Source organism: Achromobacter sp. FW305-C-30-7, from assembly GCF_058783105.1.
Window position 1 is genome coordinate 113,585 of sequence record NZ_JBYSYI010000006.1, and the last position, 56,008, is coordinate 169,592.

At 67.5% G+C, this 56,008-nt stretch carries 51 protein-coding genes (2 of these 51 cut by a window edge); 19 read left to right on the forward strand and 32 right to left on the reverse strand.

All coding sequences use genetic code 11. The features are described 5' to 3' along the window. The 4 genes in view from AC3WOB_RS20375 to glyQ are tightly spaced (at most 4 nt apart) and all read right to left on the reverse strand, a layout consistent with a single transcriptional unit that may run on beyond the window. Nucleotides 1–115: the 5' end (the start) of a lysophospholipid acyltransferase family protein gene (locus AC3WOB_RS20375; RefSeq protein WP_492276011.1), read on the reverse strand. The gene continues 614 nt to the left of window position 1, outside the view; the window shows 115 of its 729 coding nt (coding positions 1–115); it begins with the start codon at nt 113–115; its stop codon lies beyond the left edge, outside the window. Between the two features lie 4 nt (nt 116–119). Then, nucleotides 120–659: a D-glycero-beta-D-manno-heptose 1,7-bisphosphate 7-phosphatase gene (gene gmhB, locus AC3WOB_RS20380; RefSeq protein ID WP_207473766.1), complete on the reverse strand. Its 540-nt coding sequence runs from the start codon at nt 657–659 to the stop codon at nt 120–122. Then, a complete protein-coding gene (glyS, locus tag AC3WOB_RS20385; protein WP_492276012.1) occupies nt 656–2,794 on the reverse strand; it encodes a glycine--tRNA ligase subunit beta in 2,139 nt (712 codons plus the stop codon). The genes gmhB and glyS overlap by 4 nt, the downstream gene beginning before the upstream one ends. Next, entirely contained in the window at nt 2,795–3,706 is a 912-nt protein-coding gene (gene glyQ / locus AC3WOB_RS20390) for a glycine--tRNA ligase subunit alpha (protein ID WP_332010731.1), read from the reverse strand. A 276-nt stretch (nt 3,707–3,982) separates the two neighbouring features. On the opposite strand from glyQ, the gene AC3WOB_RS20395 reads away from it, so the two are divergent. Further along, nucleotides 3,983–4,750, forward strand: a complete 768-nt coding sequence (locus AC3WOB_RS20395; RefSeq protein ID WP_492276013.1) for a crotonase/enoyl-CoA hydratase family protein — start codon at nt 3,983–3,985, stop codon at nt 4,748–4,750. A 78-nt stretch (nt 4,751–4,828) separates the two neighbouring features. Next, nucleotides 4,829–6,352, forward strand: a complete 1,524-nt coding sequence (locus AC3WOB_RS20400; protein WP_013391620.1) for a fumarate hydratase — start codon at nt 4,829–4,831, stop codon at nt 6,350–6,352. 384 nt (nt 6,353–6,736) lie between these two features. Here AC3WOB_RS20400 and AC3WOB_RS20405 read toward each other — a convergent pair whose 3' ends face one another. The 3 genes from AC3WOB_RS20405 to AC3WOB_RS20415 are packed head-to-tail and all read right to left on the reverse strand — an operon-like array spanning nt 6,737 to nt 9,760. Further along, on the reverse strand, nt 6,737–7,981 hold the full coding sequence (locus AC3WOB_RS20405) for a CaiB/BaiF CoA transferase family protein (RefSeq protein ID WP_492276014.1): 1,245 nt from the start codon (nt 7,979–7,981) through the stop codon (nt 6,737–6,739). Continuing rightward, nucleotides 7,978–8,838 carry a MaoC family dehydratase gene (locus AC3WOB_RS20410; RefSeq protein WP_492276015.1) on the reverse strand — a complete coding sequence of 287 codons (861 nt, stop codon included), beginning with the start codon at nt 8,836–8,838 and terminating at the stop codon, nt 7,978–7,980. The genes AC3WOB_RS20405 and AC3WOB_RS20410 overlap by 4 nt, the downstream gene beginning before the upstream one ends. Nucleotides 8,839–8,845: 7 nt before the next feature. Next, on the reverse strand, nt 8,846–9,760 hold the full coding sequence (locus AC3WOB_RS20415) for an SDR family NAD(P)-dependent oxidoreductase (RefSeq protein WP_492276016.1): 915 nt from the start codon (nt 9,758–9,760) through the stop codon (nt 8,846–8,848). A 149-nt stretch (nt 9,761–9,909) separates the two neighbouring features. On the opposite strand from AC3WOB_RS20415, the gene AC3WOB_RS20420 reads away from it, so the two are divergent. Both AC3WOB_RS20420 and AC3WOB_RS20425 read left to right on the forward strand, forming a co-directional pair. Continuing rightward, nucleotides 9,910–10,809, forward strand: a complete 900-nt coding sequence (locus tag AC3WOB_RS20420) for a LysR family transcriptional regulator (RefSeq protein ID WP_013391624.1) — start codon at nt 9,910–9,912, stop codon at nt 10,807–10,809. A 128-nt stretch (nt 10,810–10,937) separates the two neighbouring features. Beyond that, a complete protein-coding gene (locus AC3WOB_RS20425) occupies nt 10,938–11,933 on the forward strand; it encodes a tripartite tricarboxylate transporter substrate binding protein (RefSeq protein ID WP_041652271.1) in 996 nt (331 codons plus the stop codon). On the opposite strand, the gene AC3WOB_RS20430 is transcribed toward AC3WOB_RS20425, so the two are convergent. The 5 genes from AC3WOB_RS20430 to AC3WOB_RS20450 are packed head-to-tail and all read right to left on the reverse strand — an operon-like array spanning nt 11,930 to nt 17,047. Continuing rightward, nucleotides 11,930–12,892, reverse strand: a complete 963-nt coding sequence (locus tag AC3WOB_RS20430) for an NAD(P)H-dependent flavin oxidoreductase (protein ID WP_492276017.1) — start codon at nt 12,890–12,892, stop codon at nt 11,930–11,932. The genes AC3WOB_RS20425 and AC3WOB_RS20430 overlap by 4 nt on opposite strands. Before the next feature lie 17 nt (nt 12,893–12,909). Further along, nucleotides 12,910–13,884, reverse strand: coding sequence for a Bug family tripartite tricarboxylate transporter substrate binding protein (locus AC3WOB_RS20435; RefSeq protein WP_492276018.1), 975 nt, complete (start codon nt 13,882–13,884; stop codon nt 12,910–12,912). Between the two features lie 57 nt (nt 13,885–13,941). Beyond that, nucleotides 13,942–15,462, reverse strand: a complete 1,521-nt coding sequence (locus tag AC3WOB_RS20440) for a class I adenylate-forming enzyme family protein (RefSeq protein ID WP_492276019.1) — start codon at nt 15,460–15,462, stop codon at nt 13,942–13,944. Between the two features lie 11 nt (nt 15,463–15,473). Next, on the reverse strand, nt 15,474–16,646 hold the full coding sequence (locus AC3WOB_RS20445; RefSeq protein WP_492276020.1) for a thiolase family protein: 1,173 nt from the start codon (nt 16,644–16,646) through the stop codon (nt 15,474–15,476). Then, nucleotides 16,643–17,047 (reverse strand): Zn-ribbon domain-containing OB-fold protein, encoded by a 405-nt coding sequence (locus AC3WOB_RS20450; RefSeq protein WP_041654914.1) that lies wholly within the window; start codon nt 17,045–17,047, stop codon nt 16,643–16,645. Before AC3WOB_RS20450 ends, AC3WOB_RS20445 begins: the two co-directional genes overlap by 4 nt. Before the next feature lie 196 nt (nt 17,048–17,243). On the opposite strand from AC3WOB_RS20450, the gene AC3WOB_RS20455 reads away from it, so the two are divergent. The 3 genes from AC3WOB_RS20455 to paaG are packed head-to-tail and all read left to right on the forward strand — an operon-like array spanning nt 17,244 to nt 20,397. Continuing rightward, a complete protein-coding gene (locus AC3WOB_RS20455) occupies nt 17,244–18,434 on the forward strand; it encodes an acyl-CoA dehydrogenase family protein (protein ID WP_492276021.1) in 1,191 nt (396 codons plus the stop codon). Nucleotides 18,435–18,469: 35 nt separating this feature from the next. Further along, a complete protein-coding gene (locus tag AC3WOB_RS20460; protein ID WP_492276022.1) occupies nt 18,470–19,582 on the forward strand; it encodes an acyl-CoA dehydrogenase family protein in 1,113 nt (370 codons plus the stop codon). Then, a complete protein-coding gene (gene paaG / locus AC3WOB_RS20465) occupies nt 19,579–20,397 on the forward strand; it encodes a 2-(1,2-epoxy-1,2-dihydrophenyl)acetyl-CoA isomerase PaaG (protein ID WP_492276023.1) in 819 nt (272 codons plus the stop codon). The genes AC3WOB_RS20460 and paaG overlap by 4 nt, the downstream gene beginning before the upstream one ends. 16 nt (nt 20,398–20,413) lie before the next feature. On the opposite strand, the gene AC3WOB_RS20470 is transcribed toward paaG, so the two are convergent. After that, nucleotides 20,414–21,307: a LysR family transcriptional regulator gene (locus tag AC3WOB_RS20470; protein WP_013391634.1), complete on the reverse strand. Its 894-nt coding sequence runs from the start codon at nt 21,305–21,307 to the stop codon at nt 20,414–20,416. Between the two features lie 150 nt (nt 21,308–21,457). Between AC3WOB_RS20470 and AC3WOB_RS20475 the strand changes: the two genes are divergently transcribed. From AC3WOB_RS20475 to AC3WOB_RS20490, 4 genes are read left to right on the forward strand one after another with little or no spacing between them, the layout of a single operon-like run. Then, the gene (locus tag AC3WOB_RS20475) at nt 21,458–22,288 is read left to right on the forward strand and encodes an HTD2 family dehydratase (RefSeq protein ID WP_013391635.1); all 831 of its coding nucleotides are present in this window, start codon (nt 21,458–21,460) and stop codon (nt 22,286–22,288) included. Further along, on the forward strand, nt 22,285–23,478 hold the full coding sequence (locus AC3WOB_RS20480) for a CaiB/BaiF CoA transferase family protein (RefSeq protein ID WP_013391636.1): 1,194 nt from the start codon (nt 22,285–22,287) through the stop codon (nt 23,476–23,478). Before AC3WOB_RS20475 ends, AC3WOB_RS20480 begins: the two co-directional genes overlap by 4 nt. Then, complete coding sequence (locus tag AC3WOB_RS20485) at nt 23,475–24,308, forward strand: HpcH/HpaI aldolase/citrate lyase family protein (RefSeq protein WP_013391637.1); 834 nt, start codon at nt 23,475–23,477, stop codon at nt 24,306–24,308. The genes AC3WOB_RS20480 and AC3WOB_RS20485 overlap by 4 nt, the downstream gene beginning before the upstream one ends. Before the next feature lie 32 nt (nt 24,309–24,340). After that, nucleotides 24,341–25,237 carry a sugar kinase gene (locus AC3WOB_RS20490; protein WP_492276024.1) on the forward strand — a complete coding sequence of 299 codons (897 nt, stop codon included), beginning with the start codon at nt 24,341–24,343 and terminating at the stop codon, nt 25,235–25,237. A 7-nt stretch (nt 25,238–25,244) separates the two neighbouring features. On the opposite strand, the gene AC3WOB_RS20495 is transcribed toward AC3WOB_RS20490, so the two are convergent. From AC3WOB_RS20495 to hda, 4 genes are read right to left on the reverse strand one after another with little or no spacing between them, the layout of a single operon-like run. Beyond that, nucleotides 25,245–25,733, reverse strand: a complete 489-nt coding sequence (locus AC3WOB_RS20495; protein WP_207473708.1) for a 2-amino-4-hydroxy-6-hydroxymethyldihydropteridine diphosphokinase — start codon at nt 25,731–25,733, stop codon at nt 25,245–25,247. Nucleotides 25,734–25,736: 3 nt separating this feature from the next. After that, nucleotides 25,737–27,101: a polynucleotide adenylyltransferase PcnB gene (gene pcnB, locus AC3WOB_RS20500; protein ID WP_492276025.1), complete on the reverse strand. Its 1,365-nt coding sequence runs from the start codon at nt 27,099–27,101 to the stop codon at nt 25,737–25,739. Then, nucleotides 27,102–27,800: an HAD family hydrolase gene (locus AC3WOB_RS20505; protein ID WP_013391641.1), complete on the reverse strand. Its 699-nt coding sequence runs from the start codon at nt 27,798–27,800 to the stop codon at nt 27,102–27,104. Beyond that, nucleotides 27,797–28,498, reverse strand: a complete 702-nt coding sequence (gene hda / locus AC3WOB_RS20510; protein ID WP_013391642.1) for a DnaA regulatory inactivator Hda — start codon at nt 28,496–28,498, stop codon at nt 27,797–27,799. Before hda ends, AC3WOB_RS20505 begins: the two co-directional genes overlap by 4 nt. Nucleotides 28,499–28,938: 440 nt before the next feature. On the opposite strand from hda, the gene purM reads away from it, so the two are divergent. After that, nucleotides 28,939–29,988: a phosphoribosylformylglycinamidine cyclo-ligase gene (purM, locus tag AC3WOB_RS20515; RefSeq protein ID WP_013391643.1), complete on the forward strand. Its 1,050-nt coding sequence runs from the start codon at nt 28,939–28,941 to the stop codon at nt 29,986–29,988. A gap of 61 nt (nt 29,989–30,049) precedes the next feature. On the opposite strand, the gene miaA is transcribed toward purM, so the two are convergent. Further along, on the reverse strand, nt 30,050–31,018 hold the full coding sequence (gene miaA, locus AC3WOB_RS20520) for a tRNA (adenosine(37)-N6)-dimethylallyltransferase MiaA (RefSeq protein WP_013391644.1): 969 nt from the start codon (nt 31,016–31,018) through the stop codon (nt 30,050–30,052). Between the two features lie 2 nt (nt 31,019–31,020). Further along, on the reverse strand, nt 31,021–32,970 hold the full coding sequence (gene mutL, locus AC3WOB_RS20525) for a DNA mismatch repair endonuclease MutL (protein WP_492276026.1): 1,950 nt from the start codon (nt 32,968–32,970) through the stop codon (nt 31,021–31,023). Nucleotides 32,971–33,072: 102 nt separating this feature from the next. Here mutL and AC3WOB_RS20530 point away from each other — a divergent pair, with 102 nt between their 5' ends. Continuing rightward, nucleotides 33,073–33,711, forward strand: a complete 639-nt coding sequence (locus tag AC3WOB_RS20530) for a VTT domain-containing protein (protein ID WP_013391646.1) — start codon at nt 33,073–33,075, stop codon at nt 33,709–33,711. A gap of 101 nt (nt 33,712–33,812) precedes the next feature. On the opposite strand, the gene AC3WOB_RS20535 is transcribed toward AC3WOB_RS20530, so the two are convergent. Both AC3WOB_RS20535 and tsaE read right to left on the reverse strand, forming a co-directional pair. Continuing rightward, complete coding sequence (locus AC3WOB_RS20535) at nt 33,813–35,198, reverse strand: N-acetylmuramoyl-L-alanine amidase (protein ID WP_013391647.1); 1,386 nt, start codon at nt 35,196–35,198, stop codon at nt 33,813–33,815. Next, nucleotides 35,126–35,665, reverse strand: coding sequence for a tRNA (adenosine(37)-N6)-threonylcarbamoyltransferase complex ATPase subunit type 1 TsaE (gene tsaE, locus AC3WOB_RS20540; RefSeq protein ID WP_492276027.1), 540 nt, complete (start codon nt 35,663–35,665; stop codon nt 35,126–35,128). Before tsaE ends, AC3WOB_RS20535 begins: the two co-directional genes overlap by 73 nt. Before the next feature lie 163 nt (nt 35,666–35,828). Between tsaE and fumC the strand changes: the two genes are divergently transcribed. Beyond that, the gene (fumC, locus tag AC3WOB_RS20545) at nt 35,829–37,226 is read left to right on the forward strand and encodes a class II fumarate hydratase (protein ID WP_013391649.1); all 1,398 of its coding nucleotides are present in this window, start codon (nt 35,829–35,831) and stop codon (nt 37,224–37,226) included. 67 nt (nt 37,227–37,293) lie between these two features. Here the strand turns inward: fumC and AC3WOB_RS20550 are convergent, their stop codons facing one another. Further along, the gene (locus tag AC3WOB_RS20550) at nt 37,294–38,193 is read right to left on the reverse strand and encodes an AEC family transporter (RefSeq protein ID WP_492276028.1); all 900 of its coding nucleotides are present in this window, start codon (nt 38,191–38,193) and stop codon (nt 37,294–37,296) included. Nucleotides 38,194–38,431: 238 nt separating this feature from the next. Here AC3WOB_RS20550 and AC3WOB_RS20555 point away from each other — a divergent pair, with 238 nt between their 5' ends. Next, a complete protein-coding gene (locus AC3WOB_RS20555; RefSeq protein ID WP_492276029.1) occupies nt 38,432–39,424 on the forward strand; it encodes a tripartite tricarboxylate transporter substrate binding protein BugE in 993 nt (330 codons plus the stop codon). Between the two features lie 90 nt (nt 39,425–39,514). Here AC3WOB_RS20555 and AC3WOB_RS20560 read toward each other — a convergent pair whose 3' ends face one another. Continuing rightward, on the reverse strand, nt 39,515–40,420 hold the full coding sequence (locus tag AC3WOB_RS20560; RefSeq protein ID WP_013391652.1) for a LysR family transcriptional regulator: 906 nt from the start codon (nt 40,418–40,420) through the stop codon (nt 39,515–39,517). 138 nt (nt 40,421–40,558) lie between these two features. Here AC3WOB_RS20560 and ggt point away from each other — a divergent pair, with 138 nt between their 5' ends. Continuing rightward, a complete protein-coding gene (gene ggt, locus AC3WOB_RS20565; RefSeq protein ID WP_492276030.1) occupies nt 40,559–42,316 on the forward strand; it encodes a gamma-glutamyltransferase in 1,758 nt (585 codons plus the stop codon). A 12-nt stretch (nt 42,317–42,328) separates the two neighbouring features. On the opposite strand, the gene AC3WOB_RS20570 is transcribed toward ggt, so the two are convergent. Genes AC3WOB_RS20570 through AC3WOB_RS20580 form a run of 3 tightly spaced genes read right to left on the reverse strand, consistent with a single transcriptional unit; the run spans nt 42,329 to nt 46,200 of the window. Continuing rightward, a complete protein-coding gene (locus tag AC3WOB_RS20570; RefSeq protein ID WP_492276031.1) occupies nt 42,329–43,456 on the reverse strand; it encodes a CaiB/BaiF CoA transferase family protein in 1,128 nt (375 codons plus the stop codon). 11 nt (nt 43,457–43,467) lie between these two features. Beyond that, nucleotides 43,468–44,451: a Bug family tripartite tricarboxylate transporter substrate binding protein gene (locus AC3WOB_RS20575; RefSeq protein WP_492276032.1), complete on the reverse strand. Its 984-nt coding sequence runs from the start codon at nt 44,449–44,451 to the stop codon at nt 43,468–43,470. Nucleotides 44,452–44,499: 48 nt separating this feature from the next. Further along, nucleotides 44,500–46,200 carry an acyl-CoA dehydrogenase family protein gene (locus AC3WOB_RS20580; RefSeq protein ID WP_492276033.1) on the reverse strand — a complete coding sequence of 567 codons (1,701 nt, stop codon included), beginning with the start codon at nt 46,198–46,200 and terminating at the stop codon, nt 44,500–44,502. Between the two features lie 125 nt (nt 46,201–46,325). On the opposite strand from AC3WOB_RS20580, the gene AC3WOB_RS20585 reads away from it, so the two are divergent. Continuing rightward, complete coding sequence (locus AC3WOB_RS20585; protein WP_492276034.1) at nt 46,326–47,228, forward strand: LysR family transcriptional regulator; 903 nt, start codon at nt 46,326–46,328, stop codon at nt 47,226–47,228. 257 nt (nt 47,229–47,485) lie between these two features. Beyond that, nucleotides 47,486–49,159 (forward strand): SulP family inorganic anion transporter, encoded by a 1,674-nt coding sequence (locus tag AC3WOB_RS20590; protein ID WP_492276035.1) that lies wholly within the window; start codon nt 47,486–47,488, stop codon nt 49,157–49,159. Nucleotides 49,160–49,215: 56 nt separating this feature from the next. Here the strand turns inward: AC3WOB_RS20590 and purU are convergent, their stop codons facing one another. The 6 genes from purU to AC3WOB_RS20620 form a co-directional block, all read right to left on the reverse strand. Continuing rightward, nucleotides 49,216–50,070, reverse strand: a complete 855-nt coding sequence (purU, locus tag AC3WOB_RS20595) for a formyltetrahydrofolate deformylase (RefSeq protein WP_013391659.1) — start codon at nt 50,068–50,070, stop codon at nt 49,216–49,218. 135 nt (nt 50,071–50,205) lie between these two features. After that, nucleotides 50,206–51,315: an NAD(P)/FAD-dependent oxidoreductase gene (locus AC3WOB_RS20600; protein WP_013391660.1), complete on the reverse strand. Its 1,110-nt coding sequence runs from the start codon at nt 51,313–51,315 to the stop codon at nt 50,206–50,208. Continuing rightward, nucleotides 51,312–51,836, reverse strand: a complete 525-nt coding sequence (locus AC3WOB_RS20605) for a flavin reductase family protein (RefSeq protein ID WP_013391661.1) — start codon at nt 51,834–51,836, stop codon at nt 51,312–51,314. The genes AC3WOB_RS20600 and AC3WOB_RS20605 overlap by 4 nt, the downstream gene beginning before the upstream one ends. A gap of 40 nt (nt 51,837–51,876) precedes the next feature. Then, entirely contained in the window at nt 51,877–52,506 is a 630-nt protein-coding gene (gene pdxH / locus AC3WOB_RS20610; protein ID WP_492276036.1) for a pyridoxamine 5'-phosphate oxidase, read from the reverse strand. A 105-nt stretch (nt 52,507–52,611) separates the two neighbouring features. Further along, nucleotides 52,612–53,274, reverse strand: a complete 663-nt coding sequence (locus AC3WOB_RS20615; protein ID WP_041652293.1) for a gamma-glutamylcyclotransferase — start codon at nt 53,272–53,274, stop codon at nt 52,612–52,614. 2 nt (nt 53,275–53,276) lie between these two features. After that, on the reverse strand, nt 53,277–54,485 hold the full coding sequence (locus AC3WOB_RS20620) for an MFS transporter (RefSeq protein WP_492276037.1): 1,209 nt from the start codon (nt 54,483–54,485) through the stop codon (nt 53,277–53,279). A gap of 409 nt (nt 54,486–54,894) precedes the next feature. Between AC3WOB_RS20620 and AC3WOB_RS20625 the strand changes: the two genes are divergently transcribed. After that, nucleotides 54,895–56,008, forward strand: the 5' portion of a protein-coding gene (locus tag AC3WOB_RS20625) for an efflux RND transporter periplasmic adaptor subunit (RefSeq protein WP_492276038.1). 71 nt of this gene lie beyond the right edge of the window; only the first 1,114 of its 1,185 coding nucleotides appear in the window; its start codon is at nt 54,895–54,897; the stop codon falls past the right edge of the window.

Below are 56,008 nucleotides of genomic sequence, written 5' to 3' on the forward strand. Positions count from 1 at the left end.
TCAGCTTGTAGCGCCAATGCAGCGGCAGCGGCGCCCACAGAATGCAGGCGAAGGCGTAGGGAATGACCGTGACGGCCAGGAACAGGAAGTACAGCAGCGAACGTAGCCGGGCCATTGGATCAATGGTCCTGGAGCAAGGTATCGACCACGGCCGACAGATCGTCGCACACGCGGGTGTTGTCGGGCAGGCCGCCCTTGGCCAATGTTTTCTTGCCGTTGCCGGTCAGCACCAGCCAGGGCGAGCAGCCGACCGACGACGAGGCTTGCAGGTCGCGCAGCGAATCGCCCACCGCCGGCACGCCGGCCAGGTCGACGTCGTAGCGGTGCCCGATCTGTTCGAACATGCCGGGCTTGGGCTTGCGGCAGGAGCAGTTGTCGTCCGGACCGTGCGGGCACATGAAGACGGCGTCGATGCTGCCGCCCGCGGCGGCCAGCTCGCGCCGCATCTTGGTGTGGATGGCGGTCAGCGTGTCCATGTCGAACAGGCCGCGCGCCAGGCCCGACTGGTTGGTGGCGACCACCACCTTCCAGCCCGCCTGCGTCAGCCGGGCGATGGCGTGCAGGCTGCCGGGCAGGGCGATCCATTCGTCGGGATTCTTGACGAACGAATCGCTGTCCTGATTGATGACGCCGTCGCGGTCTAGGATGATGAGTTTCACTGTGCCAGCCTGGAGATGTCAGCGACCTGGTTCATCAAGCCATGCAGCTGGCTCAGCAGGGCCAGCCGGTTGGCGCGCACGGCCGGGTCTTCGGCCATGACCATGACGTCGGCGAAGAAGGCGTCCACGGGCTCGCGGACCTGGGCCAGCGTGCTCAGGCTGCCGGCGAAGTCGCCGGCGGCCAGTTGTGCCTCGGCCTTCGGGCGCAGCGCGGACACGGCGGTGGCCAGGGCCTTTTCGGCCGGTTCCACCAGCGCGGCGTCGTTCACGGCGCCGATCTCGCCTTCGGCCTTCTTGAGCAGGTTGCCGATGCGCTTGTTGGCGGCGGCCAGGCTGGCGGCCTCGGGCAGTTGCGCGAACGCGGCGGCGGCGCGCACGCGCTCGGCCACCTGGTGCAGCGGCGGGGTCAGCGCGATCACGGCTTCGACGGCATTGCGGTCGAACTCGTTGATCAGCTGGTTGCGGTAGCGCTCATAGATGAAGGCGCGGACTTCGGGCAGCGTGTCGGCAGGGATCTTGCCGGCGGGGAAGGTACCCGCCGCCAGTTCCAGCAGGCCGTCCAGCGACAGCGGGCCAGCCTCGCTGATCTTGAGCCAGCCGCCCGCGGCCAGTTGCTCGAAGGCGCTGATCAGGCCCAGCGCGGCGCGGCGCAGACCGAAGGGGTCGCGTTCGCCGGTGGGCGCCAGGCCGATGGCCCAGATGCCGACCATGGTTTCCACGCGCTCGGCGACGAACAGGACGGCGGCGGTCAGCGTGTCGGCGGTGACGGGCGCGTCATAGCGGTTGCGGTACTGCGTGCGCAGGGCCTGCACCACGCTGTCGGGCTCGCCGTCGCCGGCCGCGTAGTAGGCTCCCATGACGCCTTGCAGCTCGGGGAATTCGCCCACCATGTTCGAACCCAGGTCGGCCTTGGCCAGCATGGCCGCGCGGTCGGCGGCGGAGACGTCGCCGCCCAGCTGCTCGGCCACGCCGCGGGCAATGGCGCGCACGCGCTCCACGCGTTCCAGCTGGGTGCCCAGCTTGTTGTGATAGACGATGGAACCCAATTGCTCGACGCGCGCCGCCAGCGGGGTCTTGCGGTCGGTTTCGAAGAAGAACTGCGCATCCGCCAGGCGCGGGCGCACCACGCGCTGGTTGCCTTCGACGATGTTCACCGGATTGTTGGTGTGCATGTTGCTGACGATCAGGAAGCGGTGCGTCAGGCGGCCGCTGGCCGGATCGAACAGCGGGAAGTACTTCTGGTTCAGGCGCATGGTCAGGATCAAGCATTCCTGCGGCACTTGCAGGAACTGCTCTTCGAACTGGCCCACGTAGACGGTGGGGTGTTCGACCAGGGCCGTGACTTCGTCCAGCAGCGCGGCCACTTCGGGATCGTCGCCCAGCGTGGCGTTGAGGCGGCCGGCATGGTCCAGCAACTGGCGCTGGATCTCGTCGCGGCGGCCTTCGAACGAGGCCATCACGCGGCCCTTTTCGGCCAAGGTGGCGGCATAGGCGTCGGCGTCGGCGAAGGACACGGGACCCGCGCTCATGAAGCGGTGGCCCAGCGTGTCGCGGCCGGCGGCCAGCCCCAGCGCGGACACCGGAACCACGTCGGCGCCGAACAGCGCGACCAGGCCGTGCGCCGGGCGCACGAACTTGACGGAGGTGACGCCGTCGGCCAATTGGTAGCGCATGACCTTGGGGATGGGCAGGCCGTTGATGGCGGCATCGATGCCTTCCTGCAGGCCGGCGGCCAACTGGGCGCCGGCGGCGGTGCCGCGCGCGACCAGGTAGTCCTGCTTGCCGTCGGACTCGCGTTCCAGGGTTGCCAGGTCGATGTTTTCCAGGCCCTTGGCGGCCAGCTTCTTTTGCAGCGCGGGCGTGGCCTTGCCGTCATCGGTCAGGCCGATCTTCACCGGCATCAGCTTTTCGGCATAGGGCTGGTCCGGCGCCTGCGCCAGCACGGCGGACAGGTGCACGGCCAGGCGGCGCGGCGTGGAATAGGCGGTCACGGCGCAGCCGGCGGCCAGTAGGCCGTGGCGCTCGAGCGTGGCGCGCACGCCTTCGGCAAAGGCCTGGCCCAGCTTCTGCAGGGCCTTGGGCGGAAGTTCTTCGGTCAGCAGTTCGACCAGCAGCGGGCGGATGTTCGTCGTCATTTATGCTGCCTCCCCGGCGGCCTTGTCGCGGCCCAGCATGGGAAAGCCCAGTCGTTCGCGGGAATCGTAATAGGCCTGCGCGACGGCGCGCGACAGGTTGCGGATGCGGCCGATGTAGGCGGCGCGCTCGGTGACGCTGATCGCGCCGCGCGCGTCCAGCATGTTGAACGTGTGTGCGGCCTTCAGAGCGGCCTCGTAGGCGGGCAGCGCCAGCGGCACTTCCATCAGGCGCTTGGCCTCGGCTTCGTAGTCATTGAAGTGCGAGAACAGCATCTCGGCCGACGAATGCTCGAAGTTGTAGGTGGACTGTTCCACTTCGTTCTGGTGGAACACGTCGCGGTACAGCACGCGGTTGCCGTTGGCGCCTTCGGTCCAGACCAGGTCGTAGACGCTTTCCACGTCCTGCAGATACATGGCCAGGCGTTCCAGGCCGTAGGTGATCTCGCCGGTGGTCGGGGTGCAGTCCAGGCCGCCGACTTGCTGGAAGTAGGTGAACTGGGTGACTTCCATGCCGTTGAGCCAGACTTCCCAGCCCAGGCCCCAGGCGCCGAGCGTGGGGTTTTCCCAGTCGTCCTCGACGAAGCGGATGTCATGCTGGGTCGGATCGATGCCCAGGGCCTTGAGCGAACCGATGTACAGGTCCAGGATTTCCGGGGGCGCGGGCTTGAGCACGACCTGGTATTGGTAGTAGTGCTGCAGGCGGTTGGGGTTTTCGCCGTAGCGGCCGTCCTTGGGGCGGCGCGAGGGCTGCACATAGGCGGCGCGCCAGGGCTCCGGGCCGATCGCGCGCAGGAACGTGGCGGTATGCGAAGTACCGGCGCCGACTTCCATGTCGTAGGGCTGCAGCAGGGCGCAACCCTGCTTGTCCCAGTATTCCTGGAGCGTAAGGATGATTTGCTGAAAGGTGAGCATAGGATTCTTGGAATTCGGCCGCCGGGCCAGGCTTGCCCTGGGCGTGGGAAACCCGGCATTTTAACTGGCCTGAAGCGCTCTGGCTCCGACGGCGCTGACGGACAGTTACATCTATGCTTTCCGGGCGCTTCTCCCGGGGCGAGTGTGTCCCTGGTGGACACTGTCCGGGACCCGCCCTGCGCCTGCAAACCAATGATCGTATGATTCCAGGTTGCGTACCAAGTCTTATATAAAACCCGGAACCCGATTCCGAGAATTCCCGGAAGGAGCAGTCCTATGTCAGACCTGATCAAGGTAGAAGTCACCGACGGCATCCAGATCATCACGATCAACCGTCCCGAGGCCAAGAACGCCATCAACCTGGAAACCGCGCAGGCCCTGGCCGCGGCGCTGGACCAGCTGGACAGCCGCGACGACATCCGCATCGGCATCCTGACGGGCGGCGGCGGCACGTTTTCGTCGGGCATGGACTTGAAGGCCTTCGCCAAGTCGGGGCAGCGTCCCTACGTGGAAGGCCGCGGTTTCGCCGGCCTGAACGAACGGCCTCCCAAGAAGCCGCTGATTGCCGCGGTGGAAGGCTATGCGCTGGCCGGCGGCTGCGAAATGGCGCTGGCGTCCGACCTGATCGTGGCGGCCAGCAATGCCAAGTTCGGCCTGCCGGAAGTCAAGCGCGGCCTGGTGGCCGGCGCTGGCGGCATGCTGCGCCTGCCGCGCCGCCTGCCGTACCACATCGCCATGGAAGTGATCCTGACGGGCGAAATGCTGACGGCCGAGCGCGCTCACTCCTTCGGGCTGGTCAACCGCCTGACCGAGCCGGGCGTCGCCCTGGCCGGCGCGCTGGAACTGGCCCGCGCCATCGTCGAGAACGGCCCGCTGGCGGTGCAGACCGCCAAGAGCGTGGTTGCGCAGTCGGGCGACTGGGACCAGGCCAGCATGTTCGACCAGCAGCGTCCGCTAATTGCGCACATTTTTTCGTCGGCCGACGCCAAGGAAGGCGCCACGGCTTTCGCCGAGAAGCGCAAGCCCGTCTGGCAAGGGAAATAAAATAGGCTTCAAGCACCCGCGCGCGGCCGGTTCTGCCGGCCGCGTTTTCACGTTATCCATCTACACCCGCATATCGCCATGTCCGTCATCATTAAAGAAGAAGACTTCATCCAGTCGATAGCCGATGGCATCCAGTTCATCAGCTACTACCATCCCGTCGACTACATCCGCCACCTGGCCCGCGCCTATGAGCGCGAGGAAAGCCCCGCCGCGCGCGACGCGATGGCGCAGATCCTGACTAATTCGCGCATGTGCGCCGAAGGCAAGCGTCCGCTGTGCCAGGACACGGGCATCGTCAACGTGTTCCTGAAGGTCGGCATGGGCGTGCGTTTCGAGACCAAGCGCACGCTGCAGGAGCTCTGTGATGAAGGTGTGCGCCGCGGTTATCTGAACCCGGACAATCCTTTGCGCGCCTCGGTGCTGGACGATCCGCTGTTCGCGCGCAAGAACACGCGCGACAACACGCCCTGTATCCTGCACGTCGAGCTTGTCCCGGGTGACAAGGTCGACGTGCAAGTGGCTTCGAAGGGCGGCGGTTCGGAAAACAAGTCCAAGTTTGCGATGCTGAACCCGAGCGATTCGCTGGTGGATTGGGTGCTGAAGACGGTCCCGACGATGGGCGCCGGCTGGTGCCCGCCGGGCATGCTGGGCATAGGCGTCGGCGGCACGGCCGAGAAGGCCATGCTGATGGCGAAGCAGTCGTTAATGGAAGACATCGACATGTATGAGCTGCTGGCGCGCGGCCCGCAGAGCAAGCTGGAAGAGCTGCGCATCGAGCTGTATGAGAAGGTCAACGCGCTGGGTATCGGCGCGCAGGGCCTGGGCGGCTTGACGACGGTGCTGGACGTGAAGATCAGCACGTTCCCGACGCATGCGGCCTCGAAACCCGTGGCGATGATTCCGAACTGTGCGGCTACGCGTCATGCGCATTTCGAGCTGGATGGCTCGGGCCCGGCGCGCCTGGATCCGCCGTCGTTGTCGGAGTGGCCGGAAGTGCATTGGGCGCCTGACTACAACAAGTCCAAGCAGGTGGACCTGAATACGCTGACGAAGGAAGAAGTGGCCAGCTGGAAGCCGGGCCAGACTTTGCTGCTGTCGGGCAAGATGTTGACGGGCCGCGATGCGGCTCACAAGCGTATCCAGGATATGCTGGCCAAGGGCGAGCCGCTGCCGGTGGATTTCAAGAACCGGGTCATCTATTACGTGGGGCCGGTGGATCCGGTGCGCGATGAAGTGGTTGGCCCGGCGGGTCCCACGACGGCCACGCGGATGGACAAGTTCACGGACATGATGCTGGAGCAGACCGGGCTGATCGCGATGATCGGCAAGTCGGAGCGCGGGCCGGTGGCGATCGAGTCGATCAAGAAGCACAACTCGGCTTATCTGATGGCGGTGGGCGGCGCGGCTTACCTGGTGTCGAAGGCGATTCGTGGCGCCAAGGTGCTGGGTTTTGCGGACCTGGGCATGGAAGCCATCTATGAGTTCGACGTGAAGGACATGCCGGTGACGGTGGCGGTTGACGCTCAGGGCACTTCTGTCCACACCACGGGGCCTAAGGAATGGCAGGCGAAGATCGGGAAGATTCCGGTCGCTGTGGCTTGATTCCACTGATTGTCATGGCCTGGTTTGACGGGCCTTGAAAAAGACGGCTGCCGGGCGACGGTGGCCGTTTTTTTTTGAGGGGTTCTGGCTTCGGGGAGTTCCTCGTTTCGTAGGCCGCCCGTCGTCGCGGGCGCCTGGGTGGCGAGCGCCCACGATTGCGGTCCGGAGCGTTCGCTCCGGACTGCCCCTTCGTCATCTTCGTCCCCGCCTGCGGCGGCTCCTTCAGATTCCCTCGGGCGCATCGAGGTTGCTCGCCACCCAGGCGCCCGCGACGACGGGCTACTTGTGTCTTGGTCTGGTGCGCTGCTGGAGTTGTGGTCAGGGACGACGTTCTTGTTGCCCGCCATTTCCGGCCGCGCGGGCGGCCGGAAATGACATACGTGATTAATTTGAATGTGATGGTGCTTGCAGCGCGGCGCGGAACGCGGCGATCTCCTGCGGCGTTTTGCCCAGCACCTCGCGCAGCACTTCTTCCGTGTGCTCCCCAAGTAGCGGCGGCGCGCGGCGGTACTCGACCGGCGAGGCCGACAAGCGCAACGGGCTGGCCGTCACCGCCGCCACGCCGCCTGCCGGATGCGGCAAATCGCGGCGCAGCTGCCGCGCCTGGGCTTGCGGATGTGCCTGGGCCTGAGCGATATCGTTGATCGGCCCGCAGGGCACGCCCACGGCCTCCAGCTTGGCGATCCACTCGTCGCGCTGGCCCTGGCGCATGATCTCGGTCAGCAGGCCGACCAGCAGCTCGCGGTTGGCCAGGCGCATGCGGTTGGTGGCAAAACGCGGGTCGTCGCCCAGCTCGGGTGCGCCGATGGCGCGGCAGTACGCGCGGTACTGCGATTCGTTGCCGGTGGCGACGATCAGGTGGCCGTCGCTGGCGGCGAACACTTGGTAGGGCACGACGTTCTGGTGCGCGTTGCCGGCGCGCTGGGGCGCGACGCCGGAGTTGAAGTAGTTGGAGTTCTGGTTGGCCAGCATGGCGACGTGGCTGTCCAGCAGGGCGATGTCCAGGTGCTGGCCCAGGCCGCTGTTGTGGCGTTCCTGCAAGGCGGCCAGGATCGCGACGGTGGCGTACATGCCGGTGATGATGTCGGTCACCGCCACGCCGGCCTTTTGCGGGCCGCCGCCGGGCAGGTCGTCGCGTTCGCCGGTGATGCTCATCAGGCCGCCCAAGCCCTGGATCATGAAGTCGTAGCCGGGGTGCTGCGCGTAGGGGCCGTCCTGGCCGAAGCCGGTGACCGAGCAATAGATCAGGCGCGGGTTGATCTGTTTGAGGCTGTCGTAGTCCAGGCCGTATTTGGCGAGGCCGCCGACCTTGAAGTTTTCGACCAGGATGTCGCTGGCGGCCGCCAGTTCGCGGATCAGCGCGGCGCCCGCGGGTGTGGCCATGTCGGCCTCTACCGAGCGCTTGTTGCGGTTGGCGCTGAGGTAGTAGGCGGATTCCTCGGTGTCGCGGCCGTCGCCGTCTTTCAGGAAGGGCGGGCCCCAGGCGCGGGTGTCGTCGCCTACGCGGGGACGTTCGATCTTGATGACGTCGGCGCCCAGGTCGGCGAGGTTTTGCGTGCACCAGGGGCCGGCCAGGATGCGCGAGAGGTCCAGCACCCGGATGCCGCTCAAGGCGGGCGGGCGCGTCATGGTTTCAGCTCCGCGGTGCCGTGGCTCAATACGACTATCTTGCGTTCCAGCGCGCGGGCCAGGAAGCGGATCTGGCCGTCGGGCAGGCGCCAGATGTCGCATTGCAGGGTTTCGCCGGGGTACACCGGCGCCGAGAAGCGCGTGTTCAGGCTGACGAGGCGCGAGGCATCGTAGCCGCAGCAGCTTTTGACGATGGCGTGGGCCACTACGCCGTAGGTGCACAGCCCGTGCAGGATGGGTTTGGGATAGCCGGCCTGCCGCGCGACCTCGGGGTCTGCGTGCAACGGATTGCGGTCGGCGTTCAGCCGGTACAGCAAGGCCGCGTTGGCGGGAATGCGGATCTCGCAGCGCAGGTCTGGTTCGCCGTCGGGCGCGGCGGGCAGGGCGGCGGGGCTGTCGTCTCCTGGTCCGAAGCCGCCGTCGCCGCGGCAGAAGGTGCTTTGCCGCAGGGTGGCGAGGCAGGCGCCGTCCTCGCCATGCAGGGTGCGTTCGGTGATGATGATGGCGCCCTTGTCGGCGCCTTTGTCGATCACGTGCGTGTTGCGGCTTTTGCCGATGACGACGCCCGCTGCCGGCAGGGGCGCGTGCATCGTCAGCCGCTGTTCGCCATGCACCACGCGCACCCAGTCTATGCCGGCGCGCGGGTCCCGGACCCAGAAGCCCGGGTAGCCCAGCACCACGCTCATGGTGGGGAAGGACTGCAAGCCTTTTTCGTACACGTAGCGCAGCTGGCCGGCGTCTTCGGGATCCTGCCCCAGGCCTATGCCCAGGGCGTACAGCATGGTGTCTTTCTCGTCGTAGCGCTGGCGCACCTCGTCGAAGCGCCAGTTTTTTACGGTTGCGTAGTCCAGGGGCATGGCGGCCTCAGATGGGGTCCCAGTCGATCACGTCGGGCGAACGCTCCAACGCGTAGAAGTGCTTGCGCATGGCGGGCACCGCGATCTCGGCGATGCGCTCTGGCGTCCACCCGTCGCCGTGATGCACGGTGCGCAGCGGTCGCGGCTGGCTCATCAGCATGATCTCGTTGGCGCGCACCGCGAAGATCTGTGCGGTGACCTCGCTGGCGGCGTCGCTGGCCAGGTAGACGGTCATGGGCGCGACCTTGCCGGCTTCCATCTTCTTCAGCTTTTCGACGCGGGCCTTTTCCTCATCCGTCTCGGCCGGAATGGAACTGGTCATGCGGCTCCAGGCGAACGGCGCAATGCAGTTGGAGCGGACGTTGTAGCGCGCCATGTCCAGCGCGATGGACTTCGACAGGGCCACAATGCCCAGCTTGGCCGCGGCGTAGTTGGCTTGGCCAAAATTTCCGATCAGTCCGGACGTGGAGGTCATGTGCACGAATGCGCCGGACTCCTGTTCGCGGAAGTAGGGCGCCGCCGCGCGGCTCATGAAGAAGGAGCCGTTCAGGTGCACGCCCAGCACCTGGCTCCATTCCTCTTCGCTCATCTTGTGGAAAACCCGGTCGCGCAGATTGCCGGCGTTGTTGACGACGGCGTCGATGCGGCCGAAGGCGTCGATCGCCGTCTGCACGCAGCGGCTGGCGCTGTCGTAGGCGGCCACGCTGTCCGTGTTGGCGACGGCCTGGCCGCCCGCCGCGATGATCTCCTTGACGACCGCTTGCGCGGGGCCTTCCGCGCCGCCTTCGCCGGTGAGCGATACGCCGATGTCGTTCACGACCACCTTGGCGCCGGCCTGCGCCATGGCCAGCGCAATGCTGCGGCCGATGCCGCCGCCCGCGCCGGTAACGATCACTACTTTTCCGGAAACCATGCCGCTCATTGAAGTTGACTCCTGTGCTGCGGCGCGCGCGCCGTGTGGAAAACAGTTCCGCATCAAACGCTCTGGTTCGAGGGGATGCACCATGGTAGATTCGACGAGGCATGCGAAGAATTCAAAATTAGATATGCCCCCCTTCTGCGTGGTGGAACATGAGACACGATCTGACGGACCTGCGTTTGTTTCTGAACGTGGGGGAAACACTCAATCTGACCCGGGCTGCCGAGCGCACCTTCCTATCCCTGCCGGCGGCGAGCGCGCGGGTGAAGAACATGGAAGAGGCCTTCAAGGCCAGGCTGCTGGTGCGCATGGCCACGGGCGTGGCGCTGACGCCGGCGGGCGAAGTGCTGCTCAAGCATGCGAATGCCGTATTCCGGCAGCTGGAATGCCTGAACGCGGACCTGCAGCCCTATGCCAGCGGCCTGAAGGGACGCCTGCGCCTATTGGCCAACACCACGGCCACCAATTCCTTCCTGGCCGATGCGCTGTCCACGTTTCTTGCGGAAAACCCTGATGTGGATGTGGAACTGGAAGAAAAGATTTCTGGCGATATCGTCATTGCCATACGCGCAGGTCAGGGAGATCTGGGGCTGGTGGCGGGCAATATCGATGTGTCCGGCCTGGACGTCACGCCGCTGTTCCGCGATGAGCTCACCGTGGTGACGTCGCTGGATCATCCGCTGGCTGCCTCCGAGTCCGCGCATTTCGCTGACCTGCTGGACGCGTACCAGTTCGTCGGCATCCATCCCGACAGCGCCATCCAGACCTTCCTGGAAGACATCGCCAGCGGCCTGGGCAAGCGCATCTGCCAGCGCGTGCACGTGGGCAGCTTCGAAGCCGTGTGCCGCATGGTGGAGGCGGGCGCGGGGATCGCGGTGGTGCCGCGCGCCTGCGCCGCGCGCTACAGCCGCCCGGACGCGCTGCACGTGCTCAAACTGGATGATCCCTGGGCGCTGCGCGACCGCCTGCTGTGCCGTCAGCGCGGACGCGATCTGCCCAGTTTCGCGGAATGCTTCATCGGACACGTGCAGCGCGCGGCGCGCGGCCTGTAGCGCGTCCCGAAGAGGGGCTTTTGCAAATATGTAGCGGCGGCTCCGCCGGTTCGGCAAATAATAAAAAAGGCGTCAGGCAGCAGTCCTAGAGCTTGGCCGCCCATAAAACCGAGAACCAGGAGACTGCCGTGACCGATCTACTACGCCGCCGCGCCATTGCGGGGCTGGGCGCCGCGTGCGCCGCCGCCGCGCTGCCTGCGCTGTTCCCCGCCATCGCCCGCGCCGCCGCCTGGCCGGCGCATGCCGTGAACTTCATCGTGCCATTCCCCGCGGGCGGGCCCGTGGACACGACCGCGCGCTTTACCACGCAGCCGCTGGGCCAGTTGTGGTCGGTGCCTACGGTGGTGGACAACAAGTCGGGCGCGGGCGGCATCGTGGGCGCGCAGTTCGCGGCCAAGGCCGAGCCCGACGGCTACAACTACTTCTTCGCTTCCATCCACCACGCGGTGCTGCCCAGCCTGCGGGGCAATCTGAGCTACGACATCACCCGGGACTTCGTGCCGGTCGGCATGGCGGCGGTTTTCCCCATCGTGCTGGTGGTGAACGCCGCGCTGCCCGTGAATTCGGTGAGCGAACTGATCGCCTACGCCAAGGCGAACCCGGGCAAACTGTCGTTCAGTTCATCGGGCACGGGCGGCGGCACGCATCTGGCCGGCGAGCTCTTCAACGCCATGGCAGGCGTGCGCATCCAGCACGTGCCATATCGCGGCAGCGCGCCCGCCATGCAGGACCTGCTGGGCGGACAGGTGCAGGTGATGTTCGCCGACGGTCCTTCCGCCGTGCCGCATCTGAAGGGCGGCAAGGTACGCGCCTTGGGCGTGGGCAATCCAACGCGTTCCAGCATGCTGCCGGACGTGCCGACCATCGCCGAGGCGGGCCTGCCGGGCTACGAGGCCTACTCGTGGAGCGGCGTGATGGCGCCCAAGGGCACGCCGCCCGATATTGTGAAGCGCGTGAATGCGGACCTGGTGCGGGTGCTGTCGGATCAGGCCACCGCGCAGGGCATGATCGCCGCGGGGGCCGAGCCCAAGCCTGGCACCCCCGAGCAGTTCGGCGATTTTGTGCGCGACGAAATCGCGAAGTGGCGCGACGTCATCAAGACGGCCAACATCAAGCTGGATTAGCGTCGAAGCAGGGCCTCGCGCGCGCCGTGGTATTCGGCTTCCAGCTGATCCACCAGCATCGCGATCGGCAGGACCTCCTGCGCGGCGCCCACGCCCTGGCCCGCGCTCCACACATCTTTCCAGGCCTTGGGCCGGGAACTCTTGTCCATGTTGGCGGGCGGGGCGATGCCGTTCCTGGCGAGCTCCAGTGGGTCCAGGCCCGCGGCCTGGATGCTGGCCGACAGATAGTTCGCGGGCACGCCCGAGAAGTAGGGGGTGTAGGTGACGTCCGCGGCTTGCGCCTGCAGCACCATTTCGCGGTAGGCGTCGCCTGCCAATGATTCCTGGGTGGCGATGAAGCGCGTGCCCATGTAGGCGAAGTCGCAGCCCAGCACTTGCGCGGCCAGGATGTCCTTGCCGTGGCTGATACAGCCGGACAGCGCCAGCGGGCCGTCGTAGAAGGCGCGGATCTCGTTGACCAGCGCGATCGGATTGATCTGGCCGGCATGGCCGCCTGCGCCTGCCGCCACCAGGATCAGGCCGTCGACGCCGGCGTCCAGCGCGCGCTGGGCATGCCGCACGTTGGTGACGTCATGGAACACCAGCCCGCCGTAGCCGTGCGCGGCTGCCACCACGGCTTCGGGCGCATGCAGCGAGGTGATGATGAGCGGCACGCGCCGTTCGGCGCAGATGGCCAGATCACCCTGCCAGCGCGGATTGCTGGGGTGGACGATCAGGTTGACGCCGTAGGGCGCGATGCGAGCGCCGCGCGCGGCCTGGCGCCTGGCGGCGAGGCCGTCTTCGATGCGGGTAAGCCAGTCGTGCAGCTGTTCCTGCGGACGGGCGTTAAGCGAGGGGAAGGTGCCGATGATCCCCGCCGCGCATTGCGCCACCACCAGGTCCGGACCGGAAACCAGGAACATGGGGGCGCCGATGACGGGCAGGCGGGTTTGGGTGTGCAGCGCGAGCGGGGGATTCATCTGGATGCTCCGGGGGGTCAGTTGGCCTGGATGTTGGCGCTTTGGATGACGTCGGACCACAGGGCGTATTCACGGTCGATGCGTGATTGCAGCGCCTTGGAGTCGCCGGTGTTGATGGTGTAGCCGCCGTCGGTCATGGCCTGACGGAAGGCGGGATCGCTGGAGACCTCGTTCAGCGCGCGGGTCAGGCGGGCAGCGACGGCGTCGGGCAGCTTCTTCGGACCCACCAGCGCGTACCAGCCCACCACCTCGTAGTCCTTCATGCCGGCTTCGACCATGGTGGGCACGTCGGGCAGTTCGGGGTTGCGGGTCTTGGAGGTGACCGCCAGGGCGCGGGCCTTGCCGCTTTTGATGAACGGTATGGCCGTGCTGGTGATGTCGAACATGAAGGTGATCTTGCCGCTGATCACGTCGACCATGGCCGGCGAGTTGCCCCTGTAGGGCACGTGCAGCATGGGCGCGCCCGCCTGCTTTTTCAGCAGTTCCGCCGACAGGTGGTTGGAGGCGCCGATGCCGGCCGAGCCGAAGGACACGGCATCGGGATGGGCGCGGGCGTAGGTGACCAGTTCGCTGACGTTCTTGGCGGGAATCTGCGGGCCGATCAGCAGGACGTTGGCGTAGTCCACCACCAGTCCTATCAGCGAGAAGTCCTTGCGCGGATCGAACAGCGTGCTGCGCTGGACCAGCGGCGACATGGTGAGGGTGGGGCTGGCGGCGAAGCCCAGCATGTAGCCGTCCGGCGGGGCCTTGGCGGTGGCGTCCGAGGCGATCATGCCGCTGGCGCCGGCGCGGTTCTCCACCACCACGGACTGGCCCAGCTTGTCGCCCAGGTACTTGGCGAAGACGCGGGCAGTGGTGTCCACGGGGCCGCCTGGGGCATAGCCCACCAGCAGCCGGATGGGGCGTTCGGGATAAGCGTCCGCCTGGGCGCTAGCGGCCGTGGCGAGCGCCGCCGCGGCGGCGGCTGCGGTGAGCAGGGTCTTGATGTTCACGCTGGTGTCTCCTTGTGGGTAAGTGGCGGGTCGTGCAGCGGAACAGCGGGGCCGCGGCTACGCCAGCCTTTCTTTCAGCGGTTGCTTGAGGATCTTGCCGCTGACGGTCGTGGGAATGGTGTCGATGGGGATGATGCGGGCGGGCCGTTTGTACGGCGCCAGTTGTGCGCGCAGATGCAGCATCAGCAGGTTGGTGTCCACCGTGGCGCCGGGCAGGGGCTCGACGAAGGCGATGACTTCCTCGTTCTGGTCGGCGGTGGCGCGGCCCACCACGGCCGACAGGCGCACGCCGGGGAAGGCGTTGATGACGGATTCGACTTCCAGCGGATAGACGTTGAAGCCGGAGCGGATGATCAGGTCCTTGGAGCGGCCCGCGATATACAGCGCGCCGTGCTCGTCGACGTAGCCGATGTCGCCGGTGTTGAGCCAGCCGCCGGGCAGCAGCGCCTGCGCGGTCTGTTCAGGATTGCGGTAGTAGCCCAGCATGACGCCCGGGCCGCGGATCAGGATGTCGCCGCGCTCGCCGGGCGCGGGCGTGCCGCTGTCGGGGTTGCCGATGCGCATTTCCACGCCTTCGACCGCATGGCCGGCCGAGCAGTCGTCGCGCGGCGCATCGATGCGGGTGACGAACATGGAGCCCGCGTATTCGGTGATGCCGTAGCCGTGGTGCATGGCGACGCCGAAATAGCGCTCGGCGGCGCGCTTGAGCGTGGGGTCCAATGCGGCGCCGCCCGTGTACAGATAGCGCAGGGCCGGCGCCCGCAGCTCCGCGCGCGGCGGCGCCACGGCCATCATGCGGCTGAACATGGTGGGCACGCCCTGGAGGATGCTGACGCCGGGATGAGCCAGGGCCTTGAAGGCGTCCGCGGCGTCGAAGCGGCTGCGCAGCACCAGGCTGGCGCCGGCATGCACCGTGGCCATCAGCACGGTGGCGATGCCGAAGATGTGCGACATGGGCAGCGCGGCGTAGCCGATGTCCTGCGGCGTCAGGCGGCGCGAGGCCGCGGAGACGCGGGCGAAATGCAATAGGCCGCGATGCGGCACCAGGACGCCCTTGGGCGCGCCCGTGGTGCCGGACGTGTAGATCACGGTGGCCACTTCCGTGGCCGTATCGCCGCTCTCGGCCTGCGTGGGGCCGTCCGCCTTGGCAGCCTGCACGCCTGGTCCCCAGACGTCCGGATCGGCGTCAGCGGCGCCCGCGTGCTCGGCGTGAGCCGCGGCGGCGGGCGAGATGCCGCTGGTGTAGAGCAGCAGTTCAGGCTGCGCATGGCTGCGGATGGCGTCGATCTCGCGCGTGGACAGGCGCGCATTGACACCCACCGGCCAGGCGCCCGTCAAGCTGCAGGCAAACAACGTGGCGATCATGGCCGCGCAGTTTTCACCCGCGATCAGCACGCGGTGTCCGGGACGCACGCCCTGGCTTTCCAGCCAGGCGGCCGCGGCTTGCACGCGGCGCCAGAACTGCGCGTAGCTCAGCTTGCCGCCGCCTTCCTCGTGCAGGAAGGTGGCGTCAGGCCGCAGGCCGGCTTGTTGCGCCAGCAATTGATGGATGCGGGTAAGAGGGGCTGCCGGGGACATGGTTGCGTCGTTCAAAGCGTGGCCTGGGTGCCCAGGATGGCGGTGGATTGGCTGGACAGGGTGCCGCCGTTGCCGTGCACCAGGGCCAGGTGAGCATCGGCGACCTGGCGCGCGCCGCATTCGCGGCGCAGTTGGCGGACGGCCTCGATCATGATGAAGACGCCGTACATGCCGGGATGCACGCAGCACAGCCCGCCGCCGTTGGTGTTGACCGGCAGCGTGCCACCCGGAGCGATGGCGCCGCCGGCGATGAAATCCTTGCTTTCGCCCTTGGCGCAGAAGCCCAGGTCTTCCAGGAACAGCAGGGTGTTGATGGTGAAGGCGTCGTACAGCTCCACCACGTCGATGTCCTTGGGCGCCACGCCCGCCATCTCGAAGGCCCGCTGGCCGGACTCGGCGGCGGCGGTCACGGTCAGGTCTTCCATGGACGAGATCTGGCGGTTCCAGACCGCGGTGGCGTTGCCCAGCACGTAGACCGGCGGGCGCGGCAGGTCGCGGGCGCGCTCGGCGCGCACCAGCACGTAGGCGCCCGCGCCGTCGGTGACCAGGCAGCAGTCGCGCACGCTGAGCGGGTCGGACACCATGCGGGCCGAGAGGATCTGCTCCAGCGTGGCGGGCTCGCGCAATTGCGCTTCGGGGTTCAGCTGGGCCCATTGGTTGGCGGCCAGTGCCACCTGCGCCAGGTGCTCGCGGCGCGTGCCGTACTGATGCATGTGGCGCGCGGCGGCCAAGGCATAGGACGACAGCGGGCTCAGCGGTTCGTAAGGCGTTTCGTAGGGCTGCGGATCGAACTGCTTGCGGACCCGGCCGATCTCGGCGCGGCTCAAGGTGGAGGTGCGCTGCGTGCTGCCGTAGCAGACCAGCACCGCGTTGCACTGGCCGGAGGCCAGCGCATGCAGCGCCGGCAGCAGGTGCGCCACGAAGCTGCTGCCGCCCAGCATGGTGCTGTCGATGAATGTCGGACGGATGCCCAGATGTTCGATCACCGGCATGGCCCACATGGGCGCGGCCACGCTGGCGGTGCAGATGCCGTCGATGTCGCGCATGCTGAGGCCGGCGTCCGCGACCGCGCGCTGCGCGGCCTGCACCAGGATTTCCATTTCGGTGTAGCCCGTGGCCTGACCCAGGCCCGCGTGGCCGACGCCCGCTACCGCCACGGCGCCGCGCAGATCGTTCAGCGTCATGGCGCCTCCTTGTTGGGAATGAAGACCACCAGGCCGTGACCGGCCTGCTGTGTTACCTGCGCGCGCACCTGCATGCCGATATGCACGGCGTCTGGCGCCACGCCCTCGACCCGGCTCATCAGCCTGACGCCTTCCCGCAGGTCGATCAGCGCCACGTTGTAGTCGCCGCCCGCCTCGGGCTTGCGGCGCACCACGGTGGTGGAATAGACCTCGCCGCGCCCGTCGGGCGTGGCCCAGGCGAGCTTGTCCGCGCCGCAATGGGGGCAGATCATGCGGGGATAGAACACCGCGCGGTCACAGCCGGCGCAATGCTGGATGAGGAAGCGGCCTTGGTCCAGCGCCTGGCGGTACTGCGCTTCGACGCCTTGCGGCGCGGCAGCCTGGTGATCGGGAACGGTCATGATGCCTACGGGTTCCAGTGGATGACGCTTGCAAGTGTCGGCACTGGCGGCGGGTTCGGCCATTCTTCATTGCTGAAGCTGGCCTTCTGCCGGCCCGTAGTGGGGCGCCCTATGTCCAGCGCGAAGCCCGTCTTCGGAAGAGGCAGATTGTCCGGTGCGCCGGGCCGTGGCTAGATAACGGAAAAGGAGCCCGACCATGAATCTGACCTGGACGCCGCAAGAGCGGCTATTCCGCGAAGAAGTGCGCGCCTTCGCCACGGACAAGCTGCCGCAGGACATCCGCGACAAGGTGCTGCGGCACCAGCGGCTGGAGCGCGACGACTATGTGCGCTGGCACAACATCCTGGCCGACCAGGGCTGGGGCGCGCCGAACTGGCCCGTCGAACATGGCGGCACCGGCTGGAACGCCTTGCAGCGGCTGATTTTCGAGGTGGAATGCTTCAAGGCCGGCGCACCGCGCCTGTTGCCCTTCGGCTTGTCCATGATCGGCCCGGTCCTGATGAAGTACGGCAGCGCCGAGCAGCAGGCCAGCCTCCTGCCGCGCATCATCCGCGTCGAGGACTGGTGGTGCCAGGGCTACTCCGAGCCGGGCTCGGGGTCCGATCTTGCCTCGCTCTCGACCCGCGCGGTGCGCGATGGCGACGATTACATCGTCAACGGCCAGAAGACCTGGACCACGCTGGCGCAGTACGCCGACTGGATGTTCTGCCTGGTCCGCACCGATCCCGAGGCCCGCGCGCAGCGCGGTATTTCGATGCTGCTGCTGGACATGCGTACGCCGGGCGTGACCGTGCGTCCCATCCGTACGCTGGACGGCGGACACGACGTGAACGAGGTCTGGCTGGAAAACGTGCGCGTGCCGGCGGCCAATCTGGTGGGCGTGGAGAACCAGGGCTGGACTTATGCCAAGTACCTGCTGGGCCATGAACGCACCGGCATCGCGGGCCTGGGCCATTGTCACCGTGAGCTGGGCATCCTCAAGCGCATGGCTGCCGACGCGAGTTCCCGCGGCAAGCCGCTGCTGTCGGACAGCCGGTTCCGCGACCGCATTTCGCGCATCGAGGTCGACATCATGGCGCTGGAAATGCTGCTGCTGCGCGTGGCGTCCAGCAACGACGGCACGCCGGGGCCGGAAGCCTCGGTGCTGAAGATCCGCGGCTCCGAGATCCAGCAGGACCTGGCCATGTTGCAGATGGAGGTGGCGGGGCCGGACGCCTGGCCCTACGACCCCGATTGGCTGGAGGCCGGCAACGGCTACGGCGGCCCGGGACCGGAAATGGCGGCTGCGGCCGGCGCGGGCTATGCCGATATGCGCAAGACCTCGATCTACGGCGGCACCACCGAAGTGCAGAAGGGCATCATCGCCCGCCTGGTGCTGGGCCTGTAGGCCCGGTCTCGCGCAACCCGACAGGAATACGACGCATGGATTTCATCTATACCGAAGAACAGCGCATGCTGGCCGACAGCCTGCGGCGCCTGGTGGACCAGGAATGGACGCACGCGCGCCGCCGCGCCCGCCAGGCTGCGGGCAAGCTGGATGCCGACGCGTGGGCCGCGCTGGCGGAGCTGGGCGTGCTGGGCCTGACCATTCCGCAGGATTTCGGCGGGTTCGGCGAAGTGCCGGCCAGCCTGCTGCCGGTGCATGTGGAACTGGGCCGCGGGCTGGTGTCCGAGCCGGTCATCCCCAGCGCGGTCATGGGCGCGGCGCTGCTGGACGCCTGCGGCGGCGAGGCGCGCGGCCTGTGGCTGCCGGCCATCGCCTCGGGCGACGCCATCGTCAGCGTGGCGTACCAGGAACCCGGCCGCCGCTATGACGCCGATCCGCGCGATTGCCGCGCCGCCAAGACCGCCGAAGGCTGGCGCCTGGACGGCGTCAAGCATCTGGTCTGGCACGGCGCCGCGGCCACGGCATGGCTGGTCAGCGCGCGCGGCGATGATGGCCAGTCCTTGCTGCTGGCGGTGCCGGCCGGCACGGCGGGTGTGCAGCTCACCGATACGCCCACGCTGGACGGCGCGCGCTGCGCCCGGCTGGATCTGAAGGCGGTCAGCCTGCCGCCCGACGCCTTGCTGGCCGAGGGCGCCGCCGCGGACGAGGCCCTGGCCCAGGCGCTGCAGTGGGGCACGGCCGCGCTGTGCGCGCATGCGGCGGGCGCGATGGAGCGGCTGCTGGAGATCACCGTCGACTATCTCAAGGCGCGCAAGCAGTTCGGCCAGCCGCTGGCCTCGTTTCAGGCCTTGCAGCATCGTCTGGCGGAGATGCTGGTGGCCAAGGAGCTGGCTTTGTCCATGGCCTATGTGGCGGTGGCGGCCCTGACCGAAACCGACGCTGCCCAGCGCCGCCGCATGATCGCGTCGGCCAAGCTGGAGGCCGCGCGCGCCGGACGCCTGGTGGCGCAGATGGCGGTGCAGCTGCATGGCGGCATGGGCATGACCGACGAACTGGACGTGGGCGACTACTTCAAGCGGCTTACCGTGGTGGACCAGTTGCTGGGCGATACCGCCGAGCAACTGGCCGTGCTGGAGGAACTGGCATGAGCGCGGCGGCGACCCAGGCCGACGGCGGCTATACCCAGATCCGCTTCACGCTGGAACGGGGCGTGGGCGTCATCATCCTGAACCGGCCCGACCGGTTGAATAGCTTTACGGAAGTGATGCATGCCGAACTGGCGCGAGCGCTGGACGTGATGGAGTCCGACGGCGGCCTGCGCGGCCTGATCATCACCGGCGCGGGACGGGGTTTTTGCGCGGGCCAGGATCTCGGCGAGCGCAAGCCGGCCGAGGACGGCGAACGCCGCGATCTGAGCCTGATCCTGGAAAAATGCTATCGGCCCCTGATCACCCGGCTGCGCGCCTTGCCCGTGCCGGTGGTGTGCGTGATGAACGGCGTCGCGGCGGGGGCGGGCGCCAGCCTGGCGCTGGCTTGCGACGTGGTGTTCGCGGTGGAGTCGGCGCGCTTCATCCAGGCCTTCAGCAAGATCGGTTTGCTGCCGGATGCCGGCGGCACCTGGTTCCTGCCGCGCCTGGTGGGCTCCGCCCGGGCCATGGGCGCGGCGCTGTTTGGCGAAGCGCTCAGCGCCCGGCAGGCGGAAGCATGGGGACTGATCTGGCGCGTGGTGCCGGACGAGGCACTGGCGGCGACGGTGGCGGAAGTCAACGATACGCTGGCGGCCGGTCCTAGCCGCGCCTATGCGGCCACCAAGGCCGCGCTGCACGCTTCCAGCGGCAATACGCTGGCGCAGCAGTTCGATCTCGAATGCCGCTTGCAGCGCGAACTGGGCTACACCGACGACTACCTGGAAGGCATGCGGGCGTTCGCGCAAAAGCGCCCGCCGGCATTCACCGGCACCTGAGGCTTGCGGGCGGCCTTCAGGGCGCCCGCGGCGCCTGAATCTGTTCGATGAGTTCGCGCGCGCAGCCCGGCAGGGCGTCGATGTCGCGCACCAGCAACTTGCGTTCGCGCACCACCCAGGGTTCGTCCAGCTCGACCACGCGCAGCTTCATGTCGGCGCCATAGCGCCGCGCCGCGGAGTCGGGGATGACGCCAATGCCGACGCCTGCCTGCACCATCCGGCAGATGGAATCGAAGCTGTAGAGCTGGATGCGCTGGGGCAGGCGCTGGCCGACCTGGTCCAGCTGGTCGCGCAGGAAGGCGACCAGGGTGGAGCCTTCGTGCATGGTGATGAAGGGATAGCGCACGGCCTCGGCCAGCTTGATCTTTTCCTGGTCCTGCAGCGGATGGCCGTTGGGCACCACCAGCACCAGCTTGTCGGTGCTGAAGTGGATGGTCTGCAGATCGGGGGCGTCCACCGGGCCGGCCACGATGCCCAGGTCGGTGGTGCCGTCCAGCACGCCGCGCACGATATCGCGGGTCAGGCGTTCCTGCAGGTCCACGGTGACGCCGGGGTGGGCGGACAGGAATTGCGCCAGGATATCCGGCATGAACTCCGTGACCGCCGTGGTGTTGGCGAAGATGCGGATGTGGCCGGCGTCGCCGTCGGCCTGTTCCTGGAAGTCATGTTTCAGGTGGTCCACCTGGCGCATGATGACTCGCGCGTGCTGCAGCAGCTTCTGGCCCGCAGGCGTGATTTCCACGCCACGGCTGTCGCGGTACAGCAGGCGGGTATTGAGCTGGTTCTCCAGCGCCTTGATGCGCACGCTGACGGCCGCCAGGGACAGGTGCGCCCGCTTGGCCGCCTGGGTCAGGCTGGGGGATTCGGCGATGTGGATGAACAGGCGTAGGTCGGCGAGGTCGAAGTGCATGGGCCATATATTACGGCGCGCGGCGGCGGGCCGGGAGGCGGACGCCCGATTCAGGCGGCGCAAACCCCGCCTTGAGCAAAAACGAATTCACAAGCGGGACGGCTTGCGGGCATGCTTCAGTCTGGAAAAACCCCAGCAGAGGATATCGGCATGACATCTACAGATCCGGCCGCATGGATCGGCAGCGGTGAACGCAAGACGGACGCCATGGACCCCGGCCATGCCGCGCGCATCGCGGCCACCCTGGGCGGCCCCGCGCCGGCCCAGGGCGATGCCTTGCCGCCGCTGTGGCAATGGGCGTTCTTCATCTCCACGGTGGACATGGACGGGCTGGGGACGGATGGCCATCCGGCGCGCGGCGGCTTCCTGCCGCCGGCCCAGGACCGCAACCGCATGTGGGCGGGCGGCCGGGTGGAGTTCCGCCAGCCGCTGAAGGTTGGCGTGCCCGCGGAACGCGAGTCCACCGTGATCGACGTCAAGGAAAAAGCGGGGCGCACCGGCGCGCTGCTGTTCGTGACGGTGCGGCATGAGTTCCGCCAGGAAGGCGTAGTGGCCATCCACGAAGAACAGGACATCGTCTACCGTCAGCCGACCCCGCCCAAGCTCAGCGGCAGCGAGCCCGCGCCGCAGGCCCAATGGCGCGATACCGTCGAGCCGTCGCCGGTGCTGCTGTTCCGCTATTCGGCGGTGACCTTCAACGGCCATCGCATCCATTACGACCATCCCTACGTGACCGGGACCGAGGGCTATCCCGGGCTGGTGGTGCACGGTCCGCTGATCGCCACGGAGATGGTCGCCGCCTTTACCCGGGCCCACCCGCAGGCGCGCCTGACCCATCTGGCGTATCGCGGCCTGCGTCCGCTGATTGCGCCCACGCCCTTCCAGGTGGCTGGCCGCTTGACCGAACCGGGCGTGGCCCAGCTCTGGGCCGAGCAGGACGGCACGCTGGCCCACCAAGCTGAACTGAGGTTTACCGAATGAGCATCGAGGCCCCCCGTCCCCTGGACGGCATCACCGTCGTCAGCCTGGAACACGCCATTGCCGCGCCGTTCTGCACCCGCCAGCTGGCGGACATGGGCGCGCGCGTCATCAAGATCGAACGCCCCGGTGGCGGCGACTTCGCCCGCGGCTACGACGAGCGCGTGCGCGGCCTGTCCTCGCATTTCGTCTGGACCAACCGGTCCAAGGAAAGCCTGACGCTGGACCTCAAGCGCGAGGAGGCGGGCGGCGTGATGGAGCGCCTGCTGGAGACGGCCGACGTGCTGGTGCAGAATCTGGCGCCAGGCGCCGCCGCGCGCCTGGGCCTGTCTTTTGATGCCCTGCACAAAAAGTACCCGCGCCTGATCGTCTGCGACATCTCGGGCTACGGCGAGGGCGGGCCCTACCAGGACAAGAAGGCCTACGACCTGCTGATCCAGAGCGAAAGTGGCTTCCTGTCGGTGACCGGTACCAAGGACGATCCGGTCAAGGCCGGCTGTTCCATCGCCGACATCTCCGCCGGCATGTACGCCTATTCCGCGATCCTGAACGCCTTGCTGCTACGGCAGAAAACGGGCCTGGGCAGCCGCCTGGACGTCTCCATGCTGGAAAGCATGGTCGAGTGGATGGGATTCCCCATGTATTACGCGTTCGAGGGCGGCACGCCGCCTGTGCGCGCGGGCGCGGCGCACGCGTCCATCTATCCCTACGGCCCGTTCCCCGTGGGCGACGGCGCCACCATCATGCTGGGCCTGCAGAACGAGCGCGAGTGGCGCGTGTTCTGCGCCCAGGTGCTGCGCCAGGCGGAACTGGCGGAAGACCCGCGCTTCATCTCCAATTCGCTGCGTACCGCCAACCGCGATGACTTGCGCGCGCTGATCGTGGCTGCGTTCGCCGACTTGTCCATCGAACAGGTGACGCAGCGGCTGGAAGACGCGCAGATCGCCAACGCTCGCGTCAACGACATGGCTGGCGTCTGGGCGCACCCGCAGCTACAGGCCCGCGGCCGCTGGAGCCAGGTCGACAGCCCCGCAGGCGTTCTGCCCGCGCTGCTGCCCCCGGCCAGCAGCAACGCCTTCGCGCCGCGTATGGCGGCGGTGCCCGCGGTGGGCCAAAACACCGATGCGGTGCTAGCATCATTGGGATACGCGCCCGATCAGGTGGCGCAGTTCCATGCATCGGAGGTCGTGTGACGCATCCCGTTGTCCGTAGCGCGCTGTTCGTGCCGGCTTCGCGCCCCGAGCGCATTCCCAAGGCGCTGGCGGCCGGGGCCGACGCCGTCATTGTCGATCTGGAAGATGCGGTGGAGCATCTGGCCAAGGCCTCCGCGCGGGAAGCGCTGTGCGATTTCCTGGGGACGAATCCCGGCGCGCGGCTGTGGGTGCGGATCAACGATGCCTCTACCTCCTGGCACGACGACGACCTCAAGGCCTGCCGCGGCAAGCCCGGGGTGGCCGGCGTGCTGCTGCCCAAGGCCGAAAGCCTGGCGCAGGTGCGCCACGTGGTCCAGGCGGGGCTGCGCGTGATTCCCATCCTGGAAAGCGCCCAGGGCATACTCAATGTTGCTGAAGTCGCCGCCACCCCCGGGGTCGAGCGCCTGGCGTTCGGCAGCCTGGATTACGGCCTGGACTTGGGATTGACACCCGATACGCCGGGCGCGGAGACGGTGCTGGACCAGGCGCGCGTGCAGGTGCTGCTGCACAGCCGCGCGGCCGGCCTGGCGCCGGCCCTGGACGGCGTATTCCCGGGCGTCCAGGATCAGTCGGGGCTGGCGCACGCCGCGGCTCGCGCGCAGCAGATGGGGTTCGGCGGCATGCTGTGCATCCATCCCACGCAGGTGCCGGTGATCCATGCGGCCTTCGTGCCTGCGGCGCAGGAACTGGCATGGGCGCGCCGCGTCATCGCCACGCACCGCGACACCTCGGCCGGCACCTTCATGCTGGACGGCAAGATGGTCGACGCGCCCGTCATCGCGCGCGCGCGGCTGGTGCTGGCGCAGGCGGGCGAAACCACCGGTTTCTAGGCCGGTTCCGATCACTTCTTTCCGGCAGGTCTATGAGCGAAGCGCTCTTCATCGGACATACTTATATCGACGTCACCGTGCTGGCGGACGAGTGGCCCACGGGCGATGAAAAAAGCGTGGCGCGCGACTACGCCGTGTCTTTCGGCGGCAATGCGGTGACGGCGGCGTTTGCCTGCGCGCGGCTGGGCACGCCGCCCGATCTGATCTGCTCGCTGGCTTCGGATTGGCTGGGCCACATGTACACGGACATGGCGGCGGCGCACGGGGTCTCGCTGCATGCGCGCAAGGTGGGCCGGTCGTCCCTGTCCTTCATCATGCCCAATCACGGCAAGCGCGCCATCGTGCGCGCGCGCGACGTGGACTACCTCAACGATTTTCCCAGGCTGGACATCGGCGGCTATCGCGCCCTGCACCTGGACGGCCATCAACCGGACGCAGCCCTGCATTACGCGCAGGCCTGCAGGCAGGCGGGCGTGCTGACCTCGCTGGATGGCGGGGGCGTGCGCGAGAACACCGATGAATTGCTGCGCTATATCGACGTGGCGGTCTGCGCGGAGCGCATGTGCGAACAGTTGGGGCTCACGCCGCAGGGGCTGCTGGATCTGCTGAAGGCCCGCGGCTGCCGCATAGGCGCCGTGACCATGGGCGAGCGCGGCATGCTCTGGTACGACGAAGCGGGGACAGTGGCGGTGCTGCCCGCGCTGGAGGTGCCGGCCGCCAGCATCGTCGATACCTCGGGGGCCGGGGACGTGTTCCACGGCGCCTACGTCTGGTCCTATCTGAACCGTCCGGAGTTGCCCTGGGTGGAGCACTTCACGTTCGCGCGCGCCGCCTCGTCCCATAAGATCCAGCATCTGGGCAATGAAGCGGGCCTGCCGCAGGTCGAGGACGTGGAGCGCGCGATGATGGCCTACGCGCCGAAGGCGTAGCGGGCGCTCAGTCCGCGATGCGTGCTATCGGCTGGTCGTGGATCGCGCCGATCCAGTCGCCGATGGGCTTGCCTTGCAGCGACAGCCCGGGAGCCAGGTCGCGCAGGGGCATCAGCACGAAGGCGCGCAGGTGCATGCGGGGATGCGGCAGGACCAGCCGTTCGTGGTCCAGCGCGGTGTCGCCGTACAGCAGCAGGTCCAGGTCCAGCGTGCGCGGCGCGTTCTTGTAGGGCCGCTCGCGGCCATGCAGATTTTCCAGCGCCTGCAACGCGTCCAGCAGGGCCAGCGGCGCCAGGCGCGTGTCCAGCGCTGCCACGGCATTGGTGAAATCCGGTCCAGAGGCTTCCACCGGCGCGGTGCGATAGAACGGCGATGCTGTCACCGCCACGATGCCGTCGGTTTCCCGCAGTTCGGCCAGGACGCGGCGCAGGGTCGCTGCGCCGTCGCCCAGGTTGGCGCCCAGACCGACATAGGCGCGGACGAGGGCTGTGGACATGGCTCAGTCGGCGCTCGGCGTGCCGCGCGACGGCGAACGGCGCGGGCGGCGGCGCTTGCGCGGGGCGGCGGCCGGCGCATCGCCGGCTTCGCGCGGCTGGCGGGCCACTTCTTCGATCATCTCGCTGCGGGTGACGTCGTCGGCGTTGGCCAGGTCCATCCACCATTGCGCCAGCACGCTGTCGAATTCGCCGGCGGCGGCGCGCAACTGCAGGAAATCGCAGGCGGCGCGGAAGCGCGGCTGCTCGATCATGCGGTAGATGGTCTTGCCCATGCGGCGTTCGAAACGCGGCTGCATGAACCAGATCTCGCGCATGTCCGACGAGAAGCGGCGCTGGATGGCGAGCTTTTCTGTCTGTTCGTCCAGCACTGAATCGGCGGCCTGCGACAGCGCGGGAATGGTGTGTTCGCCCTGCGCCCGCAGCTGCTTCCAGCGCGCCTCGACCTGCTGCCATAGCAGCGCGGCGAACAGGAAGCTGGGGCTGATGGTCTTGCCGGAGCGCACGCGCGCGTCGGTGCGTTCCAGCGCCAACTCCACGAAATGTTCGCCGCCGGGCTGCTCCAGCACCACGTCCAGCAGGGGCAGGAGGCCCTTGTGCAGGCCGTCGGCGCGCAGCTGGCGCAGGCAGTCCATGGCATGGCCGCAGGTCAGCAGCTTGAGCATTTCGTCGAACAGGCGCGAGGCCGGCACGTTGTCGATGAGCTCGGCCATGGTGCTGATGGGCTGGCGCGTGGCCGGGTCTATCGTGCCGTTGAGCTTGGCGGCGAAGCGCACGGCGCGCAGCATGCGGACCGGGTCTTCGCGATAGCGCCTGGCCGGGTCGCCGATGATGCGGACCTGGCGCTTCTTGAGGTCGGCCACGCCGTTGTGGAAGTCGATGACTTCCTCGTTGTGCGGGTCGTAATAGAGCGCGTTCATGGTGAAGTCGCGGCGCGCCGCGTCTTCTTCGTGCGAGCCGAACACGTTGTCGCGCAGGATGCGGCCGTGCTCGTCGGTCTCCTGGTCTTCCGAGGCGGGCGCGCGGAAGGTGGAGGTTTCGATGATTTCCTGGCCGAAGACCACGTGCACCAGCTGGAAGCGGCGGCCGATGATGCGGGCGCGGCGGAACAGCGGGCGGATCTGCTCGGGCGTGGCGTTGGTGGCCACGTCGAAGTCCTTGGGCTCCAGGCCCACGATCAGGTCACGCACGGCGCCGCCGACGATGTAGGCGTCATAGCCATGCTGGCGCAGCACCTCGCAGACCTTGATCGCGTGGCGCGAGACGTTGCGGCGGTCGATGCCGTGTTTGTCGCGCGTGATGCGCAACGGCCCCCGGGGCGCCGGCGCGAACAGTCGGCCGACGAATTTTTTTATGGTTTCAGTGATCATTTAGGACTTCGAATCTTCCATGTGGTCGAACAAGTCGATCACTTGCCAGCCGCGTTCCTGGGCGATGCCGCGCAGGGTGGGGCTGGGGTTGGCGGCGATCGGACGGGTCACTTTTTCCAGCAGCGGTACATCGTTGACCGAATCGCTATAGAAAAACGATTCCGAAAAATCCGCAAGCCCCAATCCCATGCCGGCCAGCCAGTCGTTGACGCGCACCACCTTGCCTTCCTTGAAGCTGGGCGTGCCCAGGATGCGGCCGGTGTAGCGCCCGCGCAGGTATTCCGCGTCGGTGGCCACGAGGTGGGGCACGCCGAAGGCGCGTGCGATGGGGGCGGTGACGAAGCTGTTGGTGGCCGTGACCACCGCGCACAGGTCGCCGGCTTCCAGGTGCGATTGCACCAGGTCGCGCGCGGCGGGCGTCATGGACGGGCGGATCACTTCTTCCATGAAGGCTTCGTGCCAGGCCGCCAGGTCATAGGGCGTGTGCGCGGCCAGCAGTCCGAGCATGAACTCGGCGGCCTGCTCGGCGGTGAGTTCGCCGCGGTTGTAGCGATCCATCAGATCGTCGTTCTGGCGGCGGGCTTCGGCGGGATCCCCGGCGCGGCCCGTGCGTGCCAGATAGTCGGCCCATTGGTAGTCGCTATCCAGCGGCAACAGGGTGTGATCCAGGTCGAACAGGGCGAGACGTCGGGAGGTCATGTGCGTTGTGAATCAGGGTCTGCGAGCATGGCCCGCAACAGAGGCAGGGTGATGGGACGGCCGGTGGCCAGGGAATAACGGTCCAGCGCGTCGATCAGCTCCGCCAGCTTGCGGATGTCGCGCTCGTGGTGCGTGAGCATCCAGTTGATGATTTCGGGCGCCAGGTGCATGCCGCGCTCGGCCGCCTGGGCCGACAGGGCGGCCAGCTTGTCGGCGTCGGACAGTGGGTCCAGGCGGAACACCAGGTCCCAGCCCAGGCGCGTGCGCAGGTCCTCGCGCAGCGGCATCGACAGCGGGGCGCGGTCGCCCGCCAGCGCCAGGGCGAAGGCGCGACCGGTGGCGGCGGATTCGCGCCAGCGGTTGTAGAGCGCGAACAGGGCGGCCTGGCGGCTGTCGTTCATGCGGTGCACGTCGTCAACCGCGACGAACTTGGGCATGGGCGACTTGGAATCGGCTTCGGCCAGGCGGCGCAGCATGTTTTCGCCCGTTTCGGCGTCGATATAGACGGCGTCGGGGCGGGCGGTCAGCGCGCGCAGCAGATGGGTGCGGCCGCAGCCCGCGGCGCCCCAGATGTACAGGGCGCGGCCCGGAATCAGCGCGCGCACCGCCGCCAGCGCTTCCCCGTTGGGGCCGGCGATATAGTTGTTCAGCGATGGCGCTGGCGCGGGGAGAACGTCGAGCAGCAGCTGGCGGTTCATGGAAGCTTACAGGGTGCCGAAACGAGGCGGGTAGTACTGGTCAATACAGCTATGGGTCAATACAGCAAATCAAGACAGGCTGGCCGGGCCCGACGCCTGTGGAGTCGTTAAAACCCTTGGGGTCAAAACCTTGGGGTCGAAACCTCCGGGTCAAAACCTCCGGGTCAAAACCTCATACACTGGCAAAATCAATACCGGCCAACCCTACACTTTAAACCACCTCGGGTTACGGTGTCGCGTCCAGGGCCCTGGACTGGCTTGGGTTTGCGCCGATTCCGCCCTTCTTGCCGGCCTGGCCGGGCGCACCTGGGTTCGTTCCGGTCCGAACCGCTTTCACGGCGCCGCGGCGGGGACGATCCCTGCTTGCGCCCGCAACATCGTAAAATGCAGGGCGTTCCACCCAAATCCCAGCAATTGTTACATACCCCACGGCATTTCTCATGACGAATCAACCTACCGCCCCTCTGACCTACCGCGATGCCGGTGTCGACATCGACGCAGGCGACGCCCTGGTCGACCGTATCAAACCGCTTGCGGCGCGCACCATGCGTCCCGGGGTGCTGGCCGGTATCGGCGGCTTTGGCGGCCTGTTCGAAGTGCCGAAGTCGTACAAGGAACCCGTGCTGGTCTCGGGTACCGACGGCGTGGGCACCAAGCTGCGCCTGGCGTTCGACTGGAACCGCCACGACACCGTGGGTATCGACCTGGTCGCCATGAGCGTCAACGACATCCTGGTGCAAGGCGCGGAACCGCTGTTCTTCCTGGACTATTTCGGCTGCGGCAAGCTGTCGGTGGATACGGCGGCCGCGGTGGTGGGCGGCATCGCCAAGGGCTGCGAGCTGTCGGGCTGCGCGCTGATCGGCGGTGAAACCGCCGAAATGCCGGGCATGTACCCGGACGGCGAGTACGACCTGGCCGGTTTCGCGGTGGGCGCGGTCGAAAAGTCCGCCATCATCACCGGCCAGTCGATCAAGACGGGCGACGTGGTGCTGGGCCTGGCTTCCAGCGGCGCGCACTCCAACGGCTATTCGCTGCTGCGCAAGATCCTCGAACGCGCCAACGCCAAGCCCGACGACGATTTCCACGGCCAGCCGCTGGTCGACGTGGTCATGGCGCCGACCCGCATTTACGTGAAGCAGGTGCTGGCCGCGCTGGCCAAGCACGGCGCAGCCATCAAGGGCCTGGCCCACATCACCGGCGGCGGCCTGCTGGACAACGTGCCGCGCATCCTGCAGCCCGGCCTGTCGGCCCAACTGCACCGCGCCAACTGGGAAATGCCCAAGCTGTTCCAGTGGCTGCAACAGCAGGGCCAGGTCGAGGACACCGAGATGTATCGCGTCTTCAACTGCGGCATCGGCATGGTGCTGGTGGTGGATCCGGCACAGGCCGAAGCCATCGCGGCCACGTTGCGCGAGCAGGGCGAGACCGTCAGCACGCTGGGCGAAATCGTCGAGCAGAAGGAAGGCATGGCGCAGACCTTCGTGGTGTAAGCCTGGGTCTGCTCAACGAAAAACCGCGCCACGGCGCGGTTTTTTTGTGCCTGCCGGCTGGCTAGGCCCGTTCCGCCAGGGCGATGGCCATCGCGTCTATGGTCTGCGCCACGGCATCCGCCGCCAGGCAGTCGACGATGACGCGCTCGGGTTGCGCGCGCAGCCAGGTGATCTGGCGCTTGGCCAGCTGGCGCGTGGCGGCGATGCCTTGTTCGCGGGCCGTGGCCAGGTCGACCTCGCCATCCAGGTGGGACCACATCTGCCGGTAGCCCACGCAGCGCACGGAAGGCAGACCGGTGTGCAGATCGCCCCGGGCGCGCAGGGCGCGCACTTCATCGAGCAGGCCGCGGTCCAGCATGGCGTCGAAGCGTTGCTCGATGCGGGCATGCAGGGCGGCGCGGTCGGAGGGTTCCAGGCTGATGGTGAGGTACTGGTTGCCCTGGTCGGCGCGCGGGCGCTGGCCGCGCAGCAGCAGGGCGGACATGGGCTGGCCGGACAGCATGCAGATTTCCAGCGCGCGCTGGATGCGCTGGCTGTCGTTGGGCGCCAGGCGCGCGGCGGTGGGCGGGTCCAGCAGCGCCAGTTCGGCGTGCAGCGCGGGCCAGCCCTGGGTGGTGGCGCGCGCTTCGAGCTCGGCGCGCAGCGCCGGATCGGCCTGGGGCAGATCGTCCAGGCCGTCGCGCAGCGCCTTGTAGTACATCATGGTGCCGCCCGCCAGCAGCGGGATGCGCCCGCGTGCGCGGATCTCGTCGATCAGGCGCAGCGCATCGGCGACGAAGTCGGCGGCGGAGTACGACTGGATGGGATCGAGGATGTCCAGCAGATGCTGCGGCACCAGCGCCTGTTCTTCTGGCGAGGGCTTGGCCGTACCGATGTCCATGCCGCGATAGATCGTGGCCGAATCGACGTTGACGATTTCCAGCGGCCAGCGTTCGGCCAGCGCCAGGGTGGAGGCGCTTTTGCCGGCCGCGGTGGGGCCGGCCAGGCAGATCACCAGCGGCGCCGCGTTGGGGGAGGAGGACGGCGACAAACTTATTGCCCGCGCAGGAAGAGCTTGTCCAGGTCGGACACCGACCACTGGATCCAGGTCGGGCGGCCGTGGTTGCACTGGTCGGCGCGTTCGGTGGCTTCCATCTGGCGCAGCAGGCCGTTCATCTCTTCGATGGTGAGCTTGCGGTTGGCGCGCACGGAGCCGTGGCAGGCCATGGTGGACAGCAGTTCATTGCGCTGTTCGGTCAGCAAGCGGGAAACGCCCACCGCGCCGAGATCGCGCAGCACGGCGCGGGCCAGCGTTTCGATGTCGCCGCGGGCCAGGATGGCCGGCACGGAGCGCACGGCGATCGAGGTGGGGCCGGACGGACGCATTTCGAAGCCGAGTTCGTTCAATTGCTCTTCGAATTCCTCGACCAGCGCCACGTCCTTTTCCTGGGCGTGGAACACCACGGGCACCAGCAGGTCCTGGCGCGGCAGGCTGCGCGCGTCCAGGGCGTGCTTGAGCTGTTCGTAGACCACCCGCTCATGCGCGGCGTGCATGTCCACCAGCACGATGCCGCGGCGCGTCTGCGCCAGGATGTAGATGCCGTGCAGCTGCGCCAGCGCCATGCCCAGCGGATGTTCCTCGTCGGCGGGCAGGGCGGTGGCGGGAGCGGGCGCGGGTTCGCGCAGCGGCGCCGTCTTGGCGGCCGAGTCGTCGTCGAGCGGCCGGTAGAGCGATTGCCAGTCGGCGGCCGGGATGCCGGCGGGTTCGGCATGCAGGCGGAACGGGACCTGGGTGTGTGTGCGCTGCGGCGCGGGCGAGGGCCGCAAGCCGTAGGACGACGATGAGCCGCCGCCGTTGTAGGCGGGCCTGGGCGTGTCCGTCATGGGGCTGGCGGGCGCATAGGGTGCGGTCTGCGGGGCGGCGCCCGCTGCTGCTGGAGCAGGCCGCGCCACGGTTTCGAAGCCGGCGTCGTCGGCGTCGTCGTTCTGCGCCGGAGCTACAACGGCGGACGCGCCGCCGGTCTGCGCCAGCGTCTGGCCGACCGCGTGGGAAACGAACCGATGCACCGCGCCGCTGTCGCGGAAGCGGACCTCGTGCTTGGCCGGGTGCACGTTCACGTCCACGGCGGCCGGGTCGATGTCCAGGAACAGCACGTAGGCGGGCTGGCGATCGCCGTGCAGCACGTCCGCGTAGGCGGCGCGCAGGGCATGGCTGACGGTGCGGTCGCGCACGTAGCGGCCGTTGACGTAGAGATACTGGCGGTCCGCGCGCGCGCGGGCCGCGGTGGGGCGCGTGATCATGCCCGCCAGGCTGACCGTGCCGACCGAGTGCGACAGCAGCAGGCCGTGCTCGGCGAACTCCGCGCCCAGCACGTCGCGGATGCGCTGCGGCGGTTCGGCGGGCAGCCATTGGCGCTGCGCGCGGTCATGGTGGAACAGGCGGAAGGCGATCTGCGGGTGCGCCAGCGCGATGCGCTCCATGGCGTCGACGCAATGGCCGAATTCGGTGGCTTCGGAACGCAGGAACTTGCGGCGTGCCGGCACGGCGTCGAACAGCTGGCGCACGTCGACGGTGGTGCCCGGCGGGCCGGACGCGGGACTGACCTGCATGCTGCCGGCATCGATCTGCCAGGCGTGCTCGCCGTCGCGGGTACGGGAAATGATGGTGACCTGGGCCACCGAGGCGATGGAGGCCAGGGCTTCGCCGCGGAACCCCATGGACGCCACCGATTCCAGCTCGTTCAGGGAGCGGATCTTGCTGGTGGCGTGGCGCGCCAGCGCCAGCGGCAGTTCCTCGGGCGGAATGCCGCCGCCGTCATCGGTCACGGCGATGCGGCGTATGCCGCCGCCTTCCAGGCGCACTTCGATGGCGCGTCCGCCGGCGTCGATGGCGTTTTCAAGGATTTCCTTGAGCACGGACGCCGGCCGTTCGATCACCTCGCCGGCGGCGATCTGGCTGATCAGCAGGTCGGGAAGCGCAAGAATGGAGCGGCGTTCGGTCATGTGGCTGGCGTTCAGGTATGGCTATGTGGATGATTTTAGCGTCATGGGCGGGTGGGCTATAGTCGCGGACTGATATCCCATTCCGCTGGCAGGGTTGCTTCAATGCTCGAATTTTTCAATATGGTGCTCCACATCGACAAGACGCTGGGCGTCTGGGTCGCGCAGTACGGCGTGTGGGTGTACCTGGTGCTGTTCCTGATCGTTTTCGCCGAGACCGGGCTGGTCGTGTTGCCGTTCCTGCCGGGGGATTCGCTGCTGTTCATCGCGGGCGCGTTCGGCGCCACCGGGCACATCGACCCGTTCCTGATGGGGGGACTGCTGATCGTTGCGGCCATCACCGGCAATACGCTGAACTACGCCATCGGACGCTATATCGGGCCGCGCGTGTTTTCGATGAACCTGCGCTTCCTGGACCGTGGCGCGTTGATGCGCACGCACGCGTTCTATGAGAAGCACGGCGGCAAGACCATCGTGATGTCGCGCTTCATCCCCGTGGTGCGCACCTTCGCGCCTTTCGTCGCGGGCGTGGCCGACATGCCGCTGTCGCGCTTCCAGCTGTTCAATATCCTGGGCGCGCTGCTGTGGGTGGTGAGCCTGGTGGCCGCGGGTTATTTCTTCGGCAATATCCCGCTGGTGCGCGAACACCTGAATACCATCGTGCTGCTGGGCCTGGCCGCCGCCATCGTGCCGGTGATCGGGGCGGGCGTGTTCAAGCTGATCAAGGCCAGGCGCGGCGCCTGAGAGAGCGGCGGCGCGCGCCGCCGCTCCAGTAACAGGCAAGTAAAAGGGCGTTGCGCCGTAAAGCGCAACGCCCTTTGTTCATGCGTCCGGCTGCCGCTGCGTCAGCTCACGTCGCCCAGCCGCGCCAGCGGCGGATTGGCGGTGAAGTAGCGCTGGATGCCCGTCATCATGGCCTGCGCCAGCTTGTCCTGGTGCGATGTGCTGCGCAGCAGGGCTTCTTCCTGCGGGTTGCTGATGAAGGCGGTCTCGACCAGCACCGAGGGAATGTCCGGCGCCTTCAGCACGGCGAAGCCGGCCTGTTCGACGCTGTTCTTGTGCAGGCGGTTGATCTTCTTGATTTCGTCCAGGAAGGCGTTGCCGACCTTGAGCGAATCGTTGATCTGCGCGGTGGTGGACAGGTCCAGCAGCACCTTGGCCACCTGGCGGTCGTGGCTGCCGAGGTTGACGCCGCCGATCAGGTCGGCCGCGTTTTCCTTGTCCGCCATCCAGCGCGCCTGGGCGCTGGTGGCGCCGCGCTGCGACAGCGCGAACACCGACGAGCCGTTGGCCGAGGGCTTGACCCAGGCGTCCGCGTGGATGGAGATGAACAGGTCGGCATGCACGCGGCGCGCTTTCTGCACGCGCACGTGCAGCGGCACGAAGTAATCGTCGTCGCGCGTGAGGTAGGCGCGCATGTAGGGCTGGCTGTCGATCAGCGCCTTCAGGCGCCGGGCGATGCGCAGCACCACGTCTTTCTCGCGCAGGCCGCTGCTGCCGATGGCGCCCGGGTCCTCGCCGCCGTGGCCGGGGTCCAGCGCGATGGTCAGCATGCGCTGCTTGCCGCGGCTGGCGGTGGCGGGCGGGGGCTTGGGCGCGGTGGGCAGCGGGGGAGCCGGCTGCTGGCCGCGCACGCGCGGCGGTTCGGGCGGATCGGCGCGGGCCACCGGGTTGCGCTGGATGTCTTCCAGGATGCGCGCCAGCGGGTCGTCCACGTCGGGGCCGCTCTGCTTGTTCAGGATCGCGATCAGCGGATCCTGGGCGATCTTCGGATACAGGTCCAGCACCAGGCGGTACTGGTAGTCGGCCACCGGCTTGAGCGTGAACACCTGGGGCGCCACGGGCTGCTTCAGGTCGAACACCAGACGCACCACGTTGGGGCGGTTCTGCGCCACCCGCAGGCTCTGGATGTAGGGGTCGTCCGGCCGGACCTTGGAAACCAGGTCGTTCAGCGCCGCGCTGATGGTCAGTCCCTCAATGTCCACCACCAGGCGGTGGGGATTTTCGAGCGTGAACTGTTCGGCCTTGAGCTCGCTGTCGAGCTCCAGCGTGACGCGGGTGTATTCATCGGCCGGCCAGGTGCGCACGGCCAGGATCGTTGCCGCCTGCGCCAGGCGCGGCAGGACCGGCAAGACGAGCAGAGTGGCGGCGACGCTGATCAGGCGGCGCCGGGTGGCGCCTGCCGAGGGGAGGGCGCCGACTGGGGCGGGGGGACAATCGCGTTCAACCATGTTTGTCCTCGAGCGGTGTACGCGGTCAGGGTGGCGTCGCGTCCTTCGCCTGCATAGGCTAGGGAAATCAGCAGGTCGGGAGGGGGCAAAAGGCCCCCCGCCCGCTCCGGCCATTCGATCAAAACGACCGCTTCGTCACGCAGTAAATCCCGGAATCCTGCGTCCAACCATTCGCGCGAATCACTAAATCTATAAAAATCAAGATGATAGAAGTATAAGTTAGAAACTTTATAGGATTCAAGCAGCGCGTAGCTTGGACTTTTGATCCGGCCGGTGATGCCGCATTCCCGCAACAGGGCCCGCGTGAAGGCTGTTTTCCCCGCGCCCAGGTCTCCCTGGAGGTGTATGTGTCCCCCGGCCGGACCGGTCTGGCCGCCGGAAACCAGGGGCGCGAGCTGCCGCGCCAGCGATTCCGTGGCGGCTTCGTCGGGCAGGTGCAAGTTCAGGCTGCAAAGAGGGGCGGACATGGCGCGGGGCGAGTGGTAAAAACGGTGGAGGAAGCACGGATGTTTGCGCAATTATAGGAATGCGGGTTTCTGCTAACCTAGAATTGATTGTCATTCTCAACTTTCTCGCGACTGGCGCGCCGCCGCCAGCCGAAACCGACGTCGCCACGGAGTAGCACGCGCCATGAAGACCCGCATTGAAAAAGACACGTTTGGTCCCATCGAAGTCCCGGAAGATCACCTCTGGGGCGCCCAGACCCAGCGTTCGCTGCATTTTTTCGCGATTTCCACCGAAAAGATGCCGGTTCCGCTGGTCGAGGCGATGGCGCGGCTCAAGCGCGCGGCCGCCAAGGTCAATGCCGACCTGGGCGAGTTGGATCCGAAGATCGCCGACGGCATCGTCCGCGCCGCCGATGAAGTGATCGCCGGCAAGTGGCCCAATGAGTTCCCGCTGTCGGTCTGGCAGACCGGGTCGGGCACGCAAAGCAATATGAACATGAACGAGGTGCTGGCCAACCGCGCCTCGGAACTGCTGGGCGGCGTGCGCGGCGAAGAGCGCAAGGTTCACCCGAACGACCACGTCAACCGCGGGCAGTCGTCCAACGACACCTTCCCGACCGCCATGCACGTGGCGGCCGCGGTTCAGGTCGAACATCATCTGCTGCCCTCGCTGAAGGCCCTGCGCGCGACGCTGGCGGCCAAGAGCGCCGAGTTCTATGACATCGTCAAGATCGGCCGCACCCACCTGCAGGACGCCACGCCCCTGACCCTGGGCCAGGAACTGTCGGGCTATGTGGCCCAGCTGGACTTGGCCGAGCAGCAGATCCGCGCCACCTTGCCGGGCCTGCACCAGCTGGCCATCGGCGGCACGGCGGTGGGCACGGGCCTGAATGCGCATCCGCAGTTCAGCGCCAAGGTCTCGGCGGAACTGGCGCATGCCACGGGCACCGCCTTCGTGTCGGCGCCCAACAAGTTCCAGGGTCTGGCCTCGCACGAAGCGCTGCTGTTCGCGCATGGCGCGCTGAAGTCGCTGGCCGCCGGCCTGATGAAGATCGCCAACGACGTGCGCTGGCTGTCCAGCGGCCCGCGCTCCGGTCTGGGCGAGATCAGCATCCCCGAGAACGAGCCGGGCAGCTCTATCATGCCGGGCAAGGTCAACCCGACCCAATGCGAAGCCATCACGATGCTGGCCGCGCAGGTGCTGGGCAACGACGTGGCCATCAATATCGGCGGCGCCAGCGGCAATTTCGAACTCAACGTGTTCAAGCCGCTGGTGATCCACAACTTCCTGCAATCGGTGCGTCTCCTGACCGACGGCATGGCCAGCTTCAACGAGCATTGCGCCGCGGGCATCGAGCCCAATCTCGAGCGCATCGCCGAACTGGTCGACCGTTCGCTGATGCTGGTGACGGCGCTGAATCCGCATATCGGCTACGACAAGGCCGCGCAGATCGCCAAGAAGGCGCACAAGGAAGGCCTGTCGCTGAAGGAATCGGCGCTGGCGCTGGGCTATGTGACCGAAGCGCAGTTCGCCGAATGGGTGGTGCCGGCATCCATGACCAACGCGCACAAGTCCTCGTAAAGAAGATCGCGCGGCGTATGAACAAAGACCGCTGCGGCGGTCTTTTTCATGGGTGGCGCAACGCCGTTTAACCGGTGCCGGTCAGCATCAGCCACAGCGGTATCGTCAGCGCCGACAACAGCGTGCCCAGCGATATCAGCACCGCCACCATGCGGCCGTCGCCACCCATGCGCATGGCCAGCACATAGGCCGCGGACGCGGTGGGCAGGGCCGCGAACAGCAGCAGCATCTGCGATTCCAGCGGCGGCAGCGCCAGCACATGCGCCACCAGCAGGGCCACGGCGGGCAGCGCCGCCAGCTTGACCGCGAGCATCCAGGCGATCAGCGCGCCATGGCCCTTGCCGCCCTCCCAGGAGAGGCTGGCGCCCACGCAGATGATGCCCAGCGCGATGGCCGCCGCGCCCAGCCGCGCGAGAGCCGTGTCCAGCGGGCCCGGCAGGTGCAGGCCGGCAAGGTTGCAGGCCAGGCCGGCCAACGTGGAAATGACCAAGGGATTGCGGGCCAGTTCGCGCAGCAGGTTGCCGCCGCTATGGCGGGCCAGGCCGTAGACCGCGGCCATGTTGGCCATGGGCACGGCGAAGCCGACGATCAGCGCCATAACCGTCTGGCCTTGGGCGCCGCCCAGGCTGGCCGACAGCGCCAGGCCCAGATAGGTGTTGAAGCGGTAGCCGCATTGCGCGGACGAAGCCAGGCTCAGCGAGGATGGCCGCAGCACCCAGCGCGCCAGCCACGTCAGCGCGACGCCGGCCGCGATGATGGCCGCGGAGGCCTGCAGCAGCACAGCGGCGTTGCCGACGGTGATGGGGGTGCGCAGGATGGACTGGAACAGCAGCGCGGGGAGCAGGACGAAGTAGACCAGCCGCTCGGTGCCGGCGAAGAATTCGCGGGAGAAATTCAGTTTGTGACGCAGCGCCCAACCCAGCGCAACCAGCATGAAATCAGGGAAAACCAGAAGGGCTACCGACATGGACAAGTACGTATTTGATGCGCGTCAGACGGGGATCGCTGCGCTATGCGTCTGTAAGTATTTGCTGCTATTCTCCGTCATTCTGGCGGGCGCGTGTGCCACAAGCAACCTATAAAAAGTGCTCTCCCTGCGCACAGAGCATGCGTCCACCACCGTTAATTGCGGACCTGTCCACAGGCAGGCGCATCACACAACGGTCCGTATACACACGGGCTCGCATATTGGAGGAAACACACCTATGAATAAAGTCCGCTCCCTGGCTGTGGCGATCGCCCTGGCCACCGGCGCTGCCGGCACCCTCGGCGCCTCCGCCGCCCTCGCTGCCGACAAGTACCCGAGCAAGCCGATCCGCGTCATTGTTCCGTTCGCGCCCGGCGGTTCCACCGACATCATCGCGCGCCTGGTGACGCAGCGCATGAGCCAGGAACTGGGCCAACCCATGGTTGTGGAAAACAAGGGCGGCGCTGGCGGCGCCATCGGCGCATCCGAAGCCGCGCGCGCCGATGCCGACGGCTACACGCTCTCCATCGCCACCGTGTCGACGATGGCCGTGAACCCGGCTTGCCGTCCCAACGACCTGCCCTACGATCCGATCAAGGATTTCCAGCCGGTCACCAACTTCGCCAACACCGCCAATGTGGTGGCCGTGAACCCGAAGTTCCCCGCCAAGGACTTCAAGGGCTTCCTGGAAGAACTGAAGAAGAATCCGGGCAAGTACTCCTACGGCAGTTCGGGCACCTGCGGCGTGCTGCACCTGATGGGCGAATCGTTCAAGATGGCGACTGGCACGGACATCGTGCACGTGCCGTACAAGGGTTCGGGCCCGGCCGTGGCTGACGCCGTCGGCGGCCAGATCGAAATCCTGTTCGACAACCTGCCCTCGTCGATGCCGCAAATCCAGGCGGGCAAGCTGCGCGCCATGGCCATCGCGTGGCCGACCAACATCGAGGCCATCAAGGACGTGCCGACGTTCAAAGACGCCGGCTTCCCGGTGCTGAACCAGCCGGTCTGGTACGGTCTGCTGGCGCCCAAGGGCACCCCGATGGAAGTCGTGAACAAGCTGCGCGACGCTGCCGTCGTGGCCCTGAAGGACCCCAAGGTCATCAAGGCGCTGGACGATCAGGGCTCGGCGCCGTCGGGCAATACGCCGGAAGAATTCGCCAAGGAAATCAAAGAGCAGTATGACTGGGCGAAGGACGTCGTGAAGAAGCAGAACATCAAGCTGGACTGATGTCGCACGGGGCGGGCGCTGCCTGCCCCCGTCTGCAAATGATGACGGGCGCCTTCGGGCGCCCGTCGTGTTTTGTGCGCAAGCCCTGCGTCAGGCCGCGGCGTCGAGTCCGGCCTGCAGCGCCTCGCAAGCGGCGCGCAGGCGCTCGATGAGGTCGCGGTGCAGCGCGGAAAGCGGATCCTGGTTGCGCACCATGATGCTGATCGGCACGCGCAACGCGGGGTCCAGCCGGCGCAGGTTCATGCCGGGGCGCAGCATCGCCTGCCCGGTGATCGCGTCCACGATGGCGTCGCCGCAGCCCGCGTCGACCAGCGCGCAGGCCACGTAGTGGGTCTGTACCTGGATGGCGACCTGCGGATCCAGGCCCTGCGCGTCCAGCGCCATCTGCAACAGCGCGCCGGACGCGTCGGCCGCGTCCAGCACGATCAGCGTATCGCCCGCCATGGACGTCAGCTCCGCCAACGGCAGCGGACCCGTGCCGGGCTTGCGACTCAGGTGCACCAGTTCGGTGTGGCCCAGCCCCATGCGGGTCAGGCCCGGATAGTCGTTGGTGTCGAAGGTGATGGCCAGGTCCAGTTCCCGCGTCAGCAGCCCCTGCACCAGCTCGCTGCTGTGATGCGTGTGGATGTCGAAGGTGATGCCAGGCTGCGCCGCGCGGCTGTCGCGCACCACGCCGGGTAGCAGTCCCAGGCCCAGCGCCGGCGCGCAGCCCACGCGCAGGTGGCCGTTGGGATGGTCGCGCAGGCTGGCGGCCAGCCTGCGCACGCTGTTGAGGTCCTGGTTCAGGCGCGCGACCTCGGGCGTGAGGATCTCGGCTTCGCGGGTGGCGACGAGCCGGCCCTTCACGCGCTCGAACAGCTTGAAGCCCAGTTGCGCCTCGGCATGCGCCAGCAGCTTGCTGGCCGCCGGTTGCGAGATATGCAGCGCGGCCGCGGCCTCGGTCAGGGATCCGGTACGGCGGATCGCTTCGAAAATCTCGATGTGGCGCAAACGCATGGCACGGTGGGGACGGTGGGCGGAAACCGCGATTCTAAGCCGGATGCGGCCAGGGGGCGGGAGCTGCGCCGCGACAGCCGCCGGTGCCTTGACTATCATGAACCCCTGCCGGACAGCCGGCGCACACCGGAGCCCTCCATGCGAGCACCTCGTCATGCCGCCGCCCTCCTGCTTGCCGCCGCGCTCGCGGCCATGCCTGCCGCATGGGCGCGCACGCCGCAAGCCGTCGAAGATCTGAACCCCGAAGCCGCTAGCGGCACGCAGACGCGTCAGCTGGTGCGCGCGCCGCACTTCATGATGGCCTCGGCCAATCCGCTGGCGACGCAGGCCGGCGACGCGATGCTGCGCCGGGGCGGCAGCGCGGTGGATGCGGCTATCGCTAGCCAACTGGTGCTGAACCTGGTGGAGCCGCAATCGTCCGGCATAGGCGGCGGCGCCTTCATGGTGGTGTATTCGGCCCAGAGCGGCCGCATCCAGACCTATGACAGCCGCGAGACCGCGCCTGCCGCGGCCCAGCCGCAGCGTTTCCTGGATCCGGACGGCAAGCCGGTGCCCTTTGCCCGCGCAGTGAACAGCGGCCTGGCGGTGGGCGTGCCGGGCCTGCTGCGCGGGCTGGAGTTGGCGCACAAGGAGCAGGGCGTGTTGCCCTGGGCCGACCTGTTCCAGCCTGCGATCCGGCTGGCCGAGCAGGGCTTCCCCGTGTCGCCCCGCCTGCACAAGCTGCTGGCAGGCAACAAGGAGCTGCGCGCGCAAGCCGCGGCCGCAGCCTATTTCTACGCGCCTGACGGCACCCCGTGGCCGGTGGGCCATGTGCTGAAGAACCCCGAATTCGCGCGTACGCTGCGCGCAGTGGCCGAACGAGGCGCCGACGCGTTCTATCAGGGCGCCATCGCCGCGGACATCGTCGCAGCCGTGCGCGGCCATGCCGTGCCGGGCGACCTGACCCTGGCTGACCTGGCCGGCTATCGCGCCAAGACGCGCGATCCCGTCTGCGGCGCCTATCGCGGCTATCAGCTGTGCGGCATGGGACCGCCCAGCAGCGGCCCGATCGCCGTGTTGCAGATGCTGGGCGAACTGGAACAGTTTCCGCTCGCCAGCTACAAGCCGGGCAGCCTGGAGGCGGTGCATTACTTCTCCGAGGCCGGCCGGCTGGCGTTCGCCGACCGCGACTTCTATGTGGCCGATCCGGACTTCGTGCGGGTGCCGGTGCGCGCCATGCTGGACCCGGCTTATCTGCGCGCGCGCGGCGCCTTGATCCAGCCGGACCGCAGCATGAAGGTGGCGCTGCCCGGCGATCCGGAAGGCAAGCTGCTGTCGCTGGGCAAGGACGATGCGCTGGCATTGCCCTCGACCAGCCATCTGGTGGCGGTGGACGCGCAGGGCAATGCCTTGAGCATGACGACCACCATCGAGAACGAATTCGGCAGCAAGATCTTCGTGCGCGGCTTTTTGCTGAACAACGAGATGACGGACTTTTCCTCGTCGTACAAGGATCCCGAGGGCCGTCTCGTCGCCAACCGTATCGAGCCGGGCAAGCGCCCGCGCAGTTCGATGGCCCCGATGATCGTGCTGCGCGACGGCAAGCCCTATCTGCTGGTGGGGTCGCCGGGCGGCAGCGCCATCATCAACTACGTGGCCAAGACCATCGTGGGCGTGCTGGACTGGGGCCTGGACATCCAGGCAGCCATCGATCTGCCCAACATGGGCAGCCGCAACAAGGAAACCGAGCTGGAGAAGGGCACCGCGCTGGAGGCGTTGGCGCCTGAGCTCGAGCGCATGGGGCACCCGGTGCGGATACTCGAGTTTCCCAGCGGCATCCACGGCATCGTGATCGACGCCGGCGGCTTGCAGGGCGGCGCCGACCCGCGCCGCGAAGGCGTCGCCCAGGGCGGCTAAGGCCGCGCGGCTTTACTCGCCGGCGTCGGCGGGGCGTAGCGCCGGCGGCAGCTTGCGCAGCGTGGCCGGGGTGCGCGACAGCTTGATCGGCGAGCCCACGCCGCGATAGTCGCCTTGCTCCAGCACCATGCCGCGGTGACGGGTGTGTGGATGCGCCAGCGCCTGGTCCACGGTCTGCACGGCGGCCGCGGGTACGCCGCAACGTAGCAGGCGGTCGGCCAAAGCGGCGGCGTCGTGGTTCGCGAGCAGCGCGGACAGGTCGTCGCGCAGGGCCAGGCGGTTGCGCAGGCGGTCGGCGTTGGTGCCATAGCGCGCATCCTCGGCCAACCCCGGCGCCTCCAGCGTCTGCGCCAGCTGCGCGAACTGGCGGTTGTTGCCGACCGCAAGGAAGATCGGGCCGCTGGCGGTGGGCAGCGTTTCGTAGGGCGCGATGTTTGGATGCGCGTTGCCGCTGCGTGCGGGCACCTTGCCGCTGTAGAAGTAATTGGGCGCGTGCGGATGCAGCAGCGACAAGGCGCAGTCGTACAGCGTGATGTCCAGGAACTGCCCCAGGCCGCTGCGCGTGCGCTCGTTCAAGGCCAGCAGGATGGCCACGGCCGCGTTCAGGCCGGTCACCATGTCCACCACCGGCAGGCCGACGCGGGTGGCGTCGCCGTCCGCGTCGCCGTTCACGCTCATCAGGCCGCACATGGCCTGGGCGCAGGCGTCGTAGCCGGGCAGGCCGCCCAGCGGCCCGTCCGCGCCGAAGCCGCTGACCCGGCAATGGATCAGCGCGGGGAAGTCGCGGCTCAGCGTGTCGTATCCCAGGCCCCATTTCTCCAGCGTGCCGGGCTTGAAGTTCTCCACCAGCACGTCGGCATCGGCCAGCAGGTGGCGCAGCAGTTCCTGCCCCGCGGCCTGCGACAGGTCCAGCGTCATGCCGTCCTTGTTGCGGTTCACGCCGATGAAGTAGGACGCTGTGTCGCCCAGGAAGGGCGGCCCCCAGCCCCGCGTCTCGTCGCCGCCGGGCGGCTCGATCTTCAGCACGTCGGCGCCGTGGTCGGCCAGGATCTGCGTGCAATAGGGGCCGCCCAGCACGCGTGACAGGTCTATTACTTTGCAGCCGGCCAGGGCGCCGGCGTTGGGCAGGGTTGCAGCCATGTGGGGTCCGTTCAGTCGATGGAAACGTGGGCGCTCTTGATCAGGTCGCGCCATTTGGGCACTTCGGCGGAGATGAAAGTGGCCAGGCCTTGCGGCGTCTGGTCCTGGGCTTCGACGATGCCCTGGCTGCGCAGCGTCTGGGCGACCTCGGGATCGGACAGCGCGGTCTTGAAGGCGCGGTTCAAGGTGTCCACCACATCAGGGGGCGTGCCCTTGGGCGCCACGATGCCGAAGAACACGCTGACGTCGTAGCCCTTGAGTCCCTGCTCGGAAAGCGTGGCCAGGTCAGGCAACGCATCCGAGCGCTGGGCGCTGGCCAAGCCGATGGCGCGCAGCTTGCCCGCCTTGATGTAGGGCAGCGCGGTGAGGATGTCGGTGAACGACATCGACACCTGCCCGCCCAGCAGGTCATTGAGCGCCGGACCCGTGCCCTTGTAGGGGATGTGCATGATCTGGGTGCCGGCCATGTTGTTGAAGAGGATGCCGGCCAGATGCGACGAGGCGCCGTTGCCCGAGGAGGCGTAGCTCAGCTTTTCCGGGTTCTTCTTGGCGTAGGCAATGAGCTCCTGCGCATTGTTGGCCGGCACCGATGGGTTCACCACCAGGATGTTGGGCAGGTGGCCGATGCGGATGATGGGCGCGAAGCTGGTCTCGGGGTTGTAGCCCTGCTTCTTGTACAGGCTGACGTTGATCGCCAGCGGGCCGGAGGTGCCGAACAGCAGGGTGTAGCCGTCGGGCTTGGCCGTGGCCACGTATTCGGAACCGATGTTGCCGCCTGCGCCGGCGCGGTTTTCGACGATGACATTCTGGTTCAGCGGCTGCCGCAGCTTGTCGGCCAGCCGGCGCGCCAGGGCGTCGGTGGGGCCGCCGGGCGGGAAGGGCACGATCAGCGTCACGGGCCGCGCCGAAGGGTAGGCCTCCGCGGCCAGTGCGGGCGCGGTCGGGGCGATGGCGGCGGCGGCCGCCAGCAGCCAGGGGGCGAGGGTTCGGGTCATGGTTGTCTCCAGTGGGTTGCGCGCCGGCTGTGCCGCCGGCGTCGGTTTTTACAGCGCGTATTGCAGGATGGCCCGGCACGCCACGCTTTCGTCGGCCGGGATGGCATAGGGATCGCGCGGGCCGAGGCGGTGCTGTAGCACCTGGTCGGCCAGCAGCGCGCGGCTTTCGAGGCCGGGTTCGGTGGCTTCCCAGCGCAAGGCGGCCATGGAGACCGCGTGGTACAGCAGCGAAGCCGCCTGGCGCGCCAGTTCGGGACGGTCGGCTTGCGCGGCGTGCTCGGCCAGCGCATAGGTCTGTTCCAGGGCGCGCGCTTGCAGCTCGGCCAGCTCGGGCGGGCAGGGACGGCCCTCGGCCAGCAGGCCGTCGATGTGGCTGCGCAGCGCCGGCAGCGAGTTTTCCTTGTTGATCGCGCGCAGCACGTCCAGCGCCACGATATTGCTGGTGCCTTCCCAGATGGAGCCCAGATGGGCATCGCGCACCAGCCGCGGTTCGGTCCATTCCTCGATGTAGCCGCAGCCGCCGCGCACTTCCATGGCGTCGCCGGTCACCTTGCGGGCATCGCGGCAGGCGCGGAACTTGATCAGCGGCGTGAGGATGCGCGCCAGCGCCGGATCAGCCACGCCCTGGTCCGCGCCGGCCAGGGCGCGCGCCGTCTGGAACATCACGCTGCGGGCCTGTTCGGCCCAGACCGTCATCTTGACCAGCTGGCGCTGCATCAGCGGCATGTCGATCAGGCGCTTGCCGAAGGCGCGCCGGTGCTGCGAGACGTAGACCGCCTCGGTCACGGCGCGGCGCATCAGGCCGGCGGCGCGCATGCCGTTGGACAGGCGCGAGTTGTTGATCATGTCGGCCATGTGCTTGAAGCCGCGGCCGCGTTCGCCCACCAGCCAGGCTACCGCGCCTTCCAGGCGGATTTCGCCGCTGGCCATCGAGCGCGTGCCCAGCTTGTCCTTCAGGCGAAGGATGCGGTAGTGGTTGTGGGTGCCGTCGGCCAGGTCGCGCGGCAGCAGGAACAGCGACACGCCCTTCAGGCCGGGCTGGGGTTCGCTACGCGCCAGCACCATGGCGTAGCCCGCGTCCGGGTTGGAGCAGAACCACTTGTCGCCGTGGATCAGCCAGGTGCCGTCGTCCTGCGCGGTGGCGGTGACCTCGGTGGCGCTGACATCCGAACCCGCGCCCTGTTCAGTCATGAACATGGCGCCCTGGCGCAGCGTGTCGAAATCCTGCGAGGTCACCTCGGGCAGGACCCGCTCGACCAGCTCCGGGTCGCCGAACTTGCGCAGGGTGCGGGCCAGCGAATCGGTCATGCTGACCGGGCAGCACAGGCCGAACTCCGCCTGCACGAACAGATGGTTGAGGGCGTATTTGGCGGCCGCGGGCATGGGCTCGGGCCAGCCCAGCACGCCGCCGCGGTGCGACAGCGCGGCCAGGCCGAACTCGCTGTAGGCCAGGCGTTCCAGTTCGACATAGGCGGGGTGCTTGTCGATGCGCGACTCGTCGGTGCCGGCGCGGCTGCGCACGGACAGGGTGGGCGGGTGCTTGTCGGCGGTGGCGGCCAGTTCGTCCATGACGCCGCCGGCCAGCGCGCCCAGGCGCTCCAGGTGGGGCAGCAAATGGGCATGCAGCGCGGCCGGCAGGTAGCGCCGGCTCAGCGCCTCGGCGTAAGGATCGGCGCTGAACAGATTCTGTCCGCGCGAATCCGGGACGGGAGTGGCGGCGCTGGGCGCGGTCTTGACGGGGGTATCCATGGCGGCATCCTGCTGAAGACGGGAACGATGCCTGTGATGGTGCTGGCATGGATTAATCTATACAAATACTGTTTGTGTGTAGAACAATCCAAAAAAAGTATGGATTGAAGTCGCGGGGGAGACAAATGGACCTGGATCCGCGCTTGTTGCGCTATTTCATTGCCGTCGCCGAAGAGCGCCATTTCAGCCGCGCGGCCACGCGGCTGCACATTTCCCAGCCGCCGCTCAGCTACGCCATTCGGCAGCTGGAGGACAACGTCGGCGCGCGCCTGCTGACGCGCACCAGCCGCCACGTGGAGCTGACCGACGCCGGCCAGGTGCTGTATCGCGAAGCCCTGACGCTGCTGCGCCAGGCGGAAGAGGTGCGCACGCTGGTGCAACGCGTGGACGCGGGCCTGCGCGGCCGGCTGCGCATCGGTTTCGTGGGCTCCATGCTGTACCGCGGCCTGCCGGCGCTGCTCAACGCCATGCGCGCCGAACTGCCGGACGTGGAGCACGTGCTGACCGAGCTGAATTCCCATGACCAGATCGAGGCCGTGCGCCGCGGCGAGCAGGACCTGGGCTTCATCCACGCCAATCCGGTGCCTAACGGCGTGCTGGCGCGCGACCTGATGGCCGAGCCCTTCATGGTGTGCTTGCCGCAGGCGCATCCGCTGGCGGGGCGGGACGTCTTACGGCTGGCGGAGCTGGCGGCGGACGATTTCGTCTTCTTCGCCCGGGCGGCCTCGCCGAGCTATTACGAGACGGTGCTGTCCATGTGCGTGTCGGCGGGCTTCATGCCTGTGATCCGGCACGAGGTGCGGCATTGGCTGAGCGTGGCGTCGCTGGTGTCGCAGGGGCTGGGCGTGTCCATCGTGCCGGCCTGCCTGTCGCGCAGCGGGCTGGCGGGGACGCGCTTCATCGCTTTCGAGCACGAGGCCCGCTCGCTCAGCCAGATGATCTGGCGCGAGGCCGCACGCACGCCGCTGCAGGAAAAAGCGGTGGAAATGGCGGCGCGGCATGACTGGGATAGCCTCGAAACGCCATGAAGCGCGCATTGCGGGTAGGCAGAACCCGCCCGAAGGCTTATCGTTAGCGGTATCCCGGCGCCGCCAGTATCCGGCCAGGGATGGAACCGTTTGCACACGAACGAACGCGAATTCCGGGTTTTAGCCATGTCCTACCGACCAGTCCTGCCGCTGACGCGCCGCAGGCGTTTCATCACCAGGCTGCGCCACTGCGGCCCTCCGGCGAAGTACTGAACCCCACAGCAGGGCGTTTCGGTTCCACTTCTCCGGAGTCTTTCGTGGAAATTCCTTTTTCGTTTCGGCCGCGTCTTTTTGACGCGTTGCGCGGTTACGACCGTGTCCGCTTGGCGCAGGACCTGGGCGCGGGGCTTACCGTTGCCGTGGTCGCGCTGCCGCTGGCCATGGCGTTCGCCATCGGGTCGGGCCTCAAGCCCGAGGCCGGCCTCTTCACTTCCATCATTGCGGGCTTCCTGGTCGCCTTGCTCGGCGGCAGCCGGGTGCAGATCGGCGGGCCGGCGGGCGCCTTCATCGTCATCGTCTACGACATCGTGCAGCAGTACGGCGTGGCCAACCTGATCATCGCCACGGCGCTGTCCGGCGTGCTGCTGTTTGTGATGGGGCTGCTCAGGCTGGGCACGCTGGTGCGTTTCATCCCGGTGGCGGTGATCATCGGCTTCACCAATGGCATCGCGGTGCTGATCGCGCTGTCGCAGGTCAAGGATTTCCTGGGCCTTGCGATTTCCAAGATGCCGGGCGACTTCTTCGGCATCCTGGGCGCGCTGGGCAGCCATCTGTCCACGCTCAACCCCTGGGCCGCCGGCGTGGCGCTGCTGTCGCTGGCCGTGATCGTCGGCTGGCAGCGCTGGCTGCCGGCATGGGGCGGCCGGCGGACGGCAGGGCTGGCCCGCGTGCCGGGCTCCATCGTCGCGCTGGTGCTGGCGACCGCGGCGGTGGCCGTATTCGGCCTGCCGGTGGAAACCATAGGCAGCCGCTTCGGCGGCATACCGGCGGCGCTGCCGGACTTCACCTTGCCGGCGTTCAGTTGGGAATCCGCCAGGTTCCTGCTCATGCCCACCATCACGCTTGCCGCGCTGGGCGCCATCGAGTCGCTGCTGTGCGCGCGGGTGGCCGACGGCATGATAGGCGACCGGCACGATCCCAATCAGGAGCTGATGGCCCAGGGCATCGCCAACTTCGTCACGCCTTTCTTCGGCGGCATGCCGGCCACGGGCACCATTGCGCGCACCGTGACCAATGTGAAAAGCGGCGCCACCAGCCCAGTCGCCGGCATGGCGCATGCGCTGGCGCTGCTTGCGGTGATGTTGGCGGCCGCGCCCTTGGCGGCCTCGATACCACTCGCGACGCTGGCGGCCATCCTGATGTTCGTGGCCTGGAACATGGGCGAATGGCGCGAGTTCGCCCGGCTCAAGACCTACCGTTTGCCGTACCGGGTCACGCTGGTGTCGGTGTTCCTGCTGACGGTGGTCTTCGATCTGACGGTGGCGGTGGAGTTCGGCATCTTCGCGGCCTGCCTGACCTTCATCTACCGCATCTCCAGCCTGTCGCGCGCCGAACGCATCACGGCCGCGGAGCAGCCCCTGCTCGCCGGGCAGGACGGCAAGATCGCTGTCTGGCGCCTATACGGCACGGTCTTTTTCGGCGCCACCAAGCTGGTGGAATCGCTGGAAGACCGCCTGCCTGCCCGCGCGCTGGTACTCGATCTGAAGAACGTGATCTACGTCGATTCGACCGGCGCCGAAGCGCTCGAAGGACTCAACAAGGCGTGCGAGACGCGAGGGGTGACGCTGATCGTTTCAGGCTTGATGGGGCAGCCGATGGACATCGTGCGCCGCATCGGCCTGTACCAGCGGCTGCAGGGCCATCTGCAACCCGACGTGGCGAGCGCCACGGTGGCTGCCCTGGCCGTGGCGCAGGCGGAGGAGAGGTCCTAGGCGGCGCGCGCGCCGCCCTAGTCGCGAGGGGCCGCCTGATGGCGGCCCCCCTGCTTTTAGCGGAAGACGACGGTCTTGTTGCGGTTGAGCAGGATGCGGTGCTCGACGTGGCTGCGCACGGCGCGCGACAGCACCAGGGACTCGATGTCGCTGCCCACCTGGGTCAGGTCCTGCGCGGTCATCGTGTGGTCCACGCGCTCGATGTCCTGGTCGATGATGGGGCCTTCGTCCAGGTCCGAGGTGACGTAGTGGGCGGTGGCGCCGATGATCTTGACCCCGCGCGCATGCGCCTGGTGGTAGGGGCGCGCGCCCTTGAAGCTGGGCAGGAAGCTGTGGTGGATGTTGATGGCGCGGCCATTCAGCGCGCGGCACATGTCTTCCGACAGGATCTGCATGTAGCGGGCCAGCACCACCAGGTCGATGCCTTCCTTCTCGACCAGGGCCAGCACCTGCTGTTCCTGCTGCGCCTTGGTGTCGGCGGTAACCGGCAGGTGGTGGAACGGGATGCCGTAGGACGCCGCCAGGCTGGCATAGTCGTTGTGGTTCGACACGATGGCGGCTACTTCGGCGTGCAGATGGCCGCTGTGCACGCGGAACAGCAGGTCGTTCAAGCAGTGGCCTTGCTTGCTGACCATGATCAGCAGGCGTTCCTTGCGGCGGGCGTCATGCAGCTTCAGCTCCATGCCGTACTCGGCGGACATGCCGTCCAGCCGTGCGCGCAGGTCGTCCGCGGACACGGCGGCGGGCACGTCGAAGTGCACGCGCAGGAAGAAGCGGCCGGTCTCTTCATCGCCGAACTGCTGCGAATCCAGGATGTTGCAGCCCAGTTCGAACAACAGGCCGCTGACGCGGTACACGATGCCCGTGCGGTCGGGGCAGGACAGGGTCAGGATGTAGTCGTTGTGCTGCATGGTTCAGGGAAGAGGAGAGAAGGAGAAAAGGGTGATGGCAGTGTAGAGCCCTCCCGCCGGGCCGCCCCAAGGGAGGGCAGCCCCCTCGGGGGGCAGCAAGCACGCGCAGCGTGTGCGGCGTGGGCGCTATCCGGCTTATCCATTCAGGCGGGCCAAGGTCTCTTCGGCCAGGGCCAGGCTGGAGGTCAGCCCGGGGGATTCTATGCCGAACAGGTTCACCAGGCCGGGCACGCCATGCGCGGCCGGACCGGCGATGACGAAGTCGGCCGCCGGTTCGTGAGGGCCGGAGATCTTGGGCCGGATGCCGGTGTAGCCCGGCGCCAGGGCATCGTCCGGCAGGGCCGGCCAATAGCTGCGCACGGCCTCGTAGAAGACCTCGGCGCGAGCCGGGTCCAGCGTGTAGTCTTCGGTGCCGACCCATTCGGTGTCGGGGCCGAACTTGGCCTGGCCGCCCAGATCCAGCGTCAGGTGCACGCCCAGGCCCGCATGCTGCGGCACCGGGTAGATCAGGCGCGAGAACGGCGCGCGGCCGGACAGCGTGAAATAGCTGCCCTTGCACAGGTAATCGGTGGGAATGCTGGATGCCGGCAGGCCGTCGATGCGGCGCGCCAGCGCCGGCGCGTGCAGGCCGGCCGAATTGATCAGCACGTTACAGCTCAGGGTCATGCCTTCATCGCCGCCGAACTGCAGCTCGAAGCCGCCCTCGGGGCGGACCCGGCCCGACACCAGCGGCGTGTGGAAGACGCACTGAGCGCCCGCATTTTCGGCGTCGCCCTGGAACGCCAGCATCAGCGCATGGCTGTCGACGATGCCGGTGGACGGCGAGGACAGCGCCGCGGTGCAGCGCAGCGCCGGCTCCAGGCGCATGGCGTCCTCGCCGGAGATGAACTGCAGGTCGTCCACGCCGTTGGCGCGGGCGCGCTGGGCGATGCCCTCCAGCTGTGCGGCCTGTTCCGTGGTGGTGGCGACGATCAGCTTGCCCAGCCGCTTATAGGGCACGCCGCGCTCGGCGCAATACGAATACAGCAGGTGCTTGCCGCGCACGCAGAGGCGAGCCTTGAGGCTGCCCGCAGGGTAATAGATGCCGGCGTGTATGACTTCGGAATTGCGCGAACTGGTGCCGGTGCCGATAGCCTCGGTGGCTTCCGCCACCAGCACCTCGCGTCCGGACTGGGCCAGCGCGCGCGCGACCGCCAGGCCGACCACGCCCGCGCCGATGACGACGCAATCCACATCCACGCTCATGGTGTTTTCCTTTCCGAACGCGCGCCGGCCGGGGTCAGGTCGAAACCGCCGGCATGGAACACCAGCGGCGGCTCGCCGCTATGGCCGCAGCGTTCCACTTCGCCCACCATGATGACGTGGTCGCCCTCGACATAGCGGCTGCGGTTGTGGCATTCGAACCAGGCGGCGCAATGGCCGTCCAGCATGGGCGTGCCGCCCGGCGCGTGATGCACCGTCAGCCCGGCGTAGCGGTCCGGCGTCTTGCCGGTGGCGAAGCGGCGCGCCAGCGCGATCTGCTCCGAACCCAGCACGTTGACGACATAGCGCTCGCACTGCTCGAAGGCGGCCAGCGACGACGAGCTGCGCGACAGGCTCCACAGCACCAGCGGCGGATTCAGCGACACGGAGTTGAAGGAGCTGACCGTCAGCCCGATGGGCGCGCCATCGAGGTCGGCGGCCGTGACGACGGTCACGCCCGTGGCGTAACGGCCCAGCGCGGTGCGGAAAAAGGCAGCGTCAAAATCAGGGGAGGAGGCGGTCATGCAATCGTTGGTTGGGGGCGGGCGCGCGCGGCGCCCGGCATCAAGGCGACAGACGTTCGATCTTCCAGCCCTGGCCGTCCGCGACATAGCGCAGGCGGTCATGCAGGCGTGAAGGCCTGCCTTGCCAGAATTCGAAGGCGGTGGGCTTCAGGCGGTAGCCGCCCCAGTGCGGCGGGCGCGGCGGCTGTTCGCCGAAGCGTTCGCGGAACTCCTGTTCGCGGGCTTCCAGCTCTTCACGGGTGATGGGCTGGCTCTGGCGCGAGGCCCAGGCGCCGATACGCGAACCGGCGGGCCGGCTGTGGTAGTAGGCGTCCGACTCGTCGTCGGCCACTTTTTCGACCACGCCCTCGATCCGGATCTGGCGTTCCAGCGGCTGCCAGAAGAACAGCAGGCCGGCGCGGGGCTCGGCCTGCAGGTCCAGGCCCTTGCGGGATTCGTAATTGGTGAAGAACGTGAAGCCGCGCTCGTCAAAGCCCTTGATCAGGACGATGCGCGCACTGGGCTGGCCGCTGGCGTCCACCGTGGCCAAGGTCATGGCGTTGGGTTCGGGGACCTTGGCGGCCAGGGCCTCGTCGAACCAGCGGGTGAATTGCTCGAACGGGGAGGCCGCGGCCTGGCCTTCGAGCAGCACGTTCTTGTCGTAGCTTTGACGCAGATCAGAGACGGACATGGGGCTAGTAGTTCAGCGTTGATAACAAGGAGTTTATACCGCCTGGGAGGCGGTACCCTTATTGACCCCGCTCAGGGCGCAGGCAAGATTTTCCGGGCGCGCGCCTCAGGCGCCTTCCGGCAGGACATGCCCGTCCAGCTCCAGCCGGCGCGCGATGGCGTCCAGGCGGGCGTCATGGATGCCCGCGGCGCGCAGCGCCTGGGCGGTCTGCACCACGTATTCGGTGCAGGGGCCGTAGCGTCCTGCGGCCCGGCGCACGATGGCCAGCAGCTCGGGCTCGGGCAGGGCGCGGATATAGGCCGGGTTGTCCCGGTTCATGATGAAGACCAGCGCCCGGACGGTGCCGGTCTCGGTGCTGCAATTGATCCAGCGCGGCAGGTAGGCGCCAGTGGACATTTCTCGCTCCCAGAGCGCCGGGAAATAAGTCGGCACCTGCTGGCCTGCCAGGCGGTAGACCACCCCCCGGCAGGAGCCGCCCCGGTCCAGGCCGAACACCAGGCCCGGGCATTCCGGAGTGCCGCGGTTGACTCGCGACCACAGGCACAGCGCCCGATGGTGGCCGCGCAGGGTCGCCAGCCGGCGCTCCACGAAGTCGAAATCGGGGCGCCAGATCAGGGAGCCGTAGCCGTACACCCACACGTCTTCGCCGGATTGCCAGTGGCGCAGGGCCTCGTCCAGCGATTCCTGCCGCTCTTGCGGAGTCCAGAGGCGAAAGGGCAGGCTGGCGCCGGCGTTGCCGGCGGCGGGAGGAGAGGACTGCATGTTCACGGCTACGGTTTACGGTCGGATTCGATCGGGGGATTGCGGTTGGCCCAGCCTCCGGCCATCAGGGCCACGGAATAGGCCCAGAAGAGCGGGGCAACGCCAATTACCGCACCGAGCGCGCCGAAGGTCAACGGCAGGGAGACCTGGGATCCGTTGATCAGGGCCATCCGCAGGCCCACCGCTTCGGCGGCGCGGCCCGGCGGGGAATGCTGGTGCAGCAGGGACAGCATGCTCGGCTGGCAGCAGCCCAGGGCCAGTCCAAGGATGAACGACAGCACGATCAGGACGGTAACGTCGGTAAACATCGGGTAAAACATGAAATCGATAGCGGCGGTTGCCATCGCTACCCGCACCAGCGTCCAGGACCGCACGCGGCGCTGGATAAGCGGCAATATCAAGCGGATGACGAAAGTTGCCGCCGCGAAGGACGCAAGAATGACGCCGATCGTGGTAGCCGACAGGCCGATCGCCACGCCGAAGATCGGCACCACGAACAAGTGCGTATCCCAGGCCCCGGACAAAATGGTGTTGACCATCAGGATGCGGCGCAGCGCCGGCACGGCCAGCAATTCGGCAACGCGCCGCTTTTCGGCCTCTTTTTTGCCGGATAGCTGCGAATCCACCGCCTTCAATTGGTGACGCAAGGCATAGAGACCTCCCGCCGACAGCAGCGGTCCCAGGGTCAGCAGGCCGAACGCCATGCGCGTGCCCAGATGGTCGATCGCCAGGCCGGCGATCAGCGGCCCCGAAAATCCGGATCCCGCCAGCGCCAGCGACATGAAGGAGAAATTGCGCAGCCGTTGCGCCGGTTCGGCATGGCCCAGCAGGTCTTGCGTGGCGACCTGATGCAGCATGAAGCCGATGCCGATGCAACAGGACGCAATAAGCAGGGCGAACTGGGTCTGGGAGATGAAGGGCAGCGCGGTACCCGCAGCGACCAGGGAAGTGCCGATGACCAGAGGCCGCACGATACCGACCCGGTCGACCCAGCGGCCGGCGCGGACCGAAAACAGCATGGGCAGCACGGCGAACACCGCGACCAGCGTGCCGACCTTGAAGGTCGACAGCCCCATTTGCAGCGCGGTGAGCGAGACAGTGATCCGTCCCCCTGTCAGCGCCACATGATTCATCATGGCCAGGAGGCACAAAAGCACCGCCCCGGAAAACTCCGGGGAACCAGGTGACGAAGAGGGGGATCTATGAGAAGTGGACACGGATACGGCTTAACTGCGTTCATTCTGGCCATATCGTCGCCCTATGTCGAGGCAAGGCTGTTCCGCAGCGCCGCAAACAGATATTGGCGCCAATCGCACGATAGCGGTCATCTAGGGGTGAAGTCGCATGTTTATTGCGCAAGATGGCGGCACGTTCGCCGCATCTGCGGATTAGGGGTTTGATGGGCGCCGGACAAAGCGTTGTATCGTTCATGCAACGGAACAATCGGGCGGGCCTTGACGTTCCGCCCCGCTTTACTGTTTTTCACCGTTTCGCCACAGATCGTCGATGGTTCTGGCGGGCGAGACGTTTAGGATGAGCAGGCATCGTGGGCAAGATCGCTTGCCTGGTCCGCAATTCGCAATACCGGCGCCGGCCCGATAGCCGGCGCCACATCCGGCAGGTTCAATGAAAAAGTCCCGCAGCAAGTTCAAGCGTTACTCCCTGATCGCTGTTTTGCTCCTGTTAGCCGTGTTCGGCGTGCGCGCCGCGTTTTTTTCCTCGCCGCCGCCGCCCACTTTCGCCGTGGCCGAAGTCACCCGCGCCAATCTTGAGGATAGTGTCCTGGCCAGCGGCACCATCGACGCCATCGAGCGCGTCAGCGTGGGCGCCCAGGCCACCGGCCAGTTGAAATCCCTGAAAGTGGCGTTGGGCGACCGCGTCAAGAAGGGCCAGTTGGTCGCCGAGATCGACGACATGACCCAGCAGAACGAACTGCGCAACGCCGAGGCCGCCCTGCAGACCCGGCGCGCCGAGCGGGCCGCCAAGGTCGCCATGCTGAAGCAGGCCGAGCTTGCCTTCCGCCGCCAACGGCAGATGTTGGCGGCCGACGCCAGCTCGCGCGAGTCCTATGAGAGCGCTGAGGCCACGCTGGGGGTGACCCGCGCCGAAATCGCGTCGTTGGACGCGCAGATCGCGCAAGCCGAGATCCAGGTCGACACTGCCCGCGTCAACCTGGGCTACACCCGCATCGTTTCGCCCATCGATGGCATGGTGGTGGCGGTGGTCACCAAGGAAGGCCAGACCGTCAACTCGATCCAGAGCGCGCCCACCATCATCAAGGTGGCCCAGGTTGACACCATGACCATCAAGGCGCAGATCTCGGAAGCCGACGTCACCCGCGTGAAGCCGGGCCTGCCGGTGTACTTCACCATCCTGGGCGAGCCCGACGAGCGCTACCGCGCGCAGCTGCGCGCGGTGGAACCGGCGCCGGACTCGGTGCAGAAAGACGACGCGACGGCTTCCCTGACCGGTTCGGCCAGCGGCAGCTCCACCACTGCCGCGGTCTACTACAACGGCCTGTTCGACGTGCCCAACCCGGACGAGAAGCTGCGCATCTCCATGACCGCCCAGGTCTTCATCGTGCTGGGCGAAGCCAAGGACACGGTCGTGGTGCCGGCCTCGGCGCTGGGCAAGCGCGGCGAGGACGGCCGCTACGCCGTGCGCGTGGTCCTGAAGGACAACAAGACCGAAACGCGCCAGGTCCGGATCGGCATGAACAACAACGTCCAGGCGCAGGTAC

Coding starts and splice junctions, on each gene's coding strand:
- AC3WOB_RS20550 (WP_492276028.1), bottom strand. CDS start 38,193: ATGTCGGTAGCCCTTCTGGTTTTCCCTGATTTCATGCTGGTTGCGCTG.
- glyQ (WP_332010731.1), bottom strand. CDS start 3,706: ATGCTCACCTTTCAGCAAATCATCCTTACGCTCCAGGAATACTGGGAC.
- AC3WOB_RS20580 (WP_492276033.1), bottom strand. CDS start 46,200: ATGGATACCCCCGTCAAGACCGCGCCCAGCGCCGCCACTCCCGTCCCG.
- AC3WOB_RS20535 (WP_013391647.1), bottom strand. CDS start 35,198: ATGGTTGAACGCGATTGTCCCCCCGCCCCAGTCGGCGCCCTCCCCTCG.
- AC3WOB_RS20395 (WP_492276013.1), top strand. CDS start 3,983: ATGTCAGACCTGATCAAGGTAGAAGTCACCGACGGCATCCAGATCATC.
- AC3WOB_RS20490 (WP_492276024.1), top strand. CDS start 24,341: ATGAGCGAAGCGCTCTTCATCGGACATACTTATATCGACGTCACCGTG.
- ggt (WP_492276030.1), top strand. CDS start 40,559: ATGCGAGCACCTCGTCATGCCGCCGCCCTCCTGCTTGCCGCCGCGCTC.
- purU (WP_013391659.1), bottom strand. CDS start 50,070: ATGCAGCACAACGACTACATCCTGACCCTGTCCTGCCCCGACCGCACG.
- AC3WOB_RS20480 (WP_013391636.1), top strand. CDS start 22,285: ATGAGCATCGAGGCCCCCCGTCCCCTGGACGGCATCACCGTCGTCAGC.
- AC3WOB_RS20575 (WP_492276032.1), bottom strand. CDS start 44,451: ATGACCCGAACCCTCGCCCCCTGGCTGCTGGCGGCCGCCGCCGCCATC.
- AC3WOB_RS20585 (WP_492276034.1), top strand. CDS start 46,326: ATGGACCTGGATCCGCGCTTGTTGCGCTATTTCATTGCCGTCGCCGAA.
- AC3WOB_RS20555 (WP_492276029.1), top strand. CDS start 38,432: ATGAATAAAGTCCGCTCCCTGGCTGTGGCGATCGCCCTGGCCACCGGC.
- AC3WOB_RS20600 (WP_013391660.1), bottom strand. CDS start 51,315: ATGAGCGTGGATGTGGATTGCGTCGTCATCGGCGCGGGCGTGGTCGGC.
- AC3WOB_RS20470 (WP_013391634.1), bottom strand. CDS start 21,307: ATGCACTTCGACCTCGCCGACCTACGCCTGTTCATCCACATCGCCGAA.
- hda (WP_013391642.1), bottom strand. CDS start 28,498: ATGAACCGCCAGCTGCTGCTCGACGTTCTCCCCGCGCCAGCGCCATCG.
- AC3WOB_RS20455 (WP_492276021.1), top strand. CDS start 17,244: ATGAATCTGACCTGGACGCCGCAAGAGCGGCTATTCCGCGAAGAAGTG.
- AC3WOB_RS20410 (WP_492276015.1), bottom strand. CDS start 8,838: ATGCCCCTGGACTACGCAACCGTAAAAAACTGGCGCTTCGACGAGGTG.
- AC3WOB_RS20495 (WP_207473708.1), bottom strand. CDS start 25,733: ATGTCCACAGCCCTCGTCCGCGCCTATGTCGGTCTGGGCGCCAACCTG.
- AC3WOB_RS20450 (WP_041654914.1), bottom strand. CDS start 17,047: ATGACCGTTCCCGATCACCAGGCTGCCGCGCCGCAAGGCGTCGAAGCG.
- AC3WOB_RS20560 (WP_013391652.1), bottom strand. CDS start 40,420: ATGCGTTTGCGCCACATCGAGATTTTCGAAGCGATCCGCCGTACCGGA.
- tsaE (WP_492276027.1), bottom strand. CDS start 35,665: ATGTCCGCCCCTCTTTGCAGCCTGAACTTGCACCTGCCCGACGAAGCC.
- paaG (WP_492276023.1), top strand. CDS start 19,579: ATGAGCGCGGCGGCGACCCAGGCCGACGGCGGCTATACCCAGATCCGC.
- AC3WOB_RS20445 (WP_492276020.1), bottom strand. CDS start 16,646: ATGACGCTGAACGATCTGCGCGGCGCCGTGGCGGTAGCGGGCGTCGGC.
- AC3WOB_RS20430 (WP_492276017.1), bottom strand. CDS start 12,892: ATGAATCCCCCGCTCGCGCTGCACACCCAAACCCGCCTGCCCGTCATC.
- AC3WOB_RS20405 (WP_492276014.1), bottom strand. CDS start 7,981: ATGACGCGCCCGCCCGCCTTGAGCGGCATCCGGGTGCTGGACCTCTCG.
- glyS (WP_492276012.1), bottom strand. CDS start 2,794: ATGACGACGAACATCCGCCCGCTGCTGGTCGAACTGCTGACCGAAGAA.
- AC3WOB_RS20440 (WP_492276019.1), bottom strand. CDS start 15,462: ATGTCCCCGGCAGCCCCTCTTACCCGCATCCATCAATTGCTGGCGCAA.
- AC3WOB_RS20530 (WP_013391646.1), top strand. CDS start 33,073: ATGCTCGAATTTTTCAATATGGTGCTCCACATCGACAAGACGCTGGGC.
- pcnB (WP_492276025.1), bottom strand. CDS start 27,101: ATGATCACTGAAACCATAAAAAAATTCGTCGGCCGACTGTTCGCGCCG.
- AC3WOB_RS20570 (WP_492276031.1), bottom strand. CDS start 43,456: ATGGCTGCAACCCTGCCCAACGCCGGCGCCCTGGCCGGCTGCAAAGTA.
- AC3WOB_RS20505 (WP_013391641.1), bottom strand. CDS start 27,800: ATGACCTCCCGACGTCTCGCCCTGTTCGACCTGGATCACACCCTGTTG.
- AC3WOB_RS20475 (WP_013391635.1), top strand. CDS start 21,458: ATGACATCTACAGATCCGGCCGCATGGATCGGCAGCGGTGAACGCAAG.
- mutL (WP_492276026.1), bottom strand. CDS start 32,970: ATGACCGAACGCCGCTCCATTCTTGCGCTTCCCGACCTGCTGATCAGC.
- AC3WOB_RS20605 (WP_013391661.1), bottom strand. CDS start 51,836: ATGACCGCCTCCTCCCCTGATTTTGACGCTGCCTTTTTCCGCACCGCG.
- AC3WOB_RS20460 (WP_492276022.1), top strand. CDS start 18,470: ATGGATTTCATCTATACCGAAGAACAGCGCATGCTGGCCGACAGCCTG.
- purM (WP_013391643.1), top strand. CDS start 28,939: ATGACGAATCAACCTACCGCCCCTCTGACCTACCGCGATGCCGGTGTC.
- pdxH (WP_492276036.1), bottom strand. CDS start 52,506: ATGTCCGTCTCTGATCTGCGTCAAAGCTACGACAAGAACGTGCTGCTC.
- AC3WOB_RS20400 (WP_013391620.1), top strand. CDS start 4,829: ATGTCCGTCATCATTAAAGAAGAAGACTTCATCCAGTCGATAGCCGAT.
- AC3WOB_RS20420 (WP_013391624.1), top strand. CDS start 9,910: ATGAGACACGATCTGACGGACCTGCGTTTGTTTCTGAACGTGGGGGAA.
- AC3WOB_RS20415 (WP_492276016.1), bottom strand. CDS start 9,760: ATGAGCGGCATGGTTTCCGGAAAAGTAGTGATCGTTACCGGCGCGGGC.
- fumC (WP_013391649.1), top strand. CDS start 35,829: ATGAAGACCCGCATTGAAAAAGACACGTTTGGTCCCATCGAAGTCCCG.